Here is a 56,792-nt window from a genome sequence, read left to right as displayed (position 1 = left end):
CTTCCGCTGTCAGCGTTCCATCGCCATTCGCGTCGGCCTTGTCGAAGCGGGCCAGCGCAGAGGCCTGGAATTCCGCCTTGCTGATCGCACCGTCGCCATTGCTGTCCGCACCGGGGGCCAGCATCATGCCGGCACCGCGATGTCCGCGACGGGCGAAATGATGCTTCATCCTGCCGTCGCGTGCGCCGCGATCGGCCTGGTCAGCACCGCGGCCGGCACGGCGTTCCGCCCGGCCTTCCCGCATCCCATCGCGCCTGGCGGTGAATTCCTCGAACGTGATCGCGCCATCGCCATCGGCATCGATCCGGTCGAAACGGGCTTTCTGCCTCGCTTCGCGGTCGGCCTGGTCGATCTTGCCGTCCTTGTTCGCGTCCATCCGGTCAAATGCCATGCCGGTCATCTGTTCAACCTGGCCGCGGGTCATTTCACGGTCCGCCATCATGCCGCGCTGGGCGGTATCTCCGCCCGGGGCGGCGGCATAGGCGGCACCGCCGGCCAACAGGGCGGCTGCCGTAATTGAAAGGGTTAGCTGCTTTTTCATTTTTGCTCTCCGAAGGGGGTCTTAGAGCAACAGGGCACCGGGCAGAAGGGGTAGGGAGGAGAACCGGCGCCCCGTCACTCATCCATAGGGTTTATCCGGGCAATGTCGCACCCGTTTGCCGGACAGGGCGAATTGTGTCGCAATTTGTCGCGGTGGCGGCGCTGCGTTCATGCAGGCGCAAACTGGCGGCGGCGCGGCGAGCCTGCATTGGCGGCGGAAAGGCTCAGCGCGGATGGTGTTCAGTGCCAAATCCGGGGGCGATGAACAGGGCCGTCCTTTCCCCCTCTACATCCGCCAAATGTCAGACACCCGGCGGGTGGCCTTCCGCCGAAAGCGCTGCCCCGCCCTGCCTATTCACCGGGCGCGCCTGTCATCACGAAAGCGTTGAGCTTGTTCCCGTCCGGGTCGCGGAAATAGGCGGCATAGAACATTTCTCCACGTGGGCCGGGGGCACCTTCATCGCTGCCACCATGGTCCAGCGCGATGCGGTGCAGCCGCGCCACCTGTTCCTCGTCCCGGGCTTCCAGCGCCACCATCGTGCCATTGCCGACACTGGCGGGCTGCCCGTCGAACGGCTTCGTTGCCGCAATGCCCGCGCCGCCATCCAGCGCGCCCCAGGCGATATAGACGCCGGGTTCTTCCATCATGCGGCCCACGCCCATTTCCGCGGCAATCGCGTCATAAAAACGGGCGGCGCGTTCCAGATCGCTGGTGCCCAGCGTGACGTAACCGATCATATCCAAATCTCCCCGGCAGCGACTCGCTACCGGGGAGAACATTACAGGAACGAAATCGGCGTTACAATCCGGCGCAGGCTTCCTCCAGCCAGGCCAGGTCTTCGCCTTCCAGCTGCGGGGCCAGCACTTCGAGAACCCGCGCGTGATAGGCATTCCACCATGCGATCTCGGCTTCGCTCAGCAGGTCACGATCCACCAGATTGGCGTCGATCGGGACCAGGGTGAGCGTTTCAAAGCCCAGCCAATCGCCTTCCATGCCGGGGATTTCCTTCGGCACGGTCAGGATCAGGTTTTCGATGCGGATGCCGAATTCGCCGCCCTTGTAGTAACCGGGTTCGTTGGACAGGATCATCCCGGCCATCAATTCCTGATCGGTGCCGGCCTGCCCGCCGCGCGGCTTGGCGATCCGCTGCGGCCCTTCATGCACGCCCAGGAAGCTGCCCACGCCGTGGCCCGTGCCATGGGCGTAGTCCACACCCGCCATCCACAGGAACTGCCGCGCCAGCGTGTCGAGCTGGGCGCCGGTCGTCCCCTGCGGGAAGATCTGCGTGTCGATGGCGATATGGCCTTTCAACACGCGGGTGAAGCGGTCCTTCTGTTCCTGCGAAGGTTCGCCCGGCCCGACCCAGACCGTGCGGGTGATGTCAGTCGTGCCATCCGGATATTGCCCGCCCGAATCGCACAGGAAGATGCTTCCCGGCGTGATCGGCAGATTGCTTTCTTCATCGACGCGGTAATGCGGGATCGCGGCATGGGGGCCGGCGGCGGAAATCGTATCGAAGGAGGTATCCTTCAGCGAACCTGTCGCTTCGCGGAAAGCCAGCAATTGCGCCGCGGCGGACAATTCCGTTTCGCCGCCCTTGGGCGCTTCCACCGACAGCCAGCGCAGGAATTTCGTGACCGCCGCACCATCGCGTGCCTGCGAATCGCGCTGGCCCTGCTGTTCCACCGGGTTCTTGATCGCTTTGGCCAGAATGGTCGGATCCTGTTTGGCAATGGCAGTCGCACCGGCCGCTTCCAGCGCCTGGAAGATCGCCGCCACGCCGTAATTCGGATCGACCGCCACACGCTTGCCGCCCAGTGCGCCCAGCGCGCTTTCAAACTCGCTCCGCGGGCGGATATTCACCGCATTGCCCAGATGCCTGGTCAGTTCCGGCGTTACCTTTTCCGGGGCGATGAACAGATCGGCCGTGCCATCGCAATGGGCGATCACATAGGACAGGGCCACGGGCGTGTGGTCCACATCGGCGCCGCGAATATTCAGCAGCCAGGCAACCGAATCGAGCGCGGAAATGACTGCGGCATCGAGCTTGCCCGCCTTCAGCCATTCGGCAAGATCGGCCCGCTTGTCCGCGCTGGACCGGCCGGCCAGGTGATCGGCATGGACAATCGCCTCGGCGGGGGAGGGGGGCGGCTGGTCTTCCCAGACGGCGTCGATCGGGTTGCTGTCGACCGCGACAAGCTCCGCCCCGATTTCAGCCAGTGCGGCGCTCGTGGCCTTTACCCAGCCATTGGTGTGCAGCCACGGATCATAGGCGATCTTCGCGCCTTCACCGGCATTTTCCGCCAGCCATGCGCCGATTGAATCCTTCGGCACCGATTTATATTCATAGAGCCGGCCATCGACCTGCTCCTTCACCTGGATGGTGTAACGTCCGTCAACGAAGATCGCGGCCTTGTTCTTCAGAACCGCCGCGCTGCCGGCCGATCCGCCAAATCCGGTAAGCCAGGCAAGCCTTTGGGCATAATTTCCGACATATTCGGAGACGTGTTCATCAGAGATCGGAATGACGAATCCGTCGAGCCCCCGGCGGGCGAGTTCCTGGCGTAGCGCGTCGAGCCGCGCCTCGTGGGTTTGCATCAGCATGTTGCGGTCCTTTCGGTGCTTACATAGATGCAGCCAATGCCCGATTCCACCATAGCAACTAAAGCACAGCTTCCGCCCGTCGCGGCGAAGCAATCTTCCACATTCACCCATCACGGCATTACCATTGCCGATGATTACGCCTGGCTGCGCGACTCCGGCTATCCCAAGGTGAAGAACAAGACGATTCTCGCCCATCTGGAAGCGGAAAATGCGTGGTTCGAAGCGCGGATGGAACCGCAGAAGGGCGCGATCGACGCGTTGTTCAGCGAAATGCGCGCCCGCATCAAGGAAGCGGACAAATCCGTTCCCTACAAGGATGGGGACTGGCTGTACTGGATCGAATTTGAAGAAGGCGCCGAATACAAGAAATGGTGGCGCCGCCCGGTGGGCGCCCCTGACGATGGCAGCGCGGACCAGCTGATCCTGGACGAACCGGCCCTGGCGGAAGGCAAGAAATATTTCCGCCTTGGCGCAATGTCCGTCAGCCGCAACGGCAAGCTGCTGGCCTATTCCGTGGATGATAACGGGTCCGAACGCTATACGGTGCGGATCAAGGACCTGGAAACCGGCAAGCTGCTGAAGGATACGATCAAGGGCACATTGTCCGCCCTGGTCTGGGTCGCCGGGGATACCGGGCTGGTCTATTCACTGGCCAACAAGCAGTGGCGGACGGATAACGCCCGGCTGCATTGGCTGGGCCAACCCGCGCGCAAGGATATCGAACTTTATCACGAGGATGATGAAGGCTTCCGCGTCTCCGCCGGGCTTTCCGCCAATGAGAAATGGATCGTCATCGCCACTGGCGATCACGAGACGAGCGAGAACTATCTGGTTCCGGCGGACGATCCGCTGGCCGAACCGATGCTGGTTCGCGCGCGGGAAAAGGGCGTTGAATATGACGTGGATGAACGCGACGGGACCTTGTTCATCCATACCAATGACACGCATGAGAATTTCCGTCTCGCCACCGCGCCGCTGGCCGATCCCTCCAACTGGACCACGCTGATCGAAGGGTCGGACGAATTCTACCTGACCGGGGTGGAACTGTTCCGGGATTTCTACGTGATCGACGGGCGGCTGCGCGGTCTCGACCGGATCGAACTGCGTTATTACGACGATCCCGCGCGGATCGAGCCGATTGAATTCCCGGAGGAAAGCTACACCGCCGGACTGGGCAACAATCCCGAATGGGAATGCAGCAAACTGCGCCTGTCCTATGAAAGCATGATCAGCCCGGCCAGCACCTATGATTACCATGTCGCCACGCGCGAACTGGAATTGCTGAAGGTGCAGGAAATCCCTTCGGGCTATGATCGCGATCTCTATGTCACCGAACGGCTTGAACTCACCGCGCGGGACGGAACGGCGATCCCGGTCAGCATCATGTACCGGAAAGACCGCGTATCACCAGGTCCATTGTACCTGTATGGTTATGGCGCCTATGGCATTGCCATCCCACCCGGCTTTTCCACCACAAGGCTCAGCCTGGTCGATCGCGGTTTTGCCTATGCCATTGCGCATATACGCGGCGGGGACGATCTCGGCCGGGCCTGGTACAAGGCGGGCAAGCTGCAACAGCGCACCAATGCCTTCAACGATTTCGTCGATGTGGCGAAGGGGCTGGTGGATCGCGGCCTGACCGAACCGGGCCGGATCGCCATTGCCGGTGGTTCCGCCGGGGGTGAACTGATGGGCGCGGTGGTCAATTCCGATCCGCATCTGTGGGGCGCGGTCGTGGCGCATGTCCCCTTCGTGGATGTGCTGGCCACCATGCTTGATGCCAGCCTGCCGCTGACGCCGGGCGAATGGCCGGAATGGGGCAATCCGATCGAGGACAAGGAAGCCTTTGAACTGATCCGGTCCTACAGCCCCTATGACAATGTGCAGGCGCAGGATTATCCCCCCATGCTGGTGACGGCGGGGCTGAACGATCCGCGCGTGACCTATTGGGAACCGGCCAAATGGGTCGCCCGGCTGCGCGAAATGAAGACGGACGATAATGAATTGCTGCTCAAGACCAATATGGGCGCCGGGCATGGCGGCAAATCGGGCCGGTTCGAAAGCCTGCATGAAACCGCGGAGGAATTCGCCTTCATCCTGTGGCAGATGGGTGTGACTGCGTGAGCAATCGCTTCACGCTGACATTCACGGCGCGGCCGGAACATATCGACGAGAACGGCCATGTGAACAATGCCGTCTGGGTGCAGTGGATGGAACGGCTCGCCACTGCCCATTGGGAAGCCGTTGCCCTGGCAGAGCATCAGCGCGCCTTCGCATGGGTCGTGACGCGGCACGAAATCGATTATCGCGGCAATATCGCTGAAGGGGATACGGTAGAAGGGCTGACCGAAATCCGCGAAGCACCGCGTGGCGCCCGTTTCGACCGTTATTTCATCTTCACCGATGGCGAGGGGCGGCAAGTGGTGAAGGCCAAGACGACCTGGGCGATGATCGACCGCGAAAGCTCGCGCATCATGCGTGTTCCGGCGGAGGTCGCGGCGCCTTTCCTGCCGGAGGATCCGTACAGCTAGGCCGCGCTCGCTTCCGCGCTTTCCTTGCGCTGGCGGAAGACCTGCACCTTTTCGCTGACCAGCCGGTTCCGCCCGCCGGCCTTTGCGGCATAGAGCAGCCGGTCGGCATGTTCATACAGTTCTGCAAAACCCGATTTGCTGATACTGTCGAAGGGCATTTCCACCATCCCCACGCTGGCTGTCACGATCCGGTCCAGGCCGGGCACGTGGCCGGATACGCGCGGGGCGATGGCGCGGCGGGCATTTTCCGCTCTTTCCCGGATATTGCCGCCCCGGAACAGGACCAGGAATTCCTCTCCGCCAATGCGGAACACGCGGCTGTCGCTGTCGCCTACCAGCGCCACCGCGGCGGCGCGCAACACCTTGTCGCCCGTGTGATGGCCGAAACGGTCATTGATGTCCTTGAACCTGTCGAGATCGAACAGGGCGAGATTGACGAAGCCTTCGCGGCGCAGGCTCTCGAACCTGTCATGCAGGGCGCGGCGATTGAGCAGGCCGGTCAGCACGTCGCGTTCGGAAATTTCGCTCAGCGTCTTTGCTTCCCCCAGCGCCTGGTCGCGTTCCCGGCGAATGCCGACAAAGCGATCCGCCACGCCCAGGGCGATGATGATGACTTCCAGTCCCAATGCCAGGACCAGCAGATCGTCAATCGCGTCATTTCCCGAATATAGGCCGATGCCGCGGAAATAGCGTTCCGTCCCTGCGGCAATGACCGGCAGCCACGCAACAGCGAGGAATCGCGCTGCCCGGCTCCGACGCCACAGGGCGATGATGATCGCGCCCGCGTAAACCGGCACAATTGGAAGGAAGGCCAGGAAATAGAGCTGGTTGCCGAAAGGCTGCGCAAAGTCGAATTTCAGCGCGCAGAACCCCGGCACCAATATTACCCACCATGCAGTCAGCTTGACGATGCGCCGATAGATCGGGGGCAGGGCCTCCGCTTCGAGATAGGCGTTCATGAAGAAGCCCGCCAGGCCCGCCCCCACAGGCCAGCAGAGCGGCCCAAGCAACGCCATCACGCCGATCGGCACAGGGTGGAAGAAGGTGATGAGCCCGCCGGAAAAGAGGATGAAGGCCATCATCGCCAGGATCATCGCGGCATGAAGCAGGACAAATCGTTCGCGCAGAATGAAGTAGAAATTGATGTCGAACAGCAAGGGCGTGAACAGCATCCCCAGCACCAGGACCAGGATCAGGACCGCCGATATGGTCCCGGCGACTTCCTGCGGGTTGCGGCTTAACCGTGCATCGCTGGCAATGGTGACGCTGTGCGGCCGCAGGATGCGCACCAGATAGGCTTCGGTATCAGCCCGTTGCGGCGGCAGGGCCAGCGTGAAGACGCCGCCCGCCACGATCGGCTTCGCCTCTGCCATCCGGTATTCGAATGTCCGCATGGTTCCATCGCCATCCCGCGCGGCAATGGCGATGGAGGTGAACTTGGTAATGCGGCTGGCGAATACGCGCGGCGGATCCCGCCTGTCCCAATCGGTGAAGCGCAGCCAGCTTACCGCCGCGCCATCCTGCCAGCTGTCGTTATCGCAGATCCAGTTGAGCCGGTCTGCCTCCCCCATGGAAACGTCTTCGCCCGAATAGGCATGGCAGGTCGGTGCGACTGCCAAATGCTCGTCCGGCGCGGTGGCGGCCATTGCCGGCGACAGCGGCAGCAGCTAGACACACAGTGCCAGGACAAACGCCCTGAGCGAGTGGAATTCCATCAGTTTCGCCTACGCGGCGACTACCTTCCAAGGAGTCAACCAATGGCTAGGATTTGGCCATTTTTACCCTGTTTCGGTCAGGCCAGCGCATCTTCCAGCGGCAACAGGTCATAGCCCAGTTCCGAAGCCACCGCCGGATAGGTGACGTGGCCCGCATGGACATTCAGCCCGGCGGCCAGATGGGCATCGCGCCGCATCGCTTCACGCCATCCCAGATCGGCGATCCGCAAGGCGTGCGGCAGGGTGACATTATTGAGCGCATAAGTGCTGGTTCGCGCGACGGCGCCGGGCATGTTGGCCACGCAATAATGGACGATATGTTCCAGCACATAGGTCGGATCGTCATGGGTGGTGGCGCGGCTGGTTTCGAAACAGCCACCCTGGTCGATCGCCACATCGACCAGCACGGCGCCGGGCTTCATCATGTCCAGCATGGCGCGTGTCACGACCTTGGGCGCGGATGCGCCGGGGATCAGCACTGCGCCGATCACCAGATCCGCTTCGCTGACCGCTTCTTCCAGATTGGCCTGATTGGAAAAACGCGTCTTGGCCCGGCTTTCGAAATGGGTGCCGACACGTTCCAGAACTTCGGGGTTGCGATCCATTATCGTCACATCCGCGCCTAGCCCGGCGGCCATCTGCGCGGCGTTGAAGCCGACCACGCCGCCACCGATCACGATCACCTTGGCGGGCATCACGCCGGGTACGCCGCCCAGCAGAACCCCGCGCCCGCCATGGACCTTTTCCAGGGCGGTGGCCCCGGCCTGGATGCTCATGCGCCCGGCAACCTGGCTCATCGGCTTGAGCAGGGGCAGGCCGCCGCCTGCGCCGGTAACCGTTTCATATGCGATGGCGGTCACGCCCGATTTCACCAGATCTGCCGTCTGCGCCGCATCGGGGGCGAGGTGGAGATAAGTGTAGAGGATCTGCCCTTCGCGCAATCGCGCGCGTTCTTCGGGCTGGGGTTCCTTCACCTTCACGACCATTTCGCATTCGGCGAAGATCGCCTCCGGCCGATCGACAATCTGGGCGCCGGCTTCGATATATTCCCGGTCTTCCGCGCCGATGCCGGCCCCCGCGCCCGTTTCTATCCAGACCTGATGGCCGTTGCGCGTCAGTTCCTTGGTGCTTTCGGGCGTCAGTCCCACGCGATATTCGCGGTTCTTGATCTCGCGCGGGCAGCCGATCAGCATTCAATAATCTCCTCTCTCGCTTTCGCAGGTCGTTACAAGTGAAACTGCTTTTGCGCAACGCTTGCGCCGGGCTTGGGTTCGGGCCGGGGAACACCCACATGCACAGCGCAAGAGACGCCCCGCCGTTCCCGGCATCCGGCGCATCAGGAAGGTACACGCATTCATGCAATTCGTGATGGAGGAACTTGACCCGGCTGAACGGTACAAGCTGCTGGTCAATACCATTACCCCGCGCCCCATCGCCTGGGTGGTGACGCGGGATGCGCAGGGGCAGAACAATGCAGCGCCTTACAGCTTCTTCAACGCGATGGGCGGCACGCCGCCCTTGCTGGCAATTGGCATGGCGGCGGATAATCAGCGCGAAGGCGGCACGGACAAGGATTCGCTACGCGCTATCCGCGAAACGGGCGAATTCGCCGTGGCGCTGGTGGATGAAGCGCATGCCGAAGCAATGAACCTGACTGCCTGCGCCGCGCCGCCCGGCGTGGACGAACTGAAACTGGCCGGCCTCGAATGCCGTCCCGCCGCGCGCATTGCCGCCCCCCTGATCGCGGATGCACCTGTGCAGTTCGAATGCCGATTGTGGAAGCTGGTGGAGACAGGCCCCCATTCGGCCATCGTGATCGGCGAAGTGCTGGTGACGCATATCATCGACAGCGTGGTGGGCCGGGAAGACGGCAAATTGCGCATCGACAATCCCGCCCTCAAGCTTATCGGCCGGACCTTTGGCGCAGGCGGGTATGTGCGGAATTCCGGCCATTTGCAGATAGATCGCCTGCGCTGGCCGCTGGAGGAATAGGGAGCGTTAACCGCTGCCGAGTTCCAGCTCCCGCGATACTGCGATCGCCTTGAGAAAGGCCTGGTCATGGCTGACGACCAGAAGGGCGCCGTCATAATCGGACAGGGCGGTTTCCAACGCCTCTATCGCTTCGATGTCGAGATGGTTGGTCGGTTCGTCCAGGATCAGCAGCCACGGCGCATGTTCGCCGCCCAGCGTGCAGGCCAGGCCGGCACGTAGCATTTCTCCGCCGGACAGGGTGCCTGCCAATTGCAGCGCGTCGCGATTGCGGAAGGCAAACCGGGCGCAGGCGGCGTGGGCAGCCTCGGCATCGAGGCCGGGATTGATACGCCGGAAATTGTCGAGAATGCTGGCATTGGGATCCAGCAGCCCGACATGCTGGTCCAGCATGGCCACGCGGCCTTCGGCCCGGCGCACCGTGCCGGCCGATGGCTGCAATTCACCATTGGCCATGCGCAGCAGGCTGGTCTTCCCCGAACCGTTCGGCCCGGCAATGGCGACCCGTTCCGGCCCGCGAATGGTCAGGTCCCATGGCCCGAGAATGCGCCCGCCGCGATCCAGCGTGGCGCCGTCCATCGCCAGCAATTCGGCATTGCCCGGCAGGCCGACGGGCGGGATATCCATGGTGAGCGGGGCGGTGATCTCCACCTGCTCACGCGCCGCATCCAGCCGCGCCTGTGCATCGCCAAGTGTCCGTGCCGCCTCGCGGCTGGCCTGGCCGCTGCTGTTCTCCGCCCGTTCGGCCATGGCCCCCAGCAGGATGCGCGGCGCGGAACCGCTGGCGGCAAAGGCCCGCCCCGCCTTGTCGCGCCGGTCCTTCGCTTCTCGTTTCTGCTGAACTTCGCGTTTCGCCCCGCGCAGCCCGGCCTGCGAACGCTCCAGTTCCTGCGCTGCCCGTTCGCGTTCGGCATCGCGGATCGCCACGAATTCCGACCACCCACCGCCTGTCACGCGAATGCCGATGGGCGACAGTTCCACGATCCGGTCCATCTCTTCCAGCAGGTTGCGATCATGGCTGGCCAGCAGGACGCCGCCCGGCCAGTCCCGGATAATGCCGGCAACCGCCTCGCGCCCGGCTGCGTCCAGATTGTTGGTCGGTTCATCCAGCAACAGCAGGTCGGGCGCTTCGATCACCAGCCGGGCAAGGCCGATCCGCATCCGTTCTCCGCCACTGAATCCGGCAATGCGCCGTTCAAGCAGGCCATCGCCGTGCAGGCCGAGCCTGCCCAGCGTTTCTTCGATCCGCGCCTCCAGCGTCCAGTCGGCCGCAGCAAAATCAGCTTCGCTACCTTCACCGGCCAGCACGCGCGCGATTATCGCCAGGCCTTCGCTCACGCCCATGGCTTCGGCCGCGCTCTGTTCCTCGGCAAAATGCTGGTGAAGCATTCCCATGCTTCCATCCCGCCGGACACTGCCGGACGCCGGATGCGCCGCCCCCGCAGCAATCCGAAGCAAGGTGGATTTGCCGCAGCCATTGCGGCCGACAAGCCCCACCCGCTCCCGCGAGAGCGACAGGCTCAACCCTGAAAAGAGGAGATCGCCGTCAGGCTGTGCGGCAGAGAGGGAATCGAATGTGAGAAGCGAAGACATGGCAGACCGTGAAACTGGAATGGGCAGGGCGGATGATGATGTTCGTCCTGTGGTCCACGGTCTTGTTCTCCTTTTCCGGTTGCCGCCTGCCTAAAGCCCCGCGCGCGGAATGCAATGCCGGGCTTCTTCGGAATCAATCATCCTCGAACAGGGAGAGGGGTATCGATTCCCCGACAGCCTTCAGCCCGGCATCGCTGCCATGCAGGTAATCGCCCATGTGATAGCCATCGCGCATTTTCTGCGGATCGGCCGGATCGGCAAAGGCGGTGTCCAGCCTGATCACCGCGTCGAACACGCCGGAATTGACGATCCAGTCATTGATTTCCTGCCGCGCGGCCTCGCCTTCTTCGGACCAGTAGCTGGCGCCCTTGTAGGGTCCGATGGGCGATCCGATCACCTTGATGCCATGCTGACGGGCGCGGGCGACAAGTTGTTTGTAGCCGGCAATCATCTGTGCAGCATCGATTTCGGGCTGGTCCAGCTGCACGCCGCCAATTCCGCCCCGCTGCGGGCCGTAACGGTTGCCGATATCGTTCACCCCTTCGAAGATGATCAGATATTCGACATTGGGCAGGCTCAGAACATCCTCGTCAAACCGGGCCAGCGCCGCTTCGCCCATGCCGGGGCTGAGCACGCGATTGCCGCTGATCGCCGCATTGGCGACGGCCCATTCCATGCCCGCATCCTGCAAGCGATTTGCCAGAATATCCGGCCAGCGGCGGTTGGCGCCCGGTGTGGAGCCGACGCCATCGGTGATCGAATCCCCGAACGCCACGATTGTCCCGTTCGCATCGGGGGAATCCACTTCCACCGTGGTCAGGAAGGCGCGGAACTGGGCGGTCGAAACCGGCTCCCAGCTTTTGCCGACATGGTTGCCCGGCGGCGAAATGGCGAGTTCATCCATGCCAGTCAGATGGCAGGTGCAGGGCCCCGTTTCTTCCGGCAGGTAGATTTCCACTTTCAGCCGGGCGAGATCGGGCAGGTCGAGTTTCACGGCATCGCTGGTGAAGGGGGCGCCGCGCGGGATCACTGCGCCATCCTGCCCGCCAAAAGTCAGCTGGCGGCTGGTGCCGGGCACTTCATTTCCGGCATCGTCAATCTGGACGACACGCGCCGCGCCGATGGTCAGCGGGGCAGGGCCATAGCGATTGGAAAAGCGCAGGCGGAGCTTTTCCCCGCCTTCGCTGATCCGCAGGATCTGGCTGATCGTTACATTGTCATAGCTGGCCGCCGCGAAAGGCCCTTCGGTGCCGAGCGGGGCATGCGGAGATGCAGCCCAGCTGGCGACCCATTCCGCCTGAACCGGCGCGGCGAAACCGGCCAGGGCAACAGCCGCAATTGCCGAAATACGTGTAAACATGGCTGATCAGCCTCCCTCCCTGCGCCGTTGGCGGCGTCTGGCGGCAAGATAGCTGCATGTCCGGCGGCGGTCCAGCGCGCCCGGCGGCCGCTAGCCGTGGATCTTGGCCAGCAGGCGCCGCAATTCCCCGACCTCTTCGCCCGAAAGATTTTGGGTGAGAACTGCATCGGAAATGGCAACCAGCCCGCGCAGCCGTTCCAGCTCATCCGCTCCCTTTTCTGTCAGGTGGATCCCGAAGGAACGGCGGTCATTCGGTTCGGTGCGCCGTTCCACGCAGCCGCGCGCCTGCCAGAAATCGATCGCCAGGGTTGTGGCCGGGCGTGACAGGCCGAGCGCGGCGCCGAGCTGGGTCTGCGGGAGGCCCGGATTGGTGCCAATCAGTTCCAGCATGGAAAAACGCTGCGGCGTTACTGCCGGATCGTCAATGTGCCGTGTCAGCAGGGTGTAGCCGATGATCCACACCAGCTTCAGCGGAAAGCCGGTGAGTTCTGCCAGCATCCCGTAATCCAGTGGCGCATCGCCCAATCCGGGAACCCGGGGGCGCACGGACTCCACGGTTATCTGTGTGTTGCAATTAGGTTTCACATTTTGGTCCATGATCAAACATTGCCCATTGCAGCATGGTTGGCAACTGAATCGTTATTGATTGTATCTGTTATGGCCATTAACAAAACTTCAAGCGCTGGCTGCCATGGCTGCCGGTGGAAAGCATGAAACGGCCACGGTCGCAGATGGGAGAAAGTTTGATGGTTAATCCGGGAAGGCGCCGGAAGGCGCGGCTGTTCGGCGAATGCGCATTGGCAGGTTCGCTTGCCATGGGCGCGTTTTGCGTGACGCCCGCATATGCTCAGGACAATTCGGATGCTCCGCCTGCCGCGGAACCTGCCGTGCAGGGTGAAGCAATCGTGGTGACGGCGCGCCGGCGCGAGGAATCGCTGCAGGAAACGCCGATCGCGATTTCCGCCTTCAGTGCGGAAACACTGCAGGACCGGCAGATCCAGCAGACGCAGGATCTGGAAAAGATCACCCCCAGCCTGCAGTTCAAGCCTGCCGGCCAGCTTTCCGGCAACAGCGCGTCCTCCGTCGTGTTCATTCGCGGTATCGGCCAGCTCGATCCCACGGCCGCAGTGGATCCGGGCGTCGGCATCTATATCGACGAGGTTTATGTCGGGCGCGCGGTTGGCGGTACGATCGATTTTGGCGATATTGCCAGCGTGGAAGTGCTGCGCGGCCCGCAGGGGACGCTGTTCGGCCGCAACACGATCGGCGGCGCCATACTGGTCCGCACGAAGGAGCCGGAATTCGGTGAATTTTCCGGCACGGGCCGGTTCCGCGTGGGCGAAGATGATCTGTATGAAGGTTTCGCCGCGCTCAACATCCCGATTGGCGATACGGTGGCCGCGCGCGTTTCCGGCGGGTTCCGCAACCGCGATGGCTATGTGATCCGCTCTTTTGACGGGCTGGATCTGGGCAATGACAACAGCCACACCTTCAACGGCGCGCTGCGCTGGGAACCGAGTTCCAGCTTCGAACTCTCGCTGCGCGGCGATTATACCAAGCGTGACGAAAACGGCGCTCCCTTCGTCTTTGCCGGCATCAATGAAACGGCGCCGGTCCCCGCCATCGTCAGTGTCGCGGCGGGTTGTCCGGGCGCGACCATGCCCTTCCCCGGCACGCCGGCGCCCGGGGCGCCCTTCGTCCCGAATATCGACGATCCGCGCTGCGCCAACGATTTCCAGGCCAAGGGCCCGTATGTGAATGGCGGCACCGCCGATGTGATGAGCACTTCGGAAGTCTGGGGCATGTCGGCCACGGCCACGCTGGATGTTTCGAACAGCGTCACGCTGAAGAGCATCACCGCATATCGTTCCACGGATTCGCGCGGCATTCGCGATGCGGACAATACGCCGTTCCTGCTCATTACTACCGATGTGGGCAGCCAGTCGGAACAGTTCAGCCAGGAATTGCAGCTGCAATATGATGCCGGTCCGCTCAGCGGTATCGCGGGCGTCTATTATTTTGACGAGGACACCAGTGAACGGGCAACCGTCCCCCTGTCCTTCCCGCCGTCTCCGCCGGTGATCGCATCGATCCTTGCCGGTGGGCCGGGATCGCGCGACCTGCAATTCTCCGATCTCGAAACGCGCTCGCTCGCCGCTTTCGGCGAAGTTTCCTACGAAGTCGCGCCGGGTTTCGATCTGAGCGGCGGCCTGCGTTACACGGAAGACCGCAAGACCTATCAGGGCACGGTGTTCAACCTGTTCCCGGCGGATCAGCCCGATCCGGATCCGCTGCCGACCGAAGCCATTCCCGATGGCGGGCCGCTGTTCATCTATAACACGCCCAACCGGGATACGTTCAGCGCCCTTACCGGATCGGCCAGCGCGAATTACGAATTCGCCCACTGGCTCAACGGTTACATTTCCTATGCACGCAGCTTCAAGTCCGGCGGCTTCAATACGCGCTATAACGCGCCGCCTCCGGGCAATGTCCCCGTGCCCTTCGATGAAGAGAAGGTGGACAGCTATGAAATCGGCGCCAAGATCGAAGTCGGCGATTTCCGGCTGAACATGGCGGCGTTCAACGCGGAATACAGCGATATCCAGCTGGTCTTCCGCCAGGGCGTGGTGCCGCTGCTGTTCAATGCCGGCAAGGCGCGGATTCGCGGCTTCGAGGCTGAAGCGGCCTACCACCCCTTCGGCACCGGGCTGCGGCTGGATGCGGGGATGAGCATCCTCGACGACAAGATCAAATCCATCACCGAAGTGCCCGGCGCCACGGCAACGGTGCAGCCGGGTGACGATCTGCCGCTGACGCCGTCCTTCCAGGGCAATTTCGCGATCGGATATGAATTCGAGATTGGCGATGATTACACGCTGACTCCGCGTTTCGACGGCAGCTATACGTCCAAGCTTGTCTTCATCACCGGCAGCGTGCCCGAGATCGAACAGGATGGCTATTTCGTGGCCAATGCCTCGATCGAACTTGCCGCGCAGGATCGCTATCGGCTGCAGGCCGGCGTGATCAATTTGTTCGACAAGGAATATCTGATCCAGGGCAACGCATCGCTCGGCACGCTGGGCTATGCGGAAAAGATCTATGCCCGTCCGCAAAACTGGTATCTCCAGTTCTCGGCGGACTTCTGACACAGGGCGAAGGGGGCCGGTGCGCCGGCCCCCTTCCGCTCACCCCTTGAAAACCCAGTATTCCGGGCCGAAGCGTTCCTCCAGATCGGCAAGGCATTCCTTGTGGATCTCGCGCACGCGCTGCGGCGTCATCGCGTCGGCCGGGTCGATCTCCACGATCTCCAGCGTGGACTTGTCCTCATACAGATGCTCGCCCTTCAGCAGGGCGTTTTCGTCATAGGGCCAGATGAAGGCCTGCCGGCTGGAAACGAGATAGAGCCCGTCATCCTTTTCCACCTTCTGGCCGATCTTCTTCAGTTCCGCGCCGGTCGACATCTGGTGGAACCACATTTCATCGGCAATGCCCCAATCGGCCACGGCGATCTGGTCGCCCGTGTTCCACAGCACGATGTCGCCAATGGCGGAGTAGAAATCGAACACGCCCTGGCGGCCCTTCACCACCACCGGGTTTTCACCCCAGCTGACGTGATAGACGGGATCGTCCGCCATCATGTCCGGCGCGGTGATCTCCTCGAACATGGCCGCGCCTTCCAGATGCACATGGCGGCAGTAATTCAGCAGGATCGCCTTGTGCAGCGGATCGCTCAGCCGCTCATACAGGTCGAGCGCGGGATCCATGCAGTGATAGACTTCACTTTCATATTTGCTGGCCATTTCATCCATCTCCCGGTGTTTGTTGCGCCCAGCATGGCACAATGCGCGAAGCGCGGGCTAGGAGAGCAACGCAGCCGGACCGGGACTCCCGCGAATTGAAGGGCGAGAGGGGTGGGGCTGGAACACTTGTACCGGAAGAGGCTGGCGGCCCGCCGCTAGATCGGGTTGCCGTCCCGGTCGCGGAAGATTTCGCGGCGGCCGACATGGTTGGCGGGGCCGACCAGGCCGTCTTCCTCCATCCGTTCGATCAGCTTGGCGGCGGTGTTGTAGCCGATGCCCATTTGCCGTTGCAGCCAGCTTCCGCTTGCCTTCTGGTTTTCGAACACGATCTGGCAAGCCTGCCGGTATTTGCGCTCTTCCGGATTGTCGGAGGCGGTGAATTCGTCCTCGAAATTGAAGCCGCCATCTTCCGGCTCTTCAGTGACGGAATCGACATAGGCCGGTTCGCCCTGGGCGCGCCAGTGATCGGCCACGGATTCCACTTCCTCGTCACTGACGAAGGGGCCGTGGACACGGCGCAGCGCGCCGCTGCTCGGCTTGTAGAGCATGTCGCCCTTGCCCAGCAGCTGTTCCGCGCCGGTTTCGCCCAGGATGGTGCGGCTGTCGATGCGGCTGGTGACGTGGAAGCTGATGCGGGTGGGCAGGTTCGCCTTGATGACGCCGGTGATGACATCGACCGAGGGGCGCTGCGTCGCCATGATCAGGTGGATGCCGGCGGCACGGCTTTTCTGCGCCAGCCGCTGGATCAGCACTTCGATTTCCTTGCCGACCGTGACCATCAGATCGGCCAGTTCGTCCACGATCAGCACGATCAGCGGCAGGACTTCGTAATCGAGCTGTTCTTCCTCGATCAGTTCCTCGCCCGTTTCGGGGTCGAAGCCAGTCTGCACCCTTCGGCCCAGCGGCTTGCCCTTGGCAGCGGCAGTGCGGACGCGTTCGTTGAAGCCGTTGATATTGCGCGCGCCGATGTCCGACATCATGCGATAGCGCTTCTCCATCTCTTCCACCGCCCATTTCAGCGCGCGCACCGATTTGTGCGGTTCCGTGACCACGGGGGAGAGCAGATGCGGGATATGGTCGTAGCTCTTCAGCTCCAGCACCTTGGGATCGATCAGGATCAGGCGGCATTCGGCCGGGCTGAACCGATAAAGCAGTGACAGCAATATGACGTTGAGGCCGACGGATTTACCGGACCCGGTCGTGCCCGCGACCAGCAGATGCGGCATTGCGGCCAGATCGGCCACCACGGGTTCGCCGGCAATATCCTTGCCCAGGATGATTGGCAGATTGCCCTTGGCGTCGGCAAAATCCTCGCAAGCGGCCAGTTCCTTGAAACTGACCATCTGCCGGTCCTTGTTCGGCAGTTCGATACCCATCACCGTCTTGCCCGGAATGGGGGAGACGCGGGCGCTTATCGCGCTCATGTTCCGGGCAATATCCTCGGCCAGGCCGACCACGCGGCTGGCCTTGATGCCGGGTGCGGGCTCCAGCTCGTACATGGTCACCACCGGGCCGGTGCGCACGGCGGTGATTTCGCCCTTCACGTTGAAATCGTCCAGCACGTTTTCCAGCAGGCGGGCATTGCGTTCCAGCGCCAGCTTGTCGAGCTTGGGCGCGTTATCGGCCGGCGGGTCGTTCAGTATATCCAGGCTGGGCAGTTCGAAATCGGCGAACAGATCCTTCTGCTTGGCCGCAGCCGGTTTGGCGGGCCGTGGCGGACGCGTCGGGTCGCTGATTTCGGGCGGCCGGCGGGCCGGGCGGTCTTCGGCCACTGCATCGTCATCGTCATCATCTTCCGGTTCCGGACTGTCAGCCGGCGTGTTGCGCACGCGCCTTACGGTCTTTGGCTTGTCGGGATCGGCAGCACGGCCCGGCAGCGACGGCACGCGGTGGAAGAAGTCAGGCAGGGTCAGCAGGCGCGCCCAGTCGAAGGCAAATACCCGGCCCGCCAGCGTCAGCCCGCCCAGCAGGAACAGGATCGCCGTGGCCAGTATCGCCCAGAAACGCGCCGCCTCGGGCAGCAGCCCGGCGAGCAGGTTGATCAGGCCTTCGCCCAGCAGGCCGGCCATGCCGCCTGCCGATGCGGGCAATGACCATTCATGCGGATCGGTGACCAGCGAAAGCACGGTGGACAGCAGCGTCATGGCGATCAGCAGCATGGCGACAGTGCGCCACCAGCGATGGCCGTCGATGGATTCCTCGTCCGTACCATCGCGCCACAGCTTGCTGGCAAAGGCATAGAGCAGCGGCAGGAACAGGCCCGAAACGATGCCGAAGGAAATCAGCGCGCGGTCCGCAATCCATGCGCCGGGGCGGCCCATCCAGTTGGCCACTTCCCCGCCCGCGGCGGTGGAAGGGGCGGGATCGGTCTGGGTGTAGGACACAAGGGCAAGCGCCAGGAAACCCATGGTGGCAAACAGCACCACAGCCCCCGTCAGCTGCGCCGCGCGCGCCAGCGAACGCCGAAAGGCGGCGCGCCAGTCGGCCGGCTGCCCCCTCGTCATCGCGCGTGATGCCATTTTGTGCTCCCCTTGTTCGCAATGCGCATCATCGCCGCAGGGGGACTCGCCGTCAAGAATCGGACAGTCAGAGCATTTCGCCCGCGCCAGCTGCACCGTATCGGGAAAGGCCGTCTATGGCCGCCCAGCGGGACCATCCCAGCCGTTCCGCACCGCGCCTGTCCATGCCGCCCAGTGCGATCACCGGCATGGCCGCATGGCGGGCGAGCAGGCGGAAACGCAGCGGGCCCAGCGTGGCCGCGCCCGGATGGCTGCGGGTCGGAAAGACGGGCGAAAGCAAGGCCGCATCGGCGCCGATCCGGTTTGCCTGCCCGATTTCGTGCAGATCGTGCACCGTGGCGAGGGTGAGCAGCCCGCTGCAACGGGGTGGCAGGCCGGGCGGTGCGCCATAGCAGCCATCCGCGCCCCATTCCCTGGCCGTCCGTGCGCTGTCGGCCAGGATCAGCAGGTGATCGCGCGCGCGGGCAATGCGTGCCACTTCCCGGTAACGAGCCAGCCTTGCATCGGGCGCCAGGTGATAATGGCGATAGATCAGCGCCGATCCGCGGGGCATGTTCGCCAGCGCGGTTTCCAGCACCGGATCGTTTCGCCGGTCCGAAATCAGCCATAGTTCGGGCAGGTCTGCTCGATGGAACGCAGGACGGGTCTGGCATAGTCGCATCGCTCCGTTATAGGGCGCGCGCATGGAAAGCGCAGCCACCCGTCTCGCCGATATTGAATCCCGCATCGCCCAAGCCTGCAAGATTGCCGGGCGAAAGGCCGAGGATGTGACGCTGATCGCCATCAGCAAGACGCATGACGGCGATGCCATCACGCCCTTGCTGGAGGCCGGGCAGCGTGTGTTCGGTGAAAACCGGGTGCAGGAAGCGCAGGGCAAATGGCCGCAATTGCGCGAACGCTTTCCCGATGCGGAGCTGCATCTGGTCGGCCAATTGCAGTCCAACAAGGCGGATGACGCGGTGGAACTGTTCGACGCGATCCATTCGCTCGACCGGCCGAGCCTGGTGAAGGCTCTGGCCAGGGCGATGGACAAGGCGGGCAAGCGTGTGCCGCTGTTCGTGCAGGTCAATATCGGTGCGGAAGATCAGAAGGGCGGCTGCCCGATCGGGGAACTGCCAGCCCTGCTGGAACAGGCGCGGGAAGCGGAACTGCCGCTGGCCGGGCTGATGTGCGTTCCGCCCCTCGGGATCGAGCCGGCGCCCTTCTTCGCATTGCTGGACAAGCTGGCCGCCGATAACGGTCTGGAAGGGCGCAGCATGGGCATGAGCGGCGATTTTGAAACCGCGATCATGCTGGGCGCCACGCATGTGCGGGTAGGCACTGCATTATTCGGAAAACGGGGCGGTTGAGCCTGCTCGCCAGCTGTTAACTGACTGCACCGTTAAGCATCTCGCTTCAGGGTTTCGCAAGCTGCCTGGCGTGAAACTATCTCGCAGAAGCGAAAAGCTCAGGGATCCTTTTTTCGAGGGGGGTCACCGAACGGGTCGGCAATAGGTTTATTGTCGAGGAGACTTACGGTGGACGAACGTACATCCAAACGGGTGGTCGTCGATGTGGAGGTGGAAGCCCGCATTGATGAGCGCCCCTGCCGAATATTCGTGACCGATCTTTCCACGGGCGGCTGCATGATCGAAGCGGAAGACGCGGATCTTGTGCCGGGCGACCGGGTAATGCTGCATTTCGAACGCCTGGTGGATATTGGCGGCCGCATCGTCTGGCTGCGCGAAGGCGTGGGCGGCGTGCAATTCCATCTACCGCTGCATGCAGCCGTGGTGGAACGGCTGGGTTTCCGGCCGGGCGATGAATGGGACAGTGATACAGCCCAATTATTCGATAATTTCGGGCGCCCGCTTCCGGTGCCGCGCCCGCCGCGTGCCATCGGAATGCGTCACTGATCCAGCGGGCGGAGCCGCGCCCGGCTGTCAGACCGGGTGCAGCACGCCGCGATATTCGAAATCTTCCAGCGCGCGGCCAGCGCCGCGGGCCACGCAGTGGAGCGGATCTTCCGCCAGCATCACTGGCAGGCCGGTTGCTTCGGTCAGGACCGTGTCCAGCCCGTGCAACATGCAGCCGCCACCCGTCATCACGATGCCGCCTTCAATGATATCGGCGGCGATTTCCGGTGGTGTAGCTTCCAGCGTGTTGCGCACGGCGGCCACGACCTGGCCGACCGTTTCCGCCAGGGCTTCGGCAATCTCGTCCTCGCCGATCTGTTTTTCCGTGGGCACGCCGCGCACCACGTCGCGCCCGCGAATACGGGTCTGGCGCGGGGTCCGGCCATCCGCCACGGTGGCGGTGCCGATTTCCAGCTTGATCCGTTCGGCAGTCGCTTCGCCGATCACCAGATTATGCGTGCGACGGACATAGGCGGCAATCGCTTCGTCCATGTGATCGCCGCCAGTGCGGATGGAGAGGGTGACGGCCATCCCGCCAACCGACATGACGCCCACTTCGGTGGAGCCGCCGCCAATATCCACGACCATGGACCCGACCGGACGGGTGACGGGCAGATCCGCGCCGATCGCGGCGGCCATCGGTTCGTCGATCAGCCAGACCTTGCGCGCGCCCGCATTGCTGGCGGCATCGCGGATCGCCCGCCGTTCCACCACGGTCGAACCTGACGGCACGCACAGCACGATTTCCGGGCTGCCGCGCAACCGCACGCCGGCATTGGCCTTCGCCTTGGCGATGAAATGCTTGATCATCTCTTCGGCGATTTCGAGATCGGCGATCACGCCGTTGCGCAGCGGCCTGATGGTTTCGACATTGTCGGGCGTCTTGCCCAGCATCAGTTTCGCATCGTCGCCCACGGCGCGCACGCTCTTGATCGCGCCGATTGTCTCAAGCGTGACGACTGACGGTTCGGCCAGCACGATGCCATGGCCCTTGAGGAACACCACCGTATTGGCGGTGCCCAGATCGATTGCCAGATCCGCCGCCCGAAACGGGAAAAAACCCATGAATGACATTGATTTGATTTGTCCTACCCCGCAGCCCTCTTCGGCTGCGGCCGATCGGGGTTGTTTCCTGTCTGGTACGTGAACGGGCGGAACTATCGACCCGCCAAGCGACAAAGGGTGGCGAATGAGGGATCGCCCGTTCCGCAAACCTGCCGGGGCAGGCGGTGGCTGGCCGTTCAGGCGGCCTTTTCGGAATCCTCCACCGCATTGCCGGCAGCTTCCAGCAGCGCTTCTTCCACCTTCTGCCGCCGTTCCTTCTTGTGCAGCTTGTGGCCGAACAGGTCGGTCACATAGAAAGTGTCCACCGCGCGTTCGCCATATTGGGTAATATGCGCGGAATTGATGATCAGCTGCGCTTCGAACAGGGCCCGCGCCAGCCGGTTCAGCAGGGCAGGGCGGTCCGTGGCGTTCACTTCGATGACGGTGAACCGTTCCGATGCGTCATTATCGAAGAACACTTGCGGCCGGACGCGGAAATTGTCGGCCCGCGGCCGGGCAAGCGGCCGTTTGGCCAGCTGCGGCACCAGTTCGATCTTGCCGGCCAGTGCATCCTTGATGGCCGATTGCAGCCGCTCGATCTGGCTTTCTTCGCGGAAGGGCTGGCCCAGCGGGTTCTGCACCAGGAAATTGTCCACCGCCTTGCCCACCCGCGTCGTATGAATACGGGCGTCGATGATATTTCCGCCCGCCAGGTGGATGGCCCCGGCAATGCGGAAGAACAGGCCCGGATGGTCATCCCCGATCACGGTCACCAGCGTTGCGCCGCGCGCCGGATAATATTCGGCGTAGATGGACAATTTGTCCTCCACTGCCTTGGCCGCGGCATAATGCACCTGGTTGCGGGCGATGATGTCTTCCGGTTCGGCAATCCAGTATGCATCGTCGAAGCGGTCTTCCAGATCGGTAATGATGGAAGCCTTGTCGCCCAGCAGTTCGGCCACGCGTTCCTTCTTCGCGGCGACGCGTTGCGCCCGGCGATGGGTCGCCTTGCCCAGCCGCATCCGCTCTTCCGCCAGTTCGTAGAGTTCGCCCAGCAATTGCCGCTTCCAGCTGTTCCAGATGCCGGGGCCGACCGCCCTTATGTCCACGATGGTCAGCAATGAAAGCAGCCGCAACCGTTCCAGCGTCTGCACTTCGGCCACGAAATCGTCGATCGTCTTCGGATCGGACAGGTCGCGCTTGAAGGCCGTGGCGCTCATCAGCAGGTGATACCGCACCAGCCAGCTGACCAGTTCCGTCTCATCCTCGTTCAGGCCCAGCCGAGGGCACAGCTTCATCGCGACTTCGGCGCCAAGAACCGAATGATCGCCGCCGCGCCCCTTGGCGATATCGTGCAGCAGGGTGGCGACATAGAGCACGCGGCGATGGGCGATCTTCTGGATCACCTGCGTCGCCATCGGGTGATCCTGCGTCAGTTCTCCGCGTTCGATCTGTGCCAGCAGGCCGACCGCGCGGATCGTATGTTCGTCCACCGTGTAATGGTGATACATGTCGAACTGCATCTGCGCGTTGACCTTGCCGAAATCCGGCATGAAGCGGCCGAACACGCCCGCCTCGTTCAGCCAGCGCAGCACGGTTTCCGGATCCTTCCGGCCGCATAGCAGGTCCAGGAACAGCGCATTGGCGCGCGGATCCCTGCGCACGGGCCCCTTGATAAGTTCGGCATCGCGCCGGGCCATGCGCATTGTTTCAGGGTGGATTTCCAGGCCATGCTGTTCGGCCAGGGTGAAGATTTCGATCAGGCGTATCGGATCGTTCTGGAACCAGTCATCCTCGGGCGCGCTGATCCGCCCGTCTGCCACTTCATAGCCTTTCAGCCTGGTCACGTTCCTGGCGCGGCGGGAGAACAGGCCCCGCTTGCGCTTGCGCTCCGCCATTTCCTCTTCAAGGTGGGACAGGAATACGCCGGTCAGATTGCCGACATTCCTTGCCTGCAGGAAATAGAACTGCATGAAGCGTTCGACCGCGTTCTTGCCTGGCCGGTCGGCGAAATTCATGCGCCGCGCCACTTCCCGTTGCAGGTCGAAGGTCAGCCGGTCCTCGCCGCGTCCGGTGATGGTATGCAGGTGGCAACGCACGGCCAGCAGGAAATTTTCCGCCCGGCGGAAGGTGCGGTATTCCTTCTGCGTGAACAGGCCGACATCGACCAGTTCGGCCGCGCTGGTCACGCGGTGATTATATTTGCCGATCCAGTACAGCGTCTGCAGGTCGCGCAGCCCGCCCTTGCCGTCCTTCACATTGGGTTCGACGACATAGCGGCTGTCACCCATGCGCTTGTGCCGGTTGTTCCGTTCTTCCAGCTTTTCGGCCACGAATTGCGCTTCTGATCCGGGGACCACTTCGCTCCAGAAACGGCGGCTGGCGTCCTTGTAGAGATCCTGATCGCCCCAGAGATAGCGGCCTTCCAGCAGGGCGGTGCGAATGGTCAGATCGCCCCTGGCCATGCGCACCATTTCATCCAGCGATCGGCTGGAATGGCCCACATGCAGGCCCAGATCCCACAGGAAATAAAGCAGCGCCTCGATCACCTGTTCGCACCAGGCGGGCGTCTTGATCGGGGTGATGAAGGCAATATCCACATCGGAATGCGGCGCCATTTCGCCGCGGCCATAGCCGCCGACCGCAATCAGGGCGAGCTTTTCACCGGTGCTGGGATTGGCATTGGGATAGACATCGTGGACCACGTGATCGTGCAGCACGCGGATCAGCTGGTCGATCAGGAAGCAATAGCCATGCGTCGCTTCGTGCCCGGCGGATGGCTTTTCGGCCAGGCGCCGGCCCAGTTCTTCCCGCCCGGCTTGCAAGGCGCCCCGCAGCAGTTCCAGCACTTGCGGGCGTGCCTTCTGCGCGTCCTTTCCGGAAACGGCTTCCGCCACGGCCGCGGCAAGCTTGCGCCGGTCTATTACCGCGCGCTGGTTTGAAATTCTCGGTGTGTTCACGCTCTCCCACATAAAGGCTGAACCGCGTCATGCAATCGCGCACGGGGTTTGCCTTGCGGGCGAATGATGGCAATGCGGCGCAGACCGGAGGGACGCGATTCATATGCCAGACCTGTTGAGCGCTGCGGCGAGCCAGCCGATTTACTGGGCCGATCTGGGGTTGCGCCCGGGGATAGAACTCGGCTTCTTCACGCTGCGCTTCTATTCGCTGGCCTATCTGGCCGGCATCCTGCTGGGATACTGGCACCTGTCCCGAATGGTGAAGGCGCCCGGCAGCCCGATGGCGCAACGCCATGCGGACGACCTGTTCTTCTACTGCACATTGGGCATCATCCTGGGCGGGCGGCTGGGCTATGCCGCTTTCTACCAGCCGGAACTGTTCACCGGCTGGACGGACAGCGAAACCGTCAGCTGGGACTTGCTGCGCCTGTGGGATGGCGGGATGAGCTTTCACGGCGGGCTGATCGGCACGACCCTGGCAATCGCCTTCGTATCGTGGCGCGGGCAGATATCCTTCATGCGCGTGTGCGATTATATTTCCGTCAATGTCGGTTTCGGCATGTTGTTCGGGCGGCTGGCCAATTTCATCAATGGGGAATTGTGGGGGCGCGTGGCCGGTCCGGACGTGCCCTGGGCAATGGTCTTTCCCGGTGCGGGCGATGTGGCCCGCCACCCCAGCCAGCTTTACGAAGCGCTGCTGGAAGGCGCGCTGGTGATTGCGGTGATGCTGCCGCTGTTCTGGATGACCCGCGCCCGTTATCGCCCGGGCATATTGGTCGGCACTTTCGTCTGCGTGATCTCCGCCGGGCGCTTTACGGTCGAATTCTTCCGCGAACCGGATGCCCAACTGGCTGATTTCGCGATGCGGACCGGCCTGAATATGGGCCAGTGGCTGACCATTCCGCTGATCTTGTGCGGGCTGGCGCTGGTTTTCTGGGCATTGCGCAGGCCGGAACTGGCCAGCGGCCGCGCTGCCGCGGGGCCGGCGTCCACCGGGGCATGAGCGAAAACCGTTCGCTGGCGGATAGATTCCGGCGGCTGATCCGGGCCACCGGGCCGATCAGCCTGCTGCATTATATGGGCGAATCCAATGCCCGCTATTACGCGTCGAAGGACCCCTTCGGCGAAGCGGGCGATTTCATCACCGCCCCGGAAATCAGCCAGATGTTCGGGGAATTGGTGGGGCTGTGGCTGGCCGATATCTGGCTGCGGGCGCAGCAGCCCCTGCCCGTGCATTATGTGGAACTCGGCCCCGGCCGCGGCACGCTGGCGCGCGATGCGCTGCGGGCGATGGCGCAGTTCGGCCTGCGGCCCCAGGTGCATTTCGTGGAAGGATCGGCAGAGCTGAAGGCGATCCAGCTTTCCGCCGTGCCCGAAGCGCGGCTGCATTCCGATCTTTCAACCGTGCCCACGGATGGGCCGGTCCTGCTGGTCGCCAATGAATTTCTCGATGCCCTGCCGGTGCGGCAATTGGTGCGCACGCCCCATGGCTGGCGCGAACGCATGGTCGGGCTGGATGGCGATGATTTCACCTTCATGGCAGGACGGCAACCGATGGAAGCCGCCGTGCCCGAAGCGCGGCGGGACGCGGAAGCGGGCACCATACTCGAAACCTGCCCCGGCGCGGCCTCCGTCGTTTTCGAAGTGGCCGGGCGGCTGGCGCAGCAGGGCGGCGCGGCCCTGTTCATCGATTACGGTTATGATCAGCCGCGCTTCGGTTCCACCCTGCAGGCGGTGAAGGCGCATGAAAAAATCGATCCCTTCGCTGCACCGGGGGAAGCGGATCTGACGGCATTGGTCGATTTCGCGATCTTGAAGGACGTGGCGCTGTCGCGCGATGCCAGATGGCTCGGCACGGCGGAACAGGGCGCATGGCTGCGCGCCCTGGGTATCGAACAACGGGCGGAGGCGCTGGCCCGGCACCGGCCCGATCAGCGCGAAACGCTGATGCGGGCGAAGGAAAGGCTGGTCGATGCGGATCAGATGGGGGCGCTGTTCAAGGTGATGGGCCTTGCCGGGCCGGACTGGCCGGATGGGACCGGGCTCGCCGGCTGATCCCCCGCTTTCAGTCCGATATGCTCGCCGCGAGCTGTTTTGCCGCCTGTTGAGGCGTGCGCTTGTGTGCTTCCCGATCGACCGAATAATTCGCCTCCCGCATGGCTTCCACCGGGATGGCGCCGATCAGCGGGCGCAGCGCGCGGACGAAGCGTTCATCATCCTTGCGGTCCGGCGCGATCAGCAACAGCGCGTCATAAGCGGGCAGGGCGCGCCGGGGATCATATAGCACGGTCAGCCGGTCCGCCGCGATGCGCCCATCGGAAGAAAAGGCCGCAATCGCATCCACGGCGCCGCTTTGCAGGGCGTCATACATGAATGTGGCGGTGAAGCTGCGAGTGGTGGCGCCCTGCAGGCCATAGGTATCGCGCACGGCGGGCCATTCGGGCCGTTCGAAGAATTCCACATCCCCGCCAATGGTCAGGGTGGAAGCGATCGGCGTCAGGTCATCCAGAGAGGCGATCCCCGCTTCCCGCGCATCGTCGCCGCGCATGGCGAAGGCATAGGCGTTTTCGAAGCCAAGGGAGCCGAGCAGCAATGTGCCGCTGCTATCCTGTTCCCAGCGGGCGATCTCGTGGATCATTTCCTCACGCGGGGGGGTGTCTTCCCGCTTCATCTCATTGGCCCAGATCGTTCCGGAATAATCGACATAGACATCGATCGCCCCGCTGGTCAGCGCGCCGTGGATCACTGCCGAACCAAGGCCCTGGCGATAGCGGACATCATAGCCCGCCTGTTCCAGCCTGTTCCCGATCAGCCGGGCGAGGATGAATTGTTCGGAGAAATTCTTGGCCCCGACCACCACGGTTTCGCGCGACTGGCCCTGTTGGACAAGGGCAGCGGCCAGCACGCCGGCCAGGGCCAGGCCGATTCCCGCCCATGTCAGGCCGCGCCGCCTGCTGGCGAAGCCCCGTTCCATCAGGCCCAGCAGCCCGTCCGCCGCCAGCGCCAGCCCGGCAGAGGCAATGCAGCCCGCCAGCACCAGCACCCAGTTCTGCGTCTGCAATCCGGCGAAGATCGGATCGCCCAGGCTCGGCTGGCCAACAGTCGTGGCCAGTGTGGCCGCGCCGATCACCCAGACGGCGGCAGTGCGGATCCCGGCCATGATATAGGGCGCGGTGATCGGCGCTTCGACAAGGCGCAGTTTCTGCCACCCGGTCATGCCGGAAGCGTCCGCCGCTTCGATTACGCCCGCATCCATATTGACGCGCGCCGTCACTGCATTGCGCAGGATGGGCAGCACGGCATACAGCGCCAGTGCCAGCAGGGCCGGCAGGAAACCCAGTGTCGGCAGCCCTTCCCCGAACACGGCGCGCATCGCCAGCAGGACCGGGAAGAAAAGTGCCAGCAGGGCCAGCGCCGGGATCGTCTGGATCAGCGCGGCAAAACCCAGCGCAATGCGCGCGACCAGGGGGGACCGGCTGGCCCAGACGGCCACCGGCAGGGCGATGACAATGCCCAGCGCCAGCGCCGCCGCGCTCAGCAGGACATGTTCCGCCAGCGGCCGGCCCAGGCCCAGCAGCGTGTTCAGCAGGTCGTTCACGATGGATTGGTCACAAGCGCGCCCAGCGCCTCGGCCTGGCCGCGCGGAACGGCCACCAGTGCCTGCGCCACCTCCCCGCCTTCCCCCGTCAGCAATTGCCGGGGCGTGCAATCGGCCACGATGCGCCCTTCATCCATCACCAGCACCCGGTCTGCCAGCAGCAGGGCCTCTGCCATGTCATGCGTAACCATGATCGTGGTCAGGCCCAGTTCTTCGTGCAAATCCCGCACCCGTCTGCCCAGCGCATCGCGCGTGACCGGGTCCAGCGCGCCGAAGGGTTCGTCCATCAGCAGGAGATGCGGATCGGCGGCGAGTGCGCGGGCCACGCCCACACGCTGTCTTTGCCCGCCGGACAATGCATCGGGCATGCGGGTGGCCAGATTCTGTTCCAGATCGACCAGTCGCAGCAATTGCGCGATCCGGGCTGGCCGTGCCCGTTCGCCGCGAATGCGCGGGGATATGCCGATATTTTCCGCCACGCTCATATGCGGGAACAGGCCGATCCCCTGAAAGACATAGCCGATCCTCCGCCGCAATTCGGCCGGGCGGACGCTCGCCACATCCGATCCTTCCAGCAGGATCTGCCCGGAATCCGGCTCCGTCAGGCGGTTGACCGTCTTCAGAAGGGTGGATTTGCCGGATCCGGATGCGCCGACCAGCGCCACGAAACTGCGCGCTGCCACATCCAGCGACACGCCATCCACCGCGCGGGTTGAGCCATAGCTCTTGCGCACCTGCTCGAAGCGCAGGAAGGGGCCGCCAGCATCCATGCGGGCGAGGTTAGGGGGCCACGGCGCCCTTGGAAAGTGCCAGTTCCACAACCAGCCCCTGCGGTTCGAAACTGCGTTTCCAGGAACCGCCCAGCTGGCCGGTCACGCTCATTTCCACAAGCCGCGAACCGAAGCCTTCTCCGCTGGGTTCGCCCTGCGGGGGCGGGCCGCCCTTTTCTTCCCAGCGCAGCAGCAATTTGTCGTCCTGGCTTTCAATCGAAAGGTCGACATGGCCATCATCGGTGGAAAGCGCGCCATATTTGGCGGAATTGGTGGCCAGTTCGTGGAACACCAGCGCCAGCGGCGTGGCAGAGCGGGCGGCCACGGGCGAATCGTCCCCCTTCACCCGCACGCGTTGCCCGTCGGCCGATTTGTAGGGGCCGAACAGATCGCCCAGCATTCCATGAAGGCTGTCGCGCCGATCGCCGCCGGCGGGGCGTACATAATCATGCGCGCGGCCAAGGGCGCGGATGGTGGAAGACAATTCCTCCCCGAATTCGCGATGTTCGGGGCGCTTGCGCGAAAGCAAGGTGATCAGCCCGGAAATGACGGCGAAGATATTCTTGATCCGGTGCGACAATTCGCGGGCCAGCAATTCGCGCGATTCCGACAATTTATGCGCATCGTCGATGTCGGTCATCGTGCCGAACCAGCGCTGCGGCCTGCCATCTTCGCCGGGGACGGGTTCGGCGCGAACCAGCATCCAGCGCCATTCGCCATCGGCGCGGCGCAGGCGATATTCCTTTTCGAAAGAGGAACCCTTGGCCACGGCTTCCAGCCACAGCGCATGGGATTCCGCGAAATCGTCCGGGTGGATCACATCGCGCCGTTCCTCGCGTGAACGATCCGCCGCGATTCCGGTAAATTCGTGCCAGCGGCGGTTGAAATAATCGACCTTGCCATCGCTGTTCGCCGACCATGCGATATCGGGCAGGGAATCGGCAAGGGCGCGCAATTGCCGTTCGTTCTTCTTCGCCTCCCGGCGGCTTTCCAGCAGGGCGCGGCGGGCGCGCAGGCGGCGCATCACTGCCTGCCCCAGCACGGCCAGCCCTTCACGCTGGAAATCGTTGAGCCCTTCGGGGCGCGGAACAGTGTCGATCACGCATAGCGCGCCCAGCGGGGCACCTTCCTGCGAAATCAGCGGCTGCCCGGCATAGAACCGGATATGCGGCTCCCCGGTGACCAGGGCGTTGCCGGCAAAGCGATCATCCGCTGTTGCATCGCGCACTTCCATCACTTCGCCGAATTGCATGGCATGGGCGCAGAAAGATGCATTGCGGGGCGTGGTGCGCGATTCCAGCCCGTCCCGCGCGAGGAAATGCTGCGATTCGCTATCCACCAGGCTGACCAGCGCGATCGGCGTGGCGCATAATTTGCCTGCCAGATTGGCGAGGGCCGTCAGCTCCGGATCGTCCACCAGATCGTCGAGATTGTAGGAACGCAGAATGCGCATACGCGCTTCCTCGCCTGAAAAGTCAGGCGCAGGCGGCAATCCTGCGGGCCACATCATGTTAGGTTGGGTACTCAAAGCGATCCTTCTTGCTGAATACGTAGCTTATCGCGGCACACTTCCAAGTGAATTTTATCCTCGGAAATGGCACCTTGTTTCTGATGTAACCAGTTTGCGGTGAGGCCCGCGCTTGCTATGCGCAATGGCGGAAGAGGAAAGAAACCATGAAAGCGACACCCGAATTCGATTTCGGCCTTGGCGAAGAAGCGGAAATGATCCGCGAAAGCGTGGCCCGTTTTGCTGACGAGCAGATTGCACCGCTGGCCGAAAAGGTGGATCGGGAAGAATATTTCCCGCAGGATCTGTGGCCGCAAATGGGTGAACTGGGCCTGCATGGCATCACCGTGGCGGAAGCGGATGGCGGGCTTGGCCTCGGTTATGCCGAACATGTCATCGCGATCGAGGAAGTCAGCCGCGCCAGCGCCTCGGTCGGCCTGTCCTATGGCGCGCATTCCAATCTCTGCATCAACCAGATTGCCCGCTGGGGCAGCGCGGACCAGAAGGCGAAGCACCTGCCCGGCCTGATTTCAGGAGAGCATGTCGGCGCTTTGGCGATGAGCGAGCCGGGCGCCGGTTCGGATGTCGTATCGATGAAACTGCGCGCTGACCGGGTCGATGGCGGGTGGAAGCTGAACGGCACGAAATTCTGGATCACCAATGGCCACCAGGCGCAAGTGCTGGTGGTCTATGCCAAGACCGATCCATCGGCCGAGTCGAAAGGCATCACCGCTTTCCTCGTTGAAAAGGGTTTCGACGGCTTCAAGCCCGCGCAGAAGATCGGGAAAATGGGAATGCGCGGATCGCCCACCAGCGAATTGGTGTTCGATGATTGCTTCGTCCCCGATGCCAATGTGCTGGGCGAAGTCGGCCAGGGCGTGAAAGTGCTGATGAGCGGGCTGGATTATGAACGTGCCGTGCTGGCCGGGGTCCAATTGGGCATCATGCAGGCATGTCTGGATTGCGTGATCCCCTATCTGCGCGAGCGGGAACAGTTCGGGAAGCCGATCGGATCCTTCCAGCTGATGCAGGCCAAGGTGGCGGATATGTATGTCGCGCTGCAATCGGCGCGCGCTTATACTTATGCCGTCGCCCGCGCCTGCACGGCGGGGCAGACAACCCGGTTCGATGCTGCCGGCGTGATCCTGTTGTCGAGCGAAAATGCCTTCCGCGTCGCGGGGGAGGCGGTGCAGGCGCTGGGCGGTGCGGGCTACACCACGGACTGGCCGGTGGAACGCTATCTGCGCGATGCCAAGCTGCTGGATATCGGCGCGGGCACTAACGAGATCCGGCGAATGCTGATCGGCCGGGAACTGCTCGGCGCCTGAGGCCGTGCGGGGAAACCCGGACGCCGCTTGCGCTTCGCAGGGACGACAATTAGCGACAGAATAGTTCTTGCAGCCAATGATCGGCTGTTGCAGCCGGGCGCTTGAAAACCGGACCCAAGGGAGAGGGAGACATCATGAAGATCACCGCATTTGCCGGTGCCGCGCTGCTGGCGCTGGCCGCCACCCCGCTTGCCGCGCAGAATATCACCGCACCCGAAGCGGCAGTGCCCGCAGGCATCAAGGTGGAACGGCCGATGGTTCCCGGACCTTCGCTCGAAGGCAATCTGGAAGGGAACGCCACGACGCGGGAAGCCATGGTGGTGCTGCCGCCGTCCTATGGGGAAGACCCGGACCGCCGCTATCCCGTGGTCTATTACCTCCACGGCTTCGCCATTGACGGGCACAATTTCTACAACTTCATGAATGTGCCCACCGCCGTGGCGGACAATGCTGCTGCGGGGCGCGAATTCATCGTCGTCGTGCCCGATACGCTGACGAAGATGGGCGGATCGATGTATTCCAATTCCGTCACGGTCGGCAATTTCCGCGACTGGGTGGCGACGGACCTGGTCGATTATATCGATGCCAATTATCGCACCATCGCCACGCGCGAAGGGCGCGGCCTGGCCGGTCATTCCATGGGCGGATACGGAACCTGGGTGATCGCCATGACTCATCCGGAAAAGTTCGACAGCATCTGGGCGCAGAGCGCCTGCTGCGTATCGCCGCGCAGCGAAACGGTGGAATCGGCCAAGGCCATGGCCGCCGTTCCCTATGAGAATGTGGACAATGCCGGCTTCGGTATGCGCGCCGGCCTGGCATCGGCCACCGCCTGGGCGCCAAACCCGAACAACCCGCCCTACTATGTCGATTTCCCGATCACGGAAGAAGGCGAGGTGGACCAGCTGGTGATCGCCAAATGGGCCAATAACTCGCCGCTGGCCATGGTTGCCAGCCATCTTTCCGCGCTCAAGAGCTTCGATGCCATCGGGTCCGATGTCGGCACGGCGGATGGCCTGATCGCCGACGATACGATGATCCATGAAGAGCTGGAGAAGTTCGGCGTGGACCATATTTTCGAAACTTATGAAGGCGATCACGTCAACAAGATCGGCCCGCGCTTCAATTCCGTGGTGCTGCCCTTCTTCGCCGAACATCTCGATATGGGGGAGTAATCCCCAACGGCTTGGCCTTGCGTTCACGCGCGGCTAGTCTCTTCCGAAACGAGTTTTTGGAGAGGCTAGCCGCGTGAGCGCACCCGTATTGACCAGCAAGATCGACCTCGACAGTCCGGAGGCAAGGGCACGGGCCGAACATAATCGCGGCCTGGCGGCGGAACTGCGCGACAAAATTGCCCGGGCCGCATTGGGCGGATCGGAACGGAGCCGGGAACGGCATGTGTCGCGCGGCAAGCTGCTCCCGCGCGAACGGGTGGAAAGGCTGCTCGATCCGGGTTCGCCCTTTCTCGAAATCGGGCAACTGGCCGCCAATGGCCTCTATTCCGACGAAGTGCCCGGTGCAGGCCTGATCGCGGGTGTGGGCCGCGTGTCCGGCCGGCAATGCATGGTGCTGGCCAATGATGCCACGGTGAAGGGCGGCACCTATTACCCGATGACGGTGAAGAAGCACCTGCGCGCGCAGGAGATCGCGCAGGAAAACCGCCTGCCCTGCCTCTATCTGGTCGATAGCGGCGGCGCCAACTTGCCGCATCAGGCCGAAGTCTTCCCCGACAGGGATCATTTCGGGCGCATCTTCTACAACCAGGCCAATATGTCCGCGCTGCAGATCCCGCAGATTGCCTGCGTCATGGGCAGTTGCACGGCGGGCGGCGCCTATGTCCCGGCGATGAGCGATGAAAGCGTGATCGTGCGCGAACAGGGGACGATCTTCCTTGCCGGGCCGCCTCTGGTAAAAGCCGCCACGGGGGAGGAGATCAGCGCCGAGGATCTTGGCGGGGGCGATCTGCATGCGAAGAAATCCGGCGTGGTCGATCACCTGGCAGAGAATGACGAACATGCGCTGACCATTCTGCGCGATATCGTCAGCCATCTCGGCACAGGCGAAGGGGCGATTACGGAACAGCGCGAACCGCGCCCGCCGAAATTCGCGGCCGAGGATATCTATTCGCTGATCCCGCAGGATGTGCGCGCACCCTATGACGTGCATGAAGTGATCGCGCGGATCGTGGATGGCAGCGAATTCCATGAATTCAAGGCGCATTACGGCAGCACGCTGGTCTGCGGATTTGCCCATGTCTGGGGTATGCCGGTGGCGATCCTGGCCAATAATGGCGTGCTGTTTTCCGAAAGCGCGGTGAAGGGCGCCCATTTCATCGAACTGGCCTGCCAACGGGGCATCCCGCTGTTGTTCCTGCAGAATATCTCCGGCTTCATGGTCGGCGGGAAATATGAGGCGGAAGGCATCGCCAAGCACGGGGCCAAGCTCGTTACCGCGGTGGCGACGGCACAGGTGCCCAAGATCACCGTGGTGATCGGCGGCAGTTTTGGCGCGGGCAATTACGGCATGTGCGGCCGCGCCTATTCCCCGCGCTTCCTGTTCACCTGGCCGAATGCGCGCATCAGCGTGATGGGCGGTGAACAGGCCGCCAGCGTGCTGGCAACGGTCAACCGCGATGCGGATAAATGGTCGCGGGAAGAGGAAGAGGCATTCAAGGCGCCGATCCGCCAGAAATATGAAAGCGAAGGCAATCCCTATTACGCCACGGCGCGGCTGTGGGATGACGGGGTGATCGACCCGGTGCAGACACGCGATGTGCTGGGCCTTTCGCTCGCCGCCTGTCTGGAGGCGCCGATTCCCGCATCTCCGCGTTTTGGCGTATTCCGGATGTAATTTATCCCGAAGCTAGGCTCGGCTCGCAAGAATTTCGGCAGCATGGCCCAAATATTTCCGCGCAATTTTCATTGCGGCGATGCGCAAGGTGAAGTCTTGGAGAGGGTGGTATCTTACCCTCCGGCCGGAGCCTCCGCAGGATTCTTGCCGGTGGCGGGTGCGGGACCAAATTTGCCCTGCCACAAGCGGCTGCTCTGCTCGCTTCATGGATTGTGCGATGCGCCAGAACCCTATTGTGCGATGCGCAATTCACGTCTTACACAGAGTGCCTCCGGGTCCAATAATCAAAAGGAGACACTGATGAGATTCCCCCTGGCCATCACGGCAGTTGCGCCGCTGGCCCTGCTGGCCGCCTGCGGTGAAAGCGCGCCCGAGCCGGCGCCGGAAGAAGTGGCCGCTGCGCCTGAAGAGCCGGCAATGCCCCCCGTCCCCGCCGATTCGCTTGAAACGTTGGATTATGCCGGCACTTACACGCTGACCCGGATCAACGGTTCCAAGGCCAGCCTCACCCTCGATGCCGAAGGTTCCAGCTACACCTATATCGCCGCCAATGGCAAAGAGACGGAAGGCAGCTTCACCAAGGTCGACGGCAACCGCATCATGGTCGAGGATTTCGATGGCGAGCCGGGCTATTTCGCAGTCGCCGAAGGGGCAATCTATTACCTTCCCGACGCCGAAACCAGCGTGGATGAGATCATGTATTCCAACATGTACAGCCTCGCGGAAGACGATGGCGCCATCGAAGCCGCCGATGCCTCTTCCGAAATGGCGGCTGACAAGCCCGCCTGAATTTTACCGGATCCGGAATGAAAAGCGGGCGGATCCGTCCGCCCGCTTTTCCGCGTCACACAGCCTTCCGGCCCCTCGCCACTGCTGGTCGGAAGCTGCGGCACGGTTCGCCGCATTTCAGAACCAAATGGGAAACGCTACTGCAACGCCCCGTTCCTGCTGAGGTAAACAGGAGGAGACTGAGATGCGTAGCCTGATCGCCCTGACTGTCACCGCCCCGATGGCGTTGCTTGCGGCTTGCGGCGAAGCCACGCCCGCGGATGAGGTGGAACCGGCCCCGATGGAAACAGCAGCGCTGGAGGCAGCGAAGCCTGAACCGATGGCGTCACCCCCGGCCGATGCACTGGATAGCGTCGATTATTCTGGCACTTATACCAAGCCGAGTGAAAACGGATCGATCGAACGGCTGACGCTGAACGCTGAAGACGACAGCTATGAATATACGGCTGGCGACGGCAGGACCAGCAGTGGCACCTATACGCGCATGGACGATAATCGCCGGATCATGATCGAGGATTTCGGCGGCCGTGCCGGCTATTTCACCGTGGCCGATGGCGCTGTCTATCGCCTGCCGGAAGCGGATAGTTCGCCGGATGAAATCACCGTCACCGGCATGTATCGCCGCGAAGGGCAGGGCGTGCAGTCGGTGGCGCCGGATGCTTCGACCAATAGCGTGCCGGACAAGCGCGACTGATGGTTGAGAACAGAAACGGGCGGCAATGGCTGCCCGTTTCGTTCATGCTGAAGCGTTCCCGGCGAAAGCGCCGGTGCGGCCCTGCTAGATATCGAGATTGGCGACGTTCAGCGCGTTGTCTTGGATGAATTCGCGGCGCGGTTCCACCACATCGCCCATCAGTCGGGTGAAGATCTCGTCGGTCACGTCCGCATCTTCGACCTTCACCTGCAGCATGGAGCGATTGTCCGGATCCAGCGTGGTTTCCCACAATTGTTCCGCATTCATTTCGCCCAGGCCCTTGTAACGCTGGACCGAAAGGCCCTTGCGCCCGGCGGCGTGCACGGCTTCCAGCAGCTTGCTGGGCAGGGTGATGTCACCCCCTGCCGCTGCGGGGGCCGCGTCCTCGCCATCTTCATCGGCGTTGGCCTGCGCTTCGGGTTCCGCATCGGCGCTGCCGCGCGTCAGGCGGGACGGCGCATCATAGACATCCGCCTGTTCCTGCGCCCGGCTATGCAGCTTGCGCGCTTCGGCGCTGCCGACAAAGCCCGGTTCGATCAGATAGGCATCGGTCACGCCGCGCCATGTGCGGTTGAAGCGGATCGTGCCGTCGGCCGTCAGTTCGGCCGACCAGTCTGCATCCGGATCGCCCAGTTGCAATTGCGCGGCGGCGCGGTTCAGCGCTGCCTGCCGTTCGTCGGCGGACAGGTCAGGCGCGAGCGCCCCCCTCAGCGCCATCGCTTCGATCGCGGGCGAGTAATATTTGCGCGGGACGAAGCCCATCAGGCTTTTCATGCGCAGCGCATGTTCGACCAGTGCGCGCAATTCTTCCCCGCCACGCGCGCCGCCTTGCGTTTCCAGAACGCGGCCTTGCAGCCCGGCATCGACCAGATAACGGTCCAGCGCGGGCTGATCCTTCAGATATACCTCGCTCCGGCCCTTCGCGACTTTGAACAGCGGCGGCTGGGCGATGTAGAGGTGCCCGGCCTTGATGATCTCCGGCATCTGGCGATGGAAGAAGGTCAGCAGCAGGGTGCGGATATGCGCGCCGTCGACGTCGGCGTCGGTCATGATCACGATCTTGTGATAACGCAGCTTTTCCAGGTTAAATTCGTCACGCAACCCCGTGCCCATCGCCTGGATCAGCGTGCCGACTTCCTTGGAACTGATGATCCGGTCGAACCGGGCACGTTCCACATTCAGGATCTTGCCGCGCAGGGGCAGGATCGCCTGATACTGGCTGTCGCGCCCGCTCTTGGCCGAACCGCCTGCGGAATCACCCTCCACCAGGAAGAGTTCGCACAGCGAAGGATCGCGTTCGCGGCAATCGCTGAGCTTGCCCGGCAGGCTGGCGATATCCATCGCGCCCTTGCGCCGGGTCAGCTCGCGCGCCTTGCGCGCCGCTTCGCGGGCGGCGGCGGCATCGATGACCTTCTGGATGATGGCTTTCGCATCGGCCGGATTTTCCTCCAGCCATTCGGTCATCTTTTCGCCCATCAGGCTTTCCAGCGGCTGACGGACTTCGGAACTGACCAGCTTGTCCTTCGTCTGGCTGCCGAATTTCGGATCGGGCAGCTTGACTGAAACGATCGCGGTCAGGCCTTCGCGCATATCTTCGCCGGAGAGGGAAACCTTTTCCTTCTTCAGCAGGCCGGACGCCGCGGCGTAATTGTTGAGCGTGCGGGTCAATGCCGCGCGGAAGGCGGCCAGATGGGTGCCTCCGTCACGCTGCGGGATGTTGTTGGTGAAACACAGCACGTTTTCGTAATAGGAATCGTTCCATTCCAGCGCCACGTCGATGCCGATGCCGTCCTTTTCCGCGGAGACGGAGATCGGATCGGCGATGAGGGCCTGCTTGTTCCGGTCCAGATACTTCACGAAGGCAGCGATCCCGCCTTCATAGAACAGATCGTGCTCCGCCATTTCTTCCTTGCGCCGGTCGCGCAGCTTGATGCGCACACCGGAATTGAGGAAGGCCAGTTCGCGATAGCGGTGTTCGAGCTTTTCGAAATCGAACTCGGTCACATTCTTGAACGTGTCGGTGGAGGGCAGGAAGGTTACGCGGGTGCCCTTCTTGAATCCGTTTTCATCCGGGTTCTGTTCAACCTTCGGGGCATCGCCCTTCACTTCCAGCGGGGCGACGGCATCGCCATGCTCGAAGCGCATCCAGTGTTCCTTGCCTTCCCGCCAGACGGTCAGTTCCAGCCATTCGGACAGGGCGTTGACGACGGACACGCCCACGCCGTGCAATCCGCCCGATACCTTGTAGGCATTGTCATCGCTGGTGTTTTCGAACTTTCCGCCGGCATGAAGCTGGGTCATGATGACTTCGGCGGCGGAAACGCCTTCGCCCTTGTGGATGTCCACCGGGATGCCGCGGCCATTATCTTCCACGCTTACCGAACCATCGGCATTCAGTTCGATCAGGACCAGGTCGCAATGGCCGGCCAGCGCTTCGTCGATCGCGTTGTCGGATACCTCGAACACCATGTGGTGGAGGCCGGAACCGTCGTCCGTATCGCCAATATACATGCCGGGCCGTTTGCGGACCGCATCGAGCCCTTTCAGGACCTTGATGCTTTCGGCGCCATAGCCGTTCTTGGGTGCGACGTTATCAGAGTTCTCTGCCATGGCGAGTATATAGGAATCCACTGCCCCTAAGGGAAGTTCGCCTGTTCGTCCTCCACAGGCTTTTGCCCTGTGCAGCTCTCCGCGCGGGGGCCGTTGCGCGAATCAATGCTGCAAACGGGAACGGCCGCCCCGTTGCGGAGCGGCCGTAAGCATCGCCTTGCAGGGCGATGGCCGGAGCGTAGCGACCCTGAAGCCCGCTCCCGCGTCGTCAGTTCGCGGCGACCAGCGCCCGGCGAGCATCGACTTCGGCGAAAGCCTTGGCGGTGCCATCGGCCTTGCAATCCGCGATGGAGCGGACTTCGGCCGGGAAGCGCACGGCTTCGGCACAGGCGCGCGAAACGGCTATTTCGATGCGATCCTTGATCGCTTCGACATCGGCCGGATTGGCGATATCCAGCTGCCCCAGGTCGATCCGGATCCGCAGGTCTTCGGCCGTGGCAGGTGCGGCGGCACCGGCCAGGAACGCGGCGGCGAGGGTGGCGGAAAGAAGACGGCGCATGGCATTATCCTTTCAAAGGAGTTGTCAGTCGCCCGTCTGCGGACATCCGGGCTTTCTGCTTTGGCTGAACGGATGGTGCAGCGCAGCAAGGATGAGCGCAAATGCTAAAACTGCGCGGGGTGTTGCGCTTTTTGCATCAGTATTTTCAATTGGATACCGCAGATGCGAAAACGGCCGCCCCGTAGGGCAGCCGTCTTGTTCGTTTCCGAATTTTTCGGCGGATTCAGATGGTCCAGTGCATCGGCAGCGGATACTTGCCGGCATGGGAAATGTAGGAATCCAGGATGGCTTTCATCAGACGCAGCATGGTGTGTCCTTTCAATTCTTGAATGTTGGTGAAGCAACGGCCGCACCCCGGAGGGGCGCGGCCGTCCGTAAAGCGTTAAAATCGATCAGAATGCGCTGGCCAGCTCCACACCCTCGAACGGGCGGGCGAAGGCGACCTGGTTCAGCGCGCCGGAACGCGCTTCGGCCTTGCATTCTTCCCAGGCCACATTGGCCTTCAGGTCACGGACGTCGGGACGCGGGCAAACCGTGTTGACGGCCGAATTGATGCGGGCGTTCAGCGTCTGCGTGTCTTCCGCGCTGGACAGGTCCAGATCGGCGACGGAGACGGCGACGGATGTTTCTTCAGCCGCGACCGGACCGGCAAAAGCACCGGCGGCTGTGATGGCGGCGAGGGCAGTGATGACGATCTTGCGCATGGCTGTTTCCTTCAACTGGTTCGACCGCCTTTCGTTGGTCATCCCCCGGTTGTGCTTTGTCGAAGCCTATGTGCGCTGCACCATTTGATTGTGCAAATGCGAATTCTGCGAGGGGAGTTGCATATTTTGCAATCAGGTTTTGTTGCCTGAAAGCAATGCTGTGCCCGGTTCGCTGCATGGCTGGCTGGACAGCGCGCCCGGCAAGCGCTTAACGCGCCAGCATGGACGCCCAGCATCTTCCCGATTCCATCCTTATCGTCGATTTCGGCAGTCAGGTGACCCAGCTCATCGCGCGGCGCGTGCGCGAAGCCGGGGTCTATTCCGAAATCGCCCCCTTCACCATGGCTGAAGAAGCCTTTGAACGGCTGAAGCCCAAGGGGATCATCTTCTCCGGTTCGCCCGCCGGCGTGCCGGAAGAAGGATCACCCCGTGCGCCGCAGAAACTGTTCGACAGCGGGCTGCCGATTCTCGGCATCTGCTATGGCCAGCAGGTGATGACCCACCAGCTGGGCGGCGAAGTGCGGCCCGGCCATGAAACCGGCGATGGCGGCGAATTCGGCCGCGCCTTCCTGACCGTGACGGAAGAATGCGCCTTGTTCGACGGTTTGTGGAACGTGGGTGAACGCCATCAGGTGTGGATGAGCCACGGGGACAAGGTCACCCGCTTTGCCGAAGGGTTCAAGATCGTTGCCATCAGCGACGGCGCGCCCTTTGCCGTGATCGCGGATGAAGAACGCAAATATTACGGCACGCAGTTCCATCCCGAAGTCGTGCATACGCCCGACGGGGCGAAGCTGCTGGCCAATTTCGTCCGCCATGTCTGCGGCTGCGCGGGCGACTGGACCATGGCCGAATTCCGCAAGACCAAGATTGCCGAAATCCGCGAACAGGTGGGCGACAAGAAGGTGATCTGCGGCCTTTCCGGCGGCGTGGACAGCGCCGTGGCCGCTGTGCTGATTCATGAAGCGATCGGCGAACAGCTGACCTGCGTTTTCGTCGATCACGGGCTGATGCGCATGGGCGAAGCGGAACAAGTCGTCAGCCTGTTCAAGGGGCATTACAATATCCCGCTGGTCCATGTGGATGCCGAAGACCTGTTCATGGGCGGGCTGGACGGCGTTTCCGACCCCGAGAAGAAGCGCAAGTTCATCGGCAAGACCTTCATCGACGTGTTCGAGGCGGAAGCGAAGAAGATCGGCGGCGCCGATTTCCTGGCCCAGGGCACGCTCTATCCCGACGTGATCGAAAGCGTCAGCTTCACCGGCGGCCCCTCCGTCACGATCAAGAGCCATCACAATGTCGGCGGCCTGCCGGAACGCATGAACATGGCGCTGGTCGAACCCTTGCGCGAATTGTTCAAGGACGAAGTGCGCGAACTGGGCCGCGAACTTGGCCTGCCGGAGATATTCGTCGGCCGGCACCCGTTCCCCGGCCCCGGCCTGGCGATCCGTATTCCGGGAGAAGTGACGAAGGAACGTTGCGACATCCTGCGCAAGGCCGATGCGATCTATCTGGAAGAGATCCGCAATGCCGGCCTCTATGACGCGATATGGCAGGCATTTGCCGTGTTGCTGCCGGTCAAGACCGTGGGCGTGATGGGCGACAGCCGCACTTATGACAGTGTGTGCGGATTGCGCGCGGTGACCAGCACTGACGGCATGACCGCCGATGTCTATCCCTTCGACGCCGGTTTCCTTTCCCGCGTGGCGACCCGCATCGTGAACGAGGTCCAGGGCATCAACCGCGTGGTCTATGACTATACGTCGAAACCGCCCGGCACGATCGAGTGGGAATGACAGGACGAAATTGACCGCCGCGATCTTCACCGCCGGCGCCAGCGACCGCGAAGAGGTGGTCAAGCTGTGGCAGGCCGCCGGGCTGACCCGGCCGTGGAACGATCCGGTGGCGGATTACGATCGGGCGCTGGAAACGCCCGCTTCCGCGATCCTGCTGGCCAAGGATGACGGGGCCGTGTTCGGCAGCGTGATGACCGGGTATGACGGGCATCGCGGCTGGGTCTATTACCTTGCCGTCGACCCCGCGCACCGCGGCCAGGGGATTGGCCGCCTGCTTATGGACGCGGCGGAAGCCTGGTTGCGGGAACAGGGGTGCCCCAAGATCCAGCTGATGGTCCGGGCCGGCAATGACGCGGCGAAGGATTTCTACGCCGCGCTGGGTTACGAAGAACAGCCCGTCTGCACGATAGGCAAACGGCTGGACTGATCTGCCTGCCGCTATGCCCCGGCGCCTGGTTGGTGGAGGGCCTGCCGCAGGCGACTGGCGGCAAAATCCAGGAAAACGCGCATCTTGGTGGGTAACGGCCCATTGCCCGAATGCAGCAGGTGAACGGGCAGGGGTTCGCTTTCGAAATCTTCCAGCAACAGGCGCAGATCGCCTTTCCTGACAGCATCCGCGCATTGATAATGCAGGACGCGGGTGGCGCCGACATGGGCGATCGCCCCTTCCACCGCCCCTTCCGAAGTGGAGACGTTCAGCCGGGGCATGGTGGGCACGTCCACTGACGCGCGATCCCCCGCCGGGCGGAAGGGCCAGACGGCGGAGGGATGGAGGAATTCGAAATTGACGATCGGCATGTCCGCCAGTTCTTCCGGCCGTTTCGGTTCTCCATGCGCGGCGATCAGGCGCGGGCTGGCGCAGACCACGATGCGCATCCCGCCGATTCGGACCGCCTTCATCATGCTGTCGGGCAGGTGCCCGATGCGCAGGGCAATATCCACGTGGTCGTCCAGCAGGTGCAGATTGCTGTTGGTCAGGACCAGCCGGACATTGATTTCCGGATAGGCGGATAGAAATTCGTTCACCACGGGCAGGACATGCCGTTGCCCGAAATGGACCGGCGCCGTCAGCACCAGCGTGCCACGCGGCACCTGGAATTCGCCCGAGGCAAGCCTCTCCGCCTCGTCCACTTCCTCCAATATGCGCCGGGCGGAGGCGATATAGGCGGCGCCCGCTTCCGTCACGGCCAGCTTGCGCGTGGTGCGTGCCAGCAACCGCGTGCCGAGATGATCTTCCAGTTCGCCCACCTTGCGGCTGACAGTTGGCAGCGGCACGCCCAAGGCCCGGCTGGCCGCAGAAAAACTGCCCGTATCCACCACCCGCAACAGGATGGTCATCGCTTCCAGCCGGTCCATCATTGTTCCACTTTATGAGATTATTCTTCTCAGAATTAGCGGATTATCTATCAAAAGGGAAAGGGCCATTTCTCTCCTCGTTCGGACCGACCCCCGGATCCGACCCAGAGAAAGGAAATGAAATGTCCCGTCTGACCATCCCTGCCCGTGACGATGTTCCCGAAGCGTCGAAGCCGATCCTCGATGCCGTCCACAAGCAATTGGGCGCAGTGCCCAACATGTTCCGCCTGATCGCCCAGAGCCCCGCAGTCCTGCAGGGATATAAGGCCAATAATGGCGCGCTGGCCAAGGCGCTGGACGTGAAGACGCGCGAACGCATCGCCCTGGCCGTGGCCGAAGTGAATGGCTGCGAATATTGCCTTTCGGCCCATAGCTATCTCGGCCTCAACCTCGCCCGGATCGCGCCGGAGGAAATCGAGCTGAACCGGCGCGGACGATCGGGCGATGCCAGGGCGGATGTCGCAGTCCGCTTTGCCGCAAAGGTTGCGGCCGAACGGGGCCGGGTGAGCGACGCCGATATCGCCGAACTGCGCGAGGTTGGTTACGCGGATGGCCAGATCGTGGAGATCATCGCCATCGCGGCGGAAAACATCTTCACCAATCTGCTGAACCTGGTGGCCGATACCGAAATTGATTTCCCCGTCGTGCGCGTCCTCGAGGCGGCGTGACCGGGCGGGGCGGACCGGATCCACCCCCGCACCCCTGTCCCTTCCGGTCCGCCCCCTTTTTCGGAGGATTTTCCATGGCCTACGGATTTCTCGATATCGTCACCACGCCGCGCATCCGCGCCATCCAGGAAGAGATGGGCAGCGACCGGGTCTATCGCGATTTTCGCGGCCACCGCGAATCCGATCGCTTCACGGAGAATGAGCGGGATTTCATCGCCGGGCGGGACATGTTCTTCCTTGCCAGCGTGGGCGAAGGCGGCTGGCCTTATGTCCAGCATCGTGGCGGCCCGCCGGGCTTCCTGAAAGTGATCGATGAAACCACGCTTGCTTTCGCCGATTATCGCGGCAACCGCCAATATGTCAGCGCAGGGAATATCAGCGGCGATGGGCGCGTTGCGCTGATCCTGCCGGATCTTGCCCGCCGCGCCCGGCTGAAGATCCTTGCCCATGCCCGAATAGTGCCGCTGGGGCAGAATGCCGAACTGGAAGCGGCGGTGTTCGATCCGGATTACCGGGCCGTGCCCGAACGCATCATCCACATGCAACTTGCGGCGTTCGACTGGAATTGCCCGCAACATATCACCCCGCGCCTGACCCCGGCGGAAATGGAAGCGGGCGTGACCCGCCTGCGTGACCGCTGCCGGGCGCTGGAACAGGAAAACGCCCTGCTGCGTGCGCAGCTAACGGGCCGGAACGGAGAATAATCATGGACGAACAACGCCCGCCACTGCCGCCTTTCACCACGGAAGAGGGCGCCGCCCGCAAGGTCCGCATGGCAGAAGACGCCTGGAACAGCCGCGATCCGGCCCGCGTGGCGCTGGCCTATACCCCCGGCAGCAAATGGCGGAATCGGGACGAGATCTTCACCGGCCGCGCCGCCATAGAGGAATTCCTGACCCGCAAATGGGCGCGTGAACTGGATTACCGGCTGGTCAAGGAATTGTGGGCCTTTCGCGGCAATCGCATTGCCGTGCGCTTCGCCTATGAATTCCATGACCGCGGCGGCCAGTGGTTCCGCGCCTATGGGAACGAGAACTGGGAATTTGATGAAAACGGCCTGATGCGCTGGCGGGTGGCCAGCATAAATGACCGGCCGATCACCGTGGCGGAACGCAAGTTCCACTGGCCGCTGGGCCGCCGCCCGGATGACCATATGACGCTCAGCCAGATGGGGCTGTAACGGCCCTATTCCCCGCCGTCTGCCAGGCCCAGCGCATCGCGCATGACATGGAAGATATCGGTCTGGTCCAGCAGGCCCGTAACGTTGAAGGCGCGCGGGCCATAGGCGGCGACGCGCAATTGCGTGCCGGTATGGCCCATGGAACCTTCTTCCGCATTGCCATAGCTGACCGTCATGACCGCGCCATCGCTGGTCAGCAAGGACTGCGACAGGCCCGGCACATGGGCATCCGGATAGACGATCTGCCCCGCATGGGCATGGTCGGCGGTGACGATCACCAGCGTATGGCCGTCCTGCTTCGCGAATTCGATGGCGACCTGCACCGCTTCGTCCAGATCGACGGTTTCACCGATCTGGGCGCAGGGATTGGCAGCGTGCGATTGCTTGTCGATGGAGGCGCCTTCCACTTGCAGGAAAAAGCCGTTCGGATTGGCGGAGAGAAGCTGGATCGCCTTGCCCGTCATCGCCGCAAGGGTCGGCTGGCTGTCCGGCCGGGCCGGATTGGCGGCGCAAGTCACCGGCGGCTGTTCCAGATTGCCGTGATAGCTGGCGCTCGGGCCCTGCCAGCGAACCGGCAGATTGCCATCCGCGAACAGGCCGAGCAGCGGCGTGCCCTGATCCGCGCCAGTCACGGCTGCCATGTCCTGCGCCGTGGTCACGAGGTGGAAGCCGCGATCTTCGGCCTGTTCCAGCAGGCTGCGGCCCTGCCACTTGCCGGCAGTGGCGGACTGGCGGAAATATTTCGCCCCGCCGCCCAATGTTACATCGGGCCGGGCATCCAGCAATTGTTCGGCGATGGAGCCGGGGCCGCCATTCTCCAGCGCATGGGCGGGGCACTCCGCGGTCGTTTCTCCCGGCCCCTTGCAATCGCGCAGGGCGATATGGGCGATTTGCGCGGCGGGCGTCGCATCCTGAATCTCGGCGGTGGAGACATTGCCTGTCGCCAGCCCGGCAGCCTTGGCCAGTTGCAGCAGGCTGGCATGTGCTGTGCCGCGTATGTCCACGCCGATCGCGCCATTATAGCTCTTCACCCCGGTGGAGAAGGCGGTGGCGGAGGCGGCGGAATCGGTGACATAGACCGGCTTGCCCGTTTCCCGGTCGAGCGAATAATGGGTGTATTGCCCGCTGACCGGCAGCGCATCCAGCCCCTTGAAATATCCGCCGGCCCCTTCGGCATAATTACGGGCGATGGTAATTTCGGAATCGCCCATCCCGTCACCGATCAGCAGGATGACATTGCGCACTTCCGCTTCGGCATCGCGGATCGCCATGTCGCGATAGGCAGCGCTGTTATCTGCACGCAGGCGGCGCGCCCCGTCGGGCGTGCTGGCATCCCCCATCGCGCCGCGCTGCATCAGCGCATCGGCGCCCGACATGTCCTGCGCGGCGGCGGGCATGGCCACGGCGACACTGGCGAGCAGCGAGAGGGCGATCTTTTTCATGAATGTTCCTGCGGCAGATATGATTCAGTCCCCGCCGCATAGGCAGGTGATGTGAAGCATATGTGTCAGTAATCCGGCCGCTGGCCTTACCAGTGGTTTCCAGCCGCGATTGCCCGCAATTCAGCCGGGGAGGATTCGCGGCCGAGCATTTCATTACGATGGGGGAAGCGGCCGAAACGGGCGATCATTCGGTAATGATCCACCGCGAAACGGCGGATCGTCGCATTGCCCAGATCGGTATAATATCGCAGCGACCAGATCTGGTCGCCAATATGTTCGCTATGCATCAGCGGCATGGCCAGGAACTGGCGCTGATGCAGTCCCATCCCCCGGTCCCAACCCCGCATCAGCGCGCCGCGCGTGATTGTCCGCGCCAGTGGATCGAAGGTGAAGGCGTGCCGCGTCCCGCGATGGAGATTGCGCGGCACCTGATCGAACAGCAGGATCGCCGCCAATGCGGTTTGCCGGTCGGCCAGGAATTCATGCGCCGGGCGCGGCCACAACATCGCCAATTCGCGGGAAAAGCGCCGCTTCAGCGCGATATCAACATGCTCCCCGCCGCCGAACCAGTCTGCCGGGCCCAGCGTCTGGAACCAGAAATGCAGGATTTCGGCCGCCCAGCGGCGTCGCGGGGCGGCCAAATTCGCTTACTCCGGCTTACGGTAGGGGACGAAGTCTTCCAGGAACACGATCCCGGTCAGGAAATGGCCCATGCGGTCCACTGTGCGGATCATGTCATTGGTGCATAGCTGGCTGCCATATCGGTCCACAACCAGGATATCGCTGTCATCCAGCATTTTCGGGTCTTTCGGGCGGGCGACATAGATCGTCGATCCCGCATCATAGACCAGCGCGGTTTCGTCGATCACTTCCAGCCTGCTCATATTGTGCTGGCTGATGCATTTCACCGGATCGCCGGCAACCCGGCCTTCCAGCATCTTGGCAAGCTTCGCCTCACCCTTTTCGGCCCGCGTCTGCGCAGTGGCGGCGGTGCCGGATCCCAGTGCGAGCGCCATGCCCGCAAGTACAGCTGCAATTCGTTTCATAGCGTGTCTCCCAATTGGGGATCGAACTATGGTTAAATGGGTGAATGGCTGCTGAAGTTCCAGTTCAGGCACGCCTTGCGGCGCGCATGGTCCGGGCACGGATCAGGCTGGCGACACGCCTTCTTCGGCTGGCAGATCGCCCACGCCCAGTTCATTGATACCGCGTTCCGCCGGGCCGCCTTTCAGCACGAAGCGGCGATCGCAATAGCCGCAATCGACATAGCCCTTTTCATCGATCTGCATGTAAACGCGCGGATGGCCGAGCGCTGCGGATCGGTAATTGGGGCCGTTGCGAATGTCGCCCGCGCCGTCGCACCAGACGCGCGGCGTGTCGACGATGGTTGTTTCGGGCACGTTGTCCATAGGCCGTCGCCCTATCGCGCCCGCGCGATTCCCGCAATATTGCGCGTGGCGGCGCTGCCGATTGCCGTTTCACCTCTTTACCTGCGGGGCCCGCTCGCCCACATGGTGGATATGCCGGATGCAGCCATCGAAATTCGTGATGTCGTCAAGGAATATGCGGGTACGGGCAACGCCCCGCCCAAACTGGCGCTGAAAGGCGTCAGCTTCGATGTGCCCGAAGGCGGGATTTTCGGCCTGCTCGGCCCCAATGGCGCGGGCAAATCCACGCTGATCAACATCATGGCCGGGCTGGTGAACAAGACATCGGGCACGATCCGCATCTGGGGCCACGATATCGATCGCGATCATCGCAATGCGAAACTGTCCATCGGCATCGTGCCGCAGGAAATCGTGTTCGATCCCTTCTTCACGCCATATGAAGTGCTGGAAAACCAGTCCGGCATGTATGGCGTGGCCAAGGCCTTGCGCCGGTCGGAAGAATTGCTGCGTGCCGTGCGGCTGGAAGATAAGCGCAACGCCTATGCCCGTTCGCTGTCGGGCGGCATGAAACGGCGCCTGCTTATCGCCAAGGCAATGGTCCATTCCCCGCCGATCCTGGTGCTGGACGAACCGACCGCCGGGGTCGACGTGGAATTGCGGCGGCAATTGTGGGAACTGGTGGGCGAACTGAACGCCGACGGGGTGACGGTGGTTCTGACCACCCATTACCTGGAAGAGGCGGAACAATTATGCGACCGGATCGCCATCATCAATCATGGGGAACTGATCGCCAACAAGCCCACGCGCGAACTGGTGAACATGGCGCGGGAAAAGATCGTGCGCATCAGCGTGGACCGTGATCTGACCGCGCCCCTGACGGAAGACGCCTTCCTCAAATGCGAACTGGCCGATCCGCGCACTCTGGAAATCACATATGACCGGGACCGCAGCAGCGCCGGGCAGGTGCTGGATCTGGTGCAGAAACATGATCTGGGGATCGAGGACGTGACCACGCGGGAACCGGATCTGGAAGATGTCTTCGTCCAGCTGACCACGGCGGCCAGCCAGGCGGCCTGATCGTTTACCCTGCGCGCATGAGCGCAGGAATTGGTGCGGTGCAGCACTCTATCGCGCTTGCGACGGGCCGCGCACACCTCCATGAAGCGCGCCATGGCCACCACGCAACACGAATATGATGTCCTGGTAATCGGTTCCGGCGCGGCCGGGCTGACGGCCGCACTGACTCTGGCGGAAAGCTGCCGGGTCATGGTGCTGGCCAAGGGCACGCTGACCAGCGGTTCCACCGCATGGGCGCAGGGCGGGATCGCCGCCGTGCTGGATGCAGGCGATACGTTCGAGGAACATATTCGCGATACGATGATCGCCGGGGCGGGGCTCAACCGGCGCGAAACGGTGGAATTCGTTATCGAACGGGCGCCCCATGCCATCCAGCGGCTGGTGGAACTGGGCGTGCCCTTCAATACCGAAGGTTCCAATCTGCACCTGACGCGCGAAGGCGGCCATTCGCACCGCCGGATCGTGCATGTGAACGATGCCACGGGCTGGGCCGTGCAGGCCGCGCTGCTGAAGGCGGCGGAAGAAAATCCGAATATCACCCTGCTGCCCAATCGCAGCTGCGTGGATCTGATCACCGGCCGCAATGCAGAGAAATTCTCCGGTTCGGGCCGGGTCTGGGGCGCCTATGCCCTGAACGAGGAAACCGGCGACGTGGAAGCGCATGTGGCGCGGGCCACGGTGATGGCCGCGGGCGGTGCGGGGCGTGTCTATCAGTTTTCCACCGCGCCGCGCGGGGCCACCGGGGATGGGATCGCCATGGCCTGGCGCGCCGGCGCGCGCGTTTCCAACATGGAAATGATGCAGTTCCACCCCACCTGCCTGTATAATCTGGAGGTCAAGAACTTCCTGATTACAGAGGCGGTGCGCGGTGAAGGCGGGCGGCTGTATAATCCGCGCACCGGCAATCGCTTCATGGAAGAATACGATCCGGAACGGATGGAGCTGGCACCGCGCGATGTGGTGGCGCGGGCGATCGACAGCGAAATCAAGCGTTTCGGCCTGGATTACGTCCATCTCGATATCAGCCACAAGCCGGCCGATTTCGTGAAGGGGCATTTCCCCACCATCCATGAAAAGCTGATGGGGCTGGGCATCGACATGACCAGCGGACCGATCCCGGTGGTGCCTGCGCAGCATTACACCTGCGGCGGTGTGCTGATCGATCTCAACGGCCGCACCGATCTGCCCGGCCTCTATGCCGCCGGCGAATGCAGCGAAAGCGGGCTGCATGGCGCAAACCGGCTGGCTTCCAATTCCCTGCTCGAATGTTTTGTATTCGGCGAAGCCGCCGCGCGCGATATCCTGGAAAACTGGGCAGGTTTCGATGCGCCGCCCCCGATCCGCGAATGGGATGAAAGCCGCGTGACCGATTCTGACGAAGAAGTGGTCATCAAGCAGAACTGGACCGAAATCCGCCGCTTCATGTGGAATTACGTGGGCATTGTCCGCACGACCAAGCGGCTGGAACGCGCCGCCCACCGCATCCGCCTGCTATCGGATGAGATAGAGGATTATTACGGCCATTTCCGCGTCACCACCGACCTGATCGAATTGCGCAATCTGCAGCAATGCGCCGATCTGATCGTCCGCAGCGCGCTGCAACGCCATGAAAGCCGCGGTCTGCATTTCACGCTGGATTATCCGAACACGGATGAAGTCGGGAAGGACACGGTGCTGGTGCCGTAAGGCGCGTTTCAGGCCAGCCCGTTGGCTTCCTGAAATTCGCCCGCCAGCGCCAGATATTCGGTCATTTCGGGAAAGCGTTCAAAACTGCGCGTCGCGGGCACTGTAACCCAGGGCAGGCGTTCGGCGGTCTGCGTTTCGATATAGGGCCGGAACCAGTGCGGATCGTCCAGCATGGTGGCCCGGACATTCACGAAACCGGCATCGGGTTCGATCGCGGTATAGACCCAGCTCAGGCAATATTCGCAGTGGTAATGGCGGATATCCTGGCCATGCACGCCGCCGATAATGGCCTTGCCTTCGGTAATTGCAAAGCCGCCGCTCGGCACCGAAACCGTCAGCGAATAGGCGCTGCCGGACATGAGCTGGCAGCCGCGGCAATGACAGGCCGATGTCATCAGCGGGGCCTGGTCCACGCGGAAGCGCAGCTTTCCGCAACGGCAGCCGCCCGCCCAGGGCAGGTCCGGAATCGTCATCCGATCCCCCCATTCACAGCAAGGTGCGCCCGGCGAATATCAGCAGCATCGCACCCACCACCGATGCGAGACAGCCGGCGCGGTTGAAATCCGCGCCGCCCCGGCTGACCAGCAGGCCCGCGAAAAGCGATCCGCCAACGCCCAGCAGCATGGTTTCCAGCAGGGTCATATCCACCGCACCCGGATAGAACCAGCGCGCCAATACGCCGACGATCAGGCCGGCCAGCAAGGCCGACAATATGTTGAACATGGCCGCGTCTCCCCTGTTTTCCGGCAAGGCGGCGTTACCGCATCCGCGCCGCGGGCGCAGCAAAATTGCCACCTGCGATTCGATTGATCCAAAGCCCCGCAGAGATGTTTTCCGGTGGAATTTTTTTGCACTGATTCAAATAGGGCCTTGCGGGCCGCGCCAACCCAGCTTGGACCACGCGTCGCGCTGTATTGCCGGCCTATGCCACCGGCAATTTTGCGACCAAATGCAGGTTAACGCCCTTGCGCCGGAATCCGCGGCGATTCACTATTGGTAGTGGCAGGGTCGCAAGGGGTACCCACAAGACCTAGATTTTGCACTGCGGCGCATGAAAGGGCGCCACGGCGGCTGAATCGGCGTCTTCCGGTATTCTGCAAGGCCCGGTGGAGGACTGGCGGGGGATAAGTTTTTCCCCTCCAGCGCATGGGAATGGATAGGTTGGGTGTCTGCCCACCGATTCGAACACATGCGGAACATCGTGGCAATCCCCATATGGGGATCGAATGAATTCGGGGGCGGCGTGCAAATGGAATTTCGAAGCGGGGACGAAGCGGCAATGGGTCTGGACGTAACCGATGCGGCCAATGCGGAGGCGGGTTCCACTGCCTCGCACGGCGCCGAAAAGGCGGGAAAATCCGCCGGGACAGCAGTAACGATGGACAAGAAGGATATGGGTAGCGAGGAACTGGTGGCCGGTGCCGCAGCCGGCGCCATGGCGGAAGCGGTGAAGGCTGCCGCCGCGCCCAGTAACGATACAAAGTCGGTCAATCCCCGCCGGTTCGATGTGAAGACGGATCCGGCGCGCGATGCGAACCTGACCGAATTCGGCAAGGAAACGCTGACCGACCGCTATCTGCTGCCCGGTGAAACCTATCAGGATCTCTTCGCCCGCGTGGCCGATTGCTATGCGGACGATGCCGATCATGCGCAGCGCCTGTATGATTACATTTCCAATCTGTGGTTCATGCCGGCCACCCCGGTGCTGTCCAATGGCGGCACCAATCGCGGCCTGCCGATCAGCTGCTATCTGAACTCTGTCGAAGACAGCCTGGACGGCATCGTCGGCACATGGAACGAAAATGTCTGGCTGGCATCGCGCGGCGGCGGCATCGGCACCTATTGGGGCAATGTACGCGGTATTGGCGAACCGGTGGGCCTCAATGGCAAGACCAGCGGCATCATCCCCTTCGTGCGGGTGATGGATAGCCTGACGCTGGCAATCAGCCAGGGTTCGTTGCGCCGTGGTTCGGCCGCCTGTTATCTCGATGTCAGCCATCCGGAGATCGAGGAATTCCTCGAAATCCGCAAACCTTCGGGCGATTTCAACCGCAAGGCGCTGAACCTGCATCACGGCGTGCTGCTGACCGACGAATTCATGGAAGCCGTGCGCAATGGCGACGAGTTCGAACTGAAGAGCCCGAAGGACGGTTCCGTGCGCGGCAAGGTGCTGGCCCGCAACCTGTTCCAGAAACTGGTGGAAACCCGCCTTGCGACGGGCGAACCCTATATCGTCTTTTCCGACACGGTGAACCGGATGATGCCGAAGCATCACCGCGATCTGGGGCTGAAGGTTTCGACCTCCAATCTGTGCAGCGAAATCACTCTGCCGACCGGCATCGACCATCTCGGCAATGACCGCACGGCCGTGTGCTGCCTTTCTTCCCTCAATCTCGAAAAGTGGGACGAATGGAACGGCGACAAGGTCTTTATCGAGGACGTGATGCGCTTCCTCGACAATGTGCTGCAGGATTATATCGACCGCGCGCCGGACGAAATGGCGCGCGCCAAATATTCCGCCAGCCGGGAACGCAGCGTCGGCATGGGCGTGATGGGCTTCCACTCCTTCCTCCAGTCCAAGGGCATCGGTTTCGAAAGCCCGATGGCCAAGGTGTGGAACCTGAAGATGTTCAAGCACATTAACCAGAAGGCCAATGAAGCATCCATGATGCTGGCGCAGGAACGCGGGCCTTGCCCGGATGCGGCGGATCAGGGCGTGATGGAACGCTTCAGCTGCAAGATGGCGATCGCGCCGACCGCGTCGATCAGCATCATCTGCGGCGGCACCAGCGCCTGTATCGAACCGATCCCGGCCAATATCTATACCCACAAGACCCTGTCGGGCAGCTTCGTGGTCAAGAACCCCTATCTGGAAAAGCTGCTGCAGAAGAAGAGCAAGGATTCCACCAATGTCTGGAATTCCATCCTGGAAAAGGGCGGATCGGTCCAGCATCTGGATTTCCTGACGGCGGAAGAAAAGGCGACCTTCAAGACCAGCTTCGAAATCGATCAGCGCTGGCTGCTCGAATTCGCGGCGGACCGTTCGCCCTTCATCGATCAGGCGCAGAGTCTCAATCTCTTCATCCCGGCCGATGTCGACAAGTGGGACCTGATGATGCTGCACTTCCAGGCGTGGGAGAAAGGCATCAAGTCGCTCTATTACCTCCGGTCCAAGAGCGTGCAGCGCGCGGGCTTTGCCGGTGGGGTGGAGGCGGATAACACCTCCGAAGCGACCAAGTTCGAACTTACCGCCGGCGGCGAACAGACCGATTACGAGGAATGCCTGGCCTGCCAGTGAGGCACTGGTTTCCCCCTCTCCTCAAGGGAGAGGGAGGGAGCGCCGCAGGCGCGCAGGGATGATCGAGGTGGGCGGCGTAATGGCTTCCATTGCCGCGCAAACCGGGTCAGATTGTCCAGACAAGGGCGGAGCGCAATCATGAGCCGGAACATCCCTCAACCACCCACGCCGCAGGGCGGCGCGGGCTTCAGTCTCTCCCGGTGGGGGAGGGGTTTGCGCCTGGGATTGCCGCTGGCTTTCCTCCTCCTCACCGCTTGCGCCGCGCAGGCGCCGGATGCCGTCAGCACCGCGCCCGAAACGCCCGGCTTCCTGTGGGGCCTGTGGCACGGGTTCATCTTTCCCTTCGCCTGGATCGGTTCGCTCTTCAATGCGGACATCGCCGTCTATGCCGTGCCCAATAATGGCGGCTGGTATGATTTCGGCTTCTTTCTCGGCGTGACCGTGCTTGGCGGCGGGTCGTGGTTTTCATCGCGGTCGAGGCGGGGGGACTGACCCTTTCCGGAACATCGGGGCGGATTGTCACGTTGCAAAGGTAAGACACGGGGAGGCGGGGCCATTCAGAGGAGTGTGCCGCCATGCCGCTTTACGTTCCGCAGATATTGCTCGCCCTGGCCATAATGATGACTGCCGTGGCCGGGATCTGGCTGCTGGTGAATGCCCGCGCGGTGGCGCGGCTGTTCCGGTCCACCGGGATCATAGAGCCGGGGCCCGGCCCGCGCCGGGCATCCCGCCGCGCGGTGGTGGTGGCGCTGGTCGCGTTCAATATCGGCTGGATCGGCAGTATCGCCATCTGGTCCTGGGCGATGAGTGACGATGCGCCGATGGTGGTCGATACGCAGCCCTGATCCGGACCGGGCTACGCATCCCCTTTCGTGCAGGATCACAATTTGCGACAGAATTTGACTTGAGACAGGGCGGTGTCAGTTCCACCGTGCAACCTGTATTCGATAGTTTCGGATCAGGAGTTTCCCATGCGCAAATGGCATCGCTGGCTGTCGGTCTTTTTCGGCATATTCATGCTCTGGATCGCGGCCACCGGCGTGCTGAGCCAGTTGGCCGTGCTGTGGCCCGCGGGGGAGCCGGATCCGGCCGCCGCCATGGCCGCCACTCCGCCGGAAGGCTTCGTCTGTCCGGAAGGCTGGCGGTGCAGCCCGCCGCGTGCCGATACGGGCGGCATCCGTTCAATGGTCGGCCTGTTCCACCATCTCCATTCGGGCGAGTCATTCGGGCCGATCGGCACGGCCATATCGGTAATGTCCGGCCTGGCGCTGATCTTTTTCGCGATATCGGGCCTGTGGCTTTACCTGCAGATGTGGGCCAACCGCCGCAAACGGAAGCTGAAGGGTGGCATGTTCTGGAAATGAGCGGCGCGCGGCCAGAAAATCGTTGCTAGCAATTCATTTACTCTCCTGCCCTATGCATATGGGCATGAGCGCAAGAGGCAGGAAAATCACCAGCCAGTTCGGACATGCCGATATCGGCGTGAGCCGGTATTTCGCGCTTTACCTGGCGCAGGCGGGCTGGGTCGCGCTCGGCCTTTACCTCTATTCGCAGGCCATCTGGCCTTCCACCTGCACGCCCCACGGGCTGGTGGAAATCTATATGTGCAGCGGGCAACTGGCCGATAATCGCGGCTGGGTGGAAGCTGCATTGATGACCTGGCTGTGGACCACGCCCCTGTTGCTGGCGCTGGCGGGCATGGAACTGCTGCGGCGCATGGGCATATTGCGCAGCGATCGCTGAAAAGCGGCTGACTGGCGGTTCCGTCCTGTGGGAGGCGGCCGGGCCTGAATATCCGCGCGTGATGAAAAACCGTTTTATCCCCGCCGAATCATAAGTTCTTGCCTTCGATTCCCGGGCATGATTCCCTATGTTGGAACCTCACGCGAACACCCCCGGAGGCCACAACATGTCGCTGCTCGAAGCCCGCAAGACCTACAAGCCCTTTGAATATCCCTGGGCTTACGAGTTCTGGAAGCGGCAGCAGCAAGTGCACTGGATGCCGGAAGAAGTCCCCCTTGGGGAAGACTGCCGCGACTGGGCGCAGAAGCTGACCGATCATGAACGGAACCTGCTCACGCAGATCTTTCGCTTCTTCACCCAGGCGGACGTGGAAGTGCAGGATTGCTACCACGAAAAATATGGCCGCGTGTTCAAGCCGACCGAGGTGAAGATGATGCTGGCGGCGTTCAGCAATATGGAAACCATCCATATCGCCGCCTATTCCCACTTGCTCGACACGATCGGCATGCCCGAAAGCGAATATGGCATGTTCCTCGAATATGAGGAGATGAAGGCCAAGCATGATTACATGCAGCTCTTCGGTGTCGATTCGGATGAAGATATCGCCCGCACCCTGGCCATGTTCGGCGGCTTCACCGAAGGGATGCAGCTTTTCGCCAGCTTCGCCATGCTGATGAACTTCCCGCGCTTCAACAAGATGAAGGGCATGGGGCAGATCGTCAGCTGGTCCGTGCGTGACGAATCGCTGCATTGCGAAGGCATTACCCGCCTGTTCCACGCCTTCACGCAGGAACGCGATTGCCTGACCAAGGCGGTGAAGGAAGACATCATCGATTGCTGCCAGAAAACGGTGCGGCTGGAAGATGCCTTCATCGATCTCGCCTTCGAACAGGGCCCGGTTCCGGGCATGACGGCGAAGGAGATCAAGAAATATATCCGCTACATCGCGGATTGGCGGCTGGGCCAGCTGGGCCTGCAGCCGATCTACATGGTGGACGATCACCCGTTGCCCTGGCTCACCCCGCTGCTCAACGGTGTGGAACACGCCAACTTCTTCGAAACCCGCGCGACCGAATATTCCAAGGCGGCAACCCGCGGCAACTGGAACGACGTCTGGGCCAGCTTCGACAAGCGCAACAAGGCCAAGGCCGCGAATGAGGAAGAGACCGTTGAAGACGGCCCCGGCCTGTTCGGCGACGGCGAGGGCGTCCAGGCGGCGGAGTGATCCAGCGGGGGGAGCGCGGTTATCGCCCCGGCT

Annotated in this window: 53 protein-coding genes (2 of these 53 running past the window's edge); 27 read left to right on the top strand and 26 right to left on the bottom strand. The window is 62.7% G+C overall.

Annotated elements, in window-relative coordinates; all coding sequences use genetic code 11:
* The 3 genes from WYH_RS10205 to WYH_RS10195 all read right to left on the bottom strand — a co-directional run.
* A protein-coding gene (locus WYH_RS10205; RefSeq protein WP_046903749.1) for an EF-hand domain-containing protein crosses the window boundary here: on the bottom strand, positions 1-541 show its 5' portion. The gene continues 59 nt to the left of window position 1, outside the view; the window shows 541 of its 600 coding nt (coding positions 1-541); its start codon is at positions 539-541; its stop codon lies beyond the left edge, outside the window.
* 350 nt (positions 542-891) lie between these two features.
* Positions 892-1,278, bottom strand: coding sequence for a VOC family protein (locus WYH_RS10200; protein ID WP_046903748.1), 387 nt, complete (start codon positions 1,276-1,278; stop codon positions 892-894).
* Between the two features lie 61 nt (positions 1,279-1,339).
* A complete protein-coding gene (locus WYH_RS10195; RefSeq protein WP_046903747.1) occupies positions 1,340-3,145 on the bottom strand; it encodes an aminopeptidase P family protein in 1,806 nt (601 codons plus the stop codon).
* A gap of 36 nt (positions 3,146-3,181) precedes the next feature.
* On the opposite strand from WYH_RS10195, the gene WYH_RS10190 reads away from it, so the two are divergent.
* Together WYH_RS10190 and WYH_RS10185 are read left to right on the top strand one after the other, a co-directional pair.
* Positions 3,182-5,269 (top strand): S9 family peptidase, encoded by a 2,088-nt coding sequence (locus tag WYH_RS10190; protein ID WP_413226729.1) that lies wholly within the window; start codon positions 3,182-3,184, stop codon positions 5,267-5,269.
* Positions 5,266-5,676, top strand: a complete 411-nt coding sequence (locus WYH_RS10185) for an acyl-CoA thioesterase (RefSeq protein ID WP_046903745.1) — start codon at positions 5,266-5,268, stop codon at positions 5,674-5,676. Before WYH_RS10190 ends, WYH_RS10185 begins: the two co-directional genes overlap by 4 nt.
* Here the strand turns inward: WYH_RS10185 and WYH_RS10180 are convergent.
* Positions 5,673-7,322 carry a GGDEF domain-containing protein gene (locus tag WYH_RS10180; protein WP_053833530.1) on the bottom strand — a complete coding sequence of 550 codons (1,650 nt, stop codon included), beginning with the start codon at positions 7,320-7,322 and terminating at the stop codon, positions 5,673-5,675. The two genes, WYH_RS10185 and WYH_RS10180, sit on opposite strands and share 4 nt — an antisense overlap.
* 146 nt (positions 7,323-7,468) lie before the next feature.
* A complete protein-coding gene (gene ald, locus WYH_RS10175) occupies positions 7,469-8,584 on the bottom strand; it encodes an alanine dehydrogenase (RefSeq protein WP_046903743.1) in 1,116 nt (371 codons plus the stop codon).
* Positions 8,585-8,747: 163 nt separating this feature from the next.
* Between ald and WYH_RS10170 the strand changes: the two genes are divergently transcribed.
* Positions 8,748-9,383, top strand: a complete 636-nt coding sequence (locus WYH_RS10170; protein ID WP_046903742.1) for a flavin reductase family protein — start codon at positions 8,748-8,750, stop codon at positions 9,381-9,383.
* Between the two features lie 6 nt (positions 9,384-9,389).
* On the opposite strand, the gene WYH_RS10165 is transcribed toward WYH_RS10170, so the two are convergent.
* From WYH_RS10165 to WYH_RS10155, 3 genes are all read right to left on the bottom strand, one after another.
* Positions 9,390-10,973 (bottom strand): ABC-F family ATP-binding cassette domain-containing protein, encoded by a 1,584-nt coding sequence (locus WYH_RS10165; RefSeq protein ID WP_046903741.1) that lies wholly within the window; start codon positions 10,971-10,973, stop codon positions 9,390-9,392.
* 133 nt (positions 10,974-11,106) lie between these two features.
* Positions 11,107-12,333, bottom strand: coding sequence for an SGNH/GDSL hydrolase family protein (locus WYH_RS10160; RefSeq protein WP_053833529.1), 1,227 nt, complete (start codon positions 12,331-12,333; stop codon positions 11,107-11,109).
* 90 nt (positions 12,334-12,423) lie between these two features.
* Positions 12,424-12,888: a MarR family winged helix-turn-helix transcriptional regulator gene (locus WYH_RS10155; protein WP_169780758.1), complete on the bottom strand. Its 465-nt coding sequence runs from the start codon at positions 12,886-12,888 to the stop codon at positions 12,424-12,426.
* Between the two features lie 191 nt (positions 12,889-13,079).
* Here WYH_RS10155 and WYH_RS10150 point away from each other — a divergent pair, with 191 nt between their 5' ends.
* Positions 13,080-15,479: a TonB-dependent receptor gene (locus WYH_RS10150; protein ID WP_046905051.1), complete on the top strand. Its 2,400-nt coding sequence runs from the start codon at positions 13,080-13,082 to the stop codon at positions 15,477-15,479.
* A gap of 39 nt (positions 15,480-15,518) precedes the next feature.
* Here the strand turns inward: WYH_RS10150 and WYH_RS10145 are convergent, their stop codons facing one another.
* From WYH_RS10145 to WYH_RS10135, 3 genes are all read right to left on the bottom strand, one after another.
* Positions 15,519-16,133 (bottom strand): hypothetical protein, encoded by a 615-nt coding sequence (locus WYH_RS10145; RefSeq protein ID WP_046905050.1) that lies wholly within the window; start codon positions 16,131-16,133, stop codon positions 15,519-15,521.
* 155 nt (positions 16,134-16,288) lie between these two features.
* Positions 16,289-18,652: a DNA translocase FtsK gene (locus WYH_RS10140; RefSeq protein WP_046903739.1), complete on the bottom strand. Its 2,364-nt coding sequence runs from the start codon at positions 18,650-18,652 to the stop codon at positions 16,289-16,291.
* Positions 18,653-18,719: 67 nt separating this feature from the next.
* Positions 18,720-19,352 (bottom strand): thiamine phosphate synthase, encoded by a 633-nt coding sequence (locus WYH_RS10135; RefSeq protein ID WP_342341744.1) that lies wholly within the window; start codon positions 19,350-19,352, stop codon positions 18,720-18,722.
* Here WYH_RS10135 and WYH_RS10130 point away from each other — a divergent pair.
* Together WYH_RS10130 and WYH_RS10125 are read left to right on the top strand one after the other, a co-directional pair.
* Positions 19,336-20,001 (top strand): YggS family pyridoxal phosphate-dependent enzyme, encoded by a 666-nt coding sequence (locus tag WYH_RS10130; protein WP_046903738.1) that lies wholly within the window; start codon positions 19,336-19,338, stop codon positions 19,999-20,001. The two genes, WYH_RS10135 and WYH_RS10130, sit on opposite strands and share 17 nt — an antisense overlap.
* 168 nt (positions 20,002-20,169) lie before the next feature.
* Entirely contained in the window at positions 20,170-20,547 is a 378-nt protein-coding gene (locus WYH_RS10125; RefSeq protein ID WP_046903737.1) for a PilZ domain-containing protein, read from the top strand.
* 27 nt (positions 20,548-20,574) lie between these two features.
* Here WYH_RS10125 and WYH_RS10120 read toward each other — a convergent pair whose 3' ends face one another.
* Both WYH_RS10120 and WYH_RS10115 read right to left on the bottom strand, forming a co-directional pair.
* Positions 20,575-21,621, bottom strand: a complete 1,047-nt coding sequence (locus WYH_RS10120) for a rod shape-determining protein (protein ID WP_046903736.1) — start codon at positions 21,619-21,621, stop codon at positions 20,575-20,577.
* A 167-nt stretch (positions 21,622-21,788) separates the two neighbouring features.
* Positions 21,789-24,551, bottom strand: coding sequence for a [protein-PII] uridylyltransferase (locus WYH_RS10115; protein ID WP_156320122.1), 2,763 nt, complete (start codon positions 24,549-24,551; stop codon positions 21,789-21,791).
* A 103-nt stretch (positions 24,552-24,654) separates the two neighbouring features.
* Between WYH_RS10115 and lgt the strand changes: the two genes are divergently transcribed.
* On the top strand, positions 24,655-25,554 hold the full coding sequence (gene lgt / locus WYH_RS10110) for a prolipoprotein diacylglyceryl transferase (RefSeq protein WP_169780756.1): 900 nt from the start codon (positions 24,655-24,657) through the stop codon (positions 25,552-25,554).
* Entirely contained in the window at positions 25,551-26,606 is a 1,056-nt protein-coding gene (locus WYH_RS10105; protein WP_046905048.1) for a class I SAM-dependent methyltransferase, read from the top strand. Before lgt ends, WYH_RS10105 begins: the two co-directional genes overlap by 4 nt.
* A gap of 10 nt (positions 26,607-26,616) precedes the next feature.
* On the opposite strand, the gene WYH_RS10100 is transcribed toward WYH_RS10105, so the two are convergent.
* The 3 genes from WYH_RS10100 to WYH_RS10090 are packed head-to-tail and all read right to left on the bottom strand — an operon-like array spanning position 26,617 to position 30,372.
* Entirely contained in the window at positions 26,617-28,149 is a 1,533-nt protein-coding gene (locus tag WYH_RS10100) for an ABC transporter permease/substrate-binding protein (RefSeq protein WP_046903733.1), read from the bottom strand.
* Positions 28,146-28,919 (bottom strand): ATP-binding cassette domain-containing protein, encoded by a 774-nt coding sequence (locus tag WYH_RS10095; protein ID WP_046903732.1) that lies wholly within the window; start codon positions 28,917-28,919, stop codon positions 28,146-28,148. The genes WYH_RS10100 and WYH_RS10095 overlap by 4 nt, the downstream gene beginning before the upstream one ends.
* Before the next feature lie 10 nt (positions 28,920-28,929).
* Positions 28,930-30,372, bottom strand: a complete 1,443-nt coding sequence (locus WYH_RS10090) for a sensor histidine kinase (protein WP_235979354.1) — start codon at positions 30,370-30,372, stop codon at positions 28,930-28,932.
* A 221-nt stretch (positions 30,373-30,593) separates the two neighbouring features.
* Here WYH_RS10090 and WYH_RS10085 point away from each other — a divergent pair, with 221 nt between their 5' ends.
* The 5 genes from WYH_RS10085 (at position 30,594) to WYH_RS10065 (ending at position 36,087) form a co-directional block, all read left to right on the top strand.
* Positions 30,594-31,754, top strand: a complete 1,161-nt coding sequence (locus WYH_RS10085) for an acyl-CoA dehydrogenase family protein (RefSeq protein WP_046903731.1) — start codon at positions 30,594-30,596, stop codon at positions 31,752-31,754.
* A 134-nt stretch (positions 31,755-31,888) separates the two neighbouring features.
* The gene (locus tag WYH_RS10080; RefSeq protein ID WP_046903730.1) at positions 31,889-32,929 is read left to right on the top strand and encodes an alpha/beta hydrolase; all 1,041 of its coding nucleotides are present in this window, start codon (positions 31,889-31,891) and stop codon (positions 32,927-32,929) included.
* 73 nt (positions 32,930-33,002) lie between these two features.
* Positions 33,003-34,604 (top strand): carboxyl transferase domain-containing protein, encoded by a 1,602-nt coding sequence (locus WYH_RS10075; protein ID WP_046903729.1) that lies wholly within the window; start codon positions 33,003-33,005, stop codon positions 34,602-34,604.
* 300 nt (positions 34,605-34,904) lie between these two features.
* Positions 34,905-35,393, top strand: a complete 489-nt coding sequence (locus WYH_RS10070; protein WP_046903728.1) for a hypothetical protein — start codon at positions 34,905-34,907, stop codon at positions 35,391-35,393.
* 184 nt (positions 35,394-35,577) lie between these two features.
* Positions 35,578-36,087: a hypothetical protein gene (locus WYH_RS10065; RefSeq protein ID WP_046903727.1), complete on the top strand. Its 510-nt coding sequence runs from the start codon at positions 35,578-35,580 to the stop codon at positions 36,085-36,087.
* A gap of 84 nt (positions 36,088-36,171) precedes the next feature.
* Here WYH_RS10065 and gyrB read toward each other — a convergent pair whose 3' ends face one another.
* The 3 genes from gyrB to WYH_RS10050 form a co-directional block, all read right to left on the bottom strand.
* Positions 36,172-38,697 (bottom strand): DNA topoisomerase (ATP-hydrolyzing) subunit B, encoded by a 2,526-nt coding sequence (gyrB, locus tag WYH_RS10060; protein ID WP_046903726.1) that lies wholly within the window; start codon positions 38,695-38,697, stop codon positions 36,172-36,174.
* 208 nt (positions 38,698-38,905) lie between these two features.
* Positions 38,906-39,196 carry a UrcA family protein gene (locus WYH_RS10055; RefSeq protein ID WP_046903725.1) on the bottom strand — a complete coding sequence of 97 codons (291 nt, stop codon included), beginning with the start codon at positions 39,194-39,196 and terminating at the stop codon, positions 38,906-38,908.
* 392 nt (positions 39,197-39,588) lie between these two features.
* Complete coding sequence (locus WYH_RS10050; RefSeq protein ID WP_046903724.1) at positions 39,589-39,942, bottom strand: UrcA family protein; 354 nt, start codon at positions 39,940-39,942, stop codon at positions 39,589-39,591.
* 179 nt (positions 39,943-40,121) lie between these two features.
* On the opposite strand from WYH_RS10050, the gene guaA reads away from it, so the two are divergent.
* A complete protein-coding gene (gene guaA / locus WYH_RS10045) occupies positions 40,122-41,696 on the top strand; it encodes a glutamine-hydrolyzing GMP synthase (protein WP_046903723.1) in 1,575 nt (524 codons plus the stop codon).
* Positions 41,697-41,706: 10 nt separating this feature from the next.
* Entirely contained in the window at positions 41,707-42,123 is a 417-nt protein-coding gene (locus WYH_RS10040) for a GNAT family acetyltransferase (RefSeq protein WP_046903722.1), read from the top strand.
* Positions 42,124-42,134: 11 nt separating this feature from the next.
* Here WYH_RS10040 and WYH_RS10035 read toward each other — a convergent pair whose 3' ends face one another.
* Entirely contained in the window at positions 42,135-43,055 is a 921-nt protein-coding gene (locus tag WYH_RS10035; protein ID WP_235979356.1) for a LysR family transcriptional regulator, read from the bottom strand.
* A gap of 119 nt (positions 43,056-43,174) precedes the next feature.
* Here WYH_RS10035 and WYH_RS10030 point away from each other — a divergent pair, with 119 nt between their 5' ends.
* From WYH_RS10030 to WYH_RS10020, 3 genes are all read left to right on the top strand, one after another.
* Positions 43,175-43,720 carry a carboxymuconolactone decarboxylase family protein gene (locus tag WYH_RS10030; protein WP_046903721.1) on the top strand — a complete coding sequence of 182 codons (546 nt, stop codon included), beginning with the start codon at positions 43,175-43,177 and terminating at the stop codon, positions 43,718-43,720.
* 74 nt (positions 43,721-43,794) lie between these two features.
* Positions 43,795-44,424, top strand: a complete 630-nt coding sequence (locus WYH_RS10025) for a pyridoxamine 5'-phosphate oxidase family protein (protein ID WP_046903720.1) — start codon at positions 43,795-43,797, stop codon at positions 44,422-44,424.
* A gap of 2 nt (positions 44,425-44,426) precedes the next feature.
* A complete protein-coding gene (locus WYH_RS10020) occupies positions 44,427-44,900 on the top strand; it encodes a nuclear transport factor 2 family protein (protein WP_046903719.1) in 474 nt (157 codons plus the stop codon).
* Positions 44,901-44,905: 5 nt separating this feature from the next.
* On the opposite strand, the gene phoA is transcribed toward WYH_RS10020, so the two are convergent.
* The 4 genes from phoA to WYH_RS10000 form a co-directional block, all read right to left on the bottom strand.
* The gene (gene phoA / locus WYH_RS10015; protein ID WP_046903718.1) at positions 44,906-46,342 is read right to left on the bottom strand and encodes an alkaline phosphatase; all 1,437 of its coding nucleotides are present in this window, start codon (positions 46,340-46,342) and stop codon (positions 44,906-44,908) included.
* Between the two features lie 86 nt (positions 46,343-46,428).
* The gene (locus tag WYH_RS10010; protein ID WP_046903717.1) at positions 46,429-46,983 is read right to left on the bottom strand and encodes a DUF924 family protein; all 555 of its coding nucleotides are present in this window, start codon (positions 46,981-46,983) and stop codon (positions 46,429-46,431) included.
* A gap of 6 nt (positions 46,984-46,989) precedes the next feature.
* On the bottom strand, positions 46,990-47,388 hold the full coding sequence (locus WYH_RS10005; RefSeq protein ID WP_046903716.1) for a hypothetical protein: 399 nt from the start codon (positions 47,386-47,388) through the stop codon (positions 46,990-46,992).
* Between the two features lie 102 nt (positions 47,389-47,490).
* On the bottom strand, positions 47,491-47,751 hold the full coding sequence (locus tag WYH_RS10000; RefSeq protein WP_046903715.1) for a zinc-finger domain-containing protein: 261 nt from the start codon (positions 47,749-47,751) through the stop codon (positions 47,491-47,493).
* Between the two features lie 102 nt (positions 47,752-47,853).
* Between WYH_RS10000 and WYH_RS09995 the strand changes: the two genes are divergently transcribed.
* On the top strand, positions 47,854-48,807 hold the full coding sequence (locus WYH_RS09995) for an ABC transporter ATP-binding protein (protein WP_046905045.1): 954 nt from the start codon (positions 47,854-47,856) through the stop codon (positions 48,805-48,807).
* Between the two features lie 93 nt (positions 48,808-48,900).
* Complete coding sequence (gene nadB, locus WYH_RS09990; protein ID WP_046905044.1) at positions 48,901-50,493, top strand: L-aspartate oxidase; 1,593 nt, start codon at positions 48,901-48,903, stop codon at positions 50,491-50,493.
* 8 nt (positions 50,494-50,501) lie between these two features.
* On the opposite strand, the gene WYH_RS09985 is transcribed toward nadB, so the two are convergent.
* Positions 50,502-50,966: a GFA family protein gene (locus WYH_RS09985; RefSeq protein ID WP_046903714.1), complete on the bottom strand. Its 465-nt coding sequence runs from the start codon at positions 50,964-50,966 to the stop codon at positions 50,502-50,504.
* Between the two features lie 13 nt (positions 50,967-50,979).
* Entirely contained in the window at positions 50,980-51,288 is a 309-nt protein-coding gene (locus WYH_RS09980) for a GlsB/YeaQ/YmgE family stress response membrane protein (protein ID WP_244877904.1), read from the bottom strand.
* Between the two features lie 454 nt (positions 51,289-51,742).
* Between WYH_RS09980 and WYH_RS09975 the strand changes: the two genes are divergently transcribed.
* From WYH_RS09975 to WYH_RS17385, 7 genes are all read left to right on the top strand, one after another.
* On the top strand, positions 51,743-53,791 hold the full coding sequence (locus tag WYH_RS09975; RefSeq protein WP_046905042.1) for a ribonucleoside-diphosphate reductase subunit alpha: 2,049 nt from the start codon (positions 51,743-51,745) through the stop codon (positions 53,789-53,791).
* Positions 53,792-53,929: 138 nt separating this feature from the next.
* Complete coding sequence (locus WYH_RS09970; protein WP_328700719.1) at positions 53,930-54,283, top strand: hypothetical protein; 354 nt, start codon at positions 53,930-53,932, stop codon at positions 54,281-54,283.
* An 83-nt stretch (positions 54,284-54,366) separates the two neighbouring features.
* Positions 54,367-54,636: a hypothetical protein gene (locus tag WYH_RS09965; RefSeq protein ID WP_046903712.1), complete on the top strand. Its 270-nt coding sequence runs from the start codon at positions 54,367-54,369 to the stop codon at positions 54,634-54,636.
* A 126-nt stretch (positions 54,637-54,762) separates the two neighbouring features.
* Positions 54,763-55,155: a PepSY domain-containing protein gene (locus WYH_RS09960; protein WP_046903711.1), complete on the top strand. Its 393-nt coding sequence runs from the start codon at positions 54,763-54,765 to the stop codon at positions 55,153-55,155.
* 64 nt (positions 55,156-55,219) lie between these two features.
* Positions 55,220-55,534 carry a hypothetical protein gene (locus WYH_RS09955; RefSeq protein ID WP_156320121.1) on the top strand — a complete coding sequence of 105 codons (315 nt, stop codon included), beginning with the start codon at positions 55,220-55,222 and terminating at the stop codon, positions 55,532-55,534.
* A gap of 166 nt (positions 55,535-55,700) precedes the next feature.
* On the top strand, positions 55,701-56,759 hold the full coding sequence (locus tag WYH_RS09950; RefSeq protein WP_046903709.1) for a ribonucleotide-diphosphate reductase subunit beta: 1,059 nt from the start codon (positions 55,701-55,703) through the stop codon (positions 56,757-56,759).
* Positions 56,756-56,792 carry the beginning of an excalibur calcium-binding domain-containing protein gene (locus WYH_RS17385; RefSeq protein WP_082347941.1) on the top strand. 50 nt of this gene lie beyond the right edge of the window, so the window shows 37 of its 87 coding nt (coding positions 1-37); its start codon is at positions 56,756-56,758; its stop codon lies beyond the right edge, outside the window. The genes WYH_RS09950 and WYH_RS17385 overlap by 4 nt, the downstream gene beginning before the upstream one ends.

Origin of the sequence: Croceibacterium atlanticum, from assembly GCF_001008165.2 — a bacterium.
Classification (GTDB): domain Bacteria; phylum Pseudomonadota; class Alphaproteobacteria; order Sphingomonadales; family Sphingomonadaceae; genus Croceibacterium_C; species Croceibacterium_C atlanticum.
Note: the sequence above shows the minus strand (reverse complement) of the source record. Positions and strands in the feature narration are given on the sequence as shown.

Bases quoted from the DNA above. Each gene is read 5' to 3' on its own strand.
- WYH_RS09960 (WP_046903711.1), top strand. From the start codon at position 54,763: ATGCGCAAATGGCATCGCTGGCTGTCGGTCTTTTTCGGCATATTCATG.
- WYH_RS10065 (WP_046903727.1), top strand. From the start codon at position 35,578: ATGCGTAGCCTGATCGCCCTGACTGTCACCGCCCCGATGGCGTTGCTT.
- WYH_RS10190 (WP_413226729.1), top strand. From the start codon at position 3,182: ATGCCCGATTCCACCATAGCAACTAAAGCACAGCTTCCGCCCGTCGCG.
- lgt (WP_169780756.1), top strand. From the start codon at position 24,655: ATGCCAGACCTGTTGAGCGCTGCGGCGAGCCAGCCGATTTACTGGGCC.
- WYH_RS10030 (WP_046903721.1), top strand. From the start codon at position 43,175: ATGTCCCGTCTGACCATCCCTGCCCGTGACGATGTTCCCGAAGCGTCG.
- WYH_RS10035 (WP_235979356.1), bottom strand. From the start codon at position 43,055: ATGATGGACCGGCTGGAAGCGATGACCATCCTGTTGCGGGTGGTGGAT.
- WYH_RS10020 (WP_046903719.1), top strand. From the start codon at position 44,427: ATGGACGAACAACGCCCGCCACTGCCGCCTTTCACCACGGAAGAGGGC.
- nadB (WP_046905044.1), top strand. From the start codon at position 48,901: ATGGCCACCACGCAACACGAATATGATGTCCTGGTAATCGGTTCCGGC.
- WYH_RS10180 (WP_053833530.1), bottom strand. From the start codon at position 7,322: ATGGCCGCCACCGCGCCGGACGAGCATTTGGCAGTCGCACCGACCTGC.
- WYH_RS10160 (WP_053833529.1), bottom strand. From the start codon at position 12,333: ATGTTTACACGTATTTCGGCAATTGCGGCTGTTGCCCTGGCCGGTTTC.
- WYH_RS10005 (WP_046903716.1), bottom strand. From the start codon at position 47,388: ATGAAACGAATTGCAGCTGTACTTGCGGGCATGGCGCTCGCACTGGGA.
- WYH_RS10120 (WP_046903736.1), bottom strand. From the start codon at position 21,621: ATGTCATTCATGGGTTTTTTCCCGTTTCGGGCGGCGGATCTGGCAATC.
- WYH_RS10165 (WP_046903741.1), bottom strand. From the start codon at position 10,973: ATGTCTTCGCTTCTCACATTCGATTCCCTCTCTGCCGCACAGCCTGAC.
- WYH_RS10195 (WP_046903747.1), bottom strand. From the start codon at position 3,145: ATGCTGATGCAAACCCACGAGGCGCGGCTCGACGCGCTACGCCAGGAA.
- ald (WP_046903743.1), bottom strand. From the start codon at position 8,584: ATGCTGATCGGCTGCCCGCGCGAGATCAAGAACCGCGAATATCGCGTG.
- WYH_RS10080 (WP_046903730.1), top strand. From the start codon at position 31,889: ATGAAGATCACCGCATTTGCCGGTGCCGCGCTGCTGGCGCTGGCCGCC.
- WYH_RS09975 (WP_046905042.1), top strand. From the start codon at position 51,743: ATGGAATTTCGAAGCGGGGACGAAGCGGCAATGGGTCTGGACGTAACC.
- WYH_RS09955 (WP_156320121.1), top strand. From the start codon at position 55,220: ATGAGCGCAAGAGGCAGGAAAATCACCAGCCAGTTCGGACATGCCGAT.
- WYH_RS10105 (WP_046905048.1), top strand. From the start codon at position 25,551: ATGAGCGAAAACCGTTCGCTGGCGGATAGATTCCGGCGGCTGATCCGG.
- guaA (WP_046903723.1), top strand. From the start codon at position 40,122: ATGGACGCCCAGCATCTTCCCGATTCCATCCTTATCGTCGATTTCGGC.
- WYH_RS10050 (WP_046903724.1), bottom strand. From the start codon at position 39,942: ATGACCAACGAAAGGCGGTCGAACCAGTTGAAGGAAACAGCCATGCGC.
- WYH_RS10095 (WP_046903732.1), bottom strand. From the start codon at position 28,919: ATGGATGCTGGCGGCCCCTTCCTGCGCTTCGAGCAGGTGCGCAAGAGC.
- WYH_RS09995 (WP_046905045.1), top strand. From the start codon at position 47,854: ATGGTGGATATGCCGGATGCAGCCATCGAAATTCGTGATGTCGTCAAG.
- WYH_RS10140 (WP_046903739.1), bottom strand. From the start codon at position 18,652: ATGGCATCACGCGCGATGACGAGGGGGCAGCCGGCCGACTGGCGCGCC.
- WYH_RS10070 (WP_046903728.1), top strand. From the start codon at position 34,905: ATGAGATTCCCCCTGGCCATCACGGCAGTTGCGCCGCTGGCCCTGCTG.
- WYH_RS10145 (WP_046905050.1), bottom strand. From the start codon at position 16,133: ATGGCCAGCAAATATGAAAGTGAAGTCTATCACTGCATGGATCCCGCG.
- WYH_RS10025 (WP_046903720.1), top strand. From the start codon at position 43,795: ATGGCCTACGGATTTCTCGATATCGTCACCACGCCGCGCATCCGCGCC.
- WYH_RS10170 (WP_046903742.1), top strand. From the start codon at position 8,748: ATGCAATTCGTGATGGAGGAACTTGACCCGGCTGAACGGTACAAGCTG.
- gyrB (WP_046903726.1), bottom strand. From the start codon at position 38,697: ATGGCAGAGAACTCTGATAACGTCGCACCCAAGAACGGCTATGGCGCC.
- WYH_RS10085 (WP_046903731.1), top strand. From the start codon at position 30,594: ATGAAAGCGACACCCGAATTCGATTTCGGCCTTGGCGAAGAAGCGGAA.
- WYH_RS10055 (WP_046903725.1), bottom strand. From the start codon at position 39,196: ATGCGCCGTCTTCTTTCCGCCACCCTCGCCGCCGCGTTCCTGGCCGGT.
- WYH_RS09950 (WP_046903709.1), top strand. From the start codon at position 55,701: ATGTCGCTGCTCGAAGCCCGCAAGACCTACAAGCCCTTTGAATATCCC.
- phoA (WP_046903718.1), bottom strand. From the start codon at position 46,342: ATGAAAAAGATCGCCCTCTCGCTGCTCGCCAGTGTCGCCGTGGCCATG.
- WYH_RS09970 (WP_328700719.1), top strand. From the start codon at position 53,930: ATGAGCCGGAACATCCCTCAACCACCCACGCCGCAGGGCGGCGCGGGC.
- WYH_RS10200 (WP_046903748.1), bottom strand. From the start codon at position 1,278: ATGATCGGTTACGTCACGCTGGGCACCAGCGATCTGGAACGCGCCGCC.
- WYH_RS09965 (WP_046903712.1), top strand. From the start codon at position 54,367: ATGCCGCTTTACGTTCCGCAGATATTGCTCGCCCTGGCCATAATGATG.
- WYH_RS10150 (WP_046905051.1), top strand. From the start codon at position 13,080: ATGGTTAATCCGGGAAGGCGCCGGAAGGCGCGGCTGTTCGGCGAATGC.
- WYH_RS10090 (WP_235979354.1), bottom strand. From the start codon at position 30,372: ATGCGCATTCTGCGTTCCTACAATCTCGACGATCTGGTGGACGATCCG.
- WYH_RS10000 (WP_046903715.1), bottom strand. From the start codon at position 47,751: ATGGACAACGTGCCCGAAACAACCATCGTCGACACGCCGCGCGTCTGG.
- WYH_RS10130 (WP_046903738.1), top strand. From the start codon at position 19,336: ATGGAAAGCGCAGCCACCCGTCTCGCCGATATTGAATCCCGCATCGCC.
- WYH_RS09985 (WP_046903714.1), bottom strand. From the start codon at position 50,966: ATGACGATTCCGGACCTGCCCTGGGCGGGCGGCTGCCGTTGCGGAAAG.